At 70.1% G+C, this 55,859-nt stretch carries 51 protein-coding genes (2 of these 51 cut by a window edge); 27 read left to right on the top strand and 24 right to left on the bottom strand.

All coding sequences use genetic code 11. The features are described 5' to 3' along the window. Both ACWCXB_RS03190 and ACWCXB_RS03185 read left to right on the top strand, forming a co-directional pair. On the top strand, window positions 1–895 hold the 3' portion of the coding sequence (locus ACWCXB_RS03190; RefSeq protein ID WP_450718428.1) for an acyl-CoA dehydrogenase family protein. Its footprint begins 311 nt before the window's first position; only the last 895 of its 1,206 coding nucleotides appear in the window; its start codon lies off the left edge, out of view; it ends in the stop codon at window positions 893–895. Continuing rightward, window positions 895–1,371, top strand: coding sequence for a nitroreductase family deazaflavin-dependent oxidoreductase (locus ACWCXB_RS03185; protein WP_450718426.1), 477 nt, complete (start codon window positions 895–897; stop codon window positions 1,369–1,371). The genes ACWCXB_RS03190 and ACWCXB_RS03185 overlap by 1 nt, the downstream gene beginning before the upstream one ends. A 161-nt stretch (window positions 1,372–1,532) precedes the next feature. On the opposite strand, the gene ACWCXB_RS03180 is transcribed toward ACWCXB_RS03185, so the two are convergent. Then, window positions 1,533–2,180: a TetR family transcriptional regulator gene (locus ACWCXB_RS03180; RefSeq protein ID WP_351226939.1), complete on the bottom strand. Its 648-nt coding sequence runs from the start codon at window positions 2,178–2,180 to the stop codon at window positions 1,533–1,535. Between the two features lie 251 nt (window positions 2,181–2,431). On the opposite strand from ACWCXB_RS03180, the gene ACWCXB_RS03175 reads away from it, so the two are divergent. Both ACWCXB_RS03175 and ACWCXB_RS03170 read left to right on the top strand, forming a co-directional pair. After that, window positions 2,432–3,214, top strand: a complete 783-nt coding sequence (locus ACWCXB_RS03175; protein WP_450718424.1) for a VOC family protein — start codon at window positions 2,432–2,434, stop codon at window positions 3,212–3,214. A 132-nt stretch (window positions 3,215–3,346) separates the two neighbouring features. Next, window positions 3,347–5,812 carry an outer membrane protein assembly factor BamB family protein gene (locus ACWCXB_RS03170; protein ID WP_450718422.1) on the top strand — a complete coding sequence of 822 codons (2,466 nt, stop codon included), beginning with the start codon at window positions 3,347–3,349 and terminating at the stop codon, window positions 5,810–5,812. An 81-nt stretch (window positions 5,813–5,893) separates the two neighbouring features. Here ACWCXB_RS03170 and ACWCXB_RS03165 read toward each other — a convergent pair whose 3' ends face one another. Then, entirely contained in the window at window positions 5,894–6,640 is a 747-nt protein-coding gene (locus tag ACWCXB_RS03165; RefSeq protein ID WP_450718420.1) for a hypothetical protein, read from the bottom strand. 160 nt (window positions 6,641–6,800) lie between these two features. Between ACWCXB_RS03165 and ACWCXB_RS03160 the strand changes: the two genes are divergently transcribed. The 4 genes from ACWCXB_RS03160 (at window position 6,801) to ACWCXB_RS03145 (ending at window position 10,562) form a co-directional block, all read left to right on the top strand. Further along, entirely contained in the window at window positions 6,801–7,367 is a 567-nt protein-coding gene (locus ACWCXB_RS03160) for a hypothetical protein (RefSeq protein WP_450718418.1), read from the top strand. A 952-nt stretch (window positions 7,368–8,319) separates the two neighbouring features. After that, entirely contained in the window at window positions 8,320–8,502 is a 183-nt protein-coding gene (locus ACWCXB_RS03155) for a hypothetical protein (RefSeq protein WP_450718416.1), read from the top strand. After that, window positions 8,499–10,151, top strand: coding sequence for a sodium/solute symporter (locus ACWCXB_RS03150; protein WP_450718414.1), 1,653 nt, complete (start codon window positions 8,499–8,501; stop codon window positions 10,149–10,151). Before ACWCXB_RS03155 ends, ACWCXB_RS03150 begins: the two co-directional genes overlap by 4 nt. A 114-nt stretch (window positions 10,152–10,265) precedes the next feature. Further along, a complete protein-coding gene (locus ACWCXB_RS03145) occupies window positions 10,266–10,562 on the top strand; it encodes a hypothetical protein (protein ID WP_450718412.1) in 297 nt (98 codons plus the stop codon). Window positions 10,563–10,621: 59 nt separating this feature from the next. Here ACWCXB_RS03145 and ACWCXB_RS03140 read toward each other — a convergent pair whose 3' ends face one another. From ACWCXB_RS03140 to ACWCXB_RS03130, 3 genes are read right to left on the bottom strand one after another with little or no spacing between them, the layout of a single operon-like run. Next, complete coding sequence (locus tag ACWCXB_RS03140) at window positions 10,622–11,398, bottom strand: enoyl-CoA hydratase/isomerase family protein (protein WP_450718410.1); 777 nt, start codon at window positions 11,396–11,398, stop codon at window positions 10,622–10,624. Continuing rightward, the gene (locus ACWCXB_RS03135; protein ID WP_450718408.1) at window positions 11,395–11,844 is read right to left on the bottom strand and encodes a Zn-ribbon domain-containing OB-fold protein; all 450 of its coding nucleotides are present in this window, start codon (window positions 11,842–11,844) and stop codon (window positions 11,395–11,397) included. The genes ACWCXB_RS03140 and ACWCXB_RS03135 overlap by 4 nt, the downstream gene beginning before the upstream one ends. A 22-nt stretch (window positions 11,845–11,866) precedes the next feature. Continuing rightward, window positions 11,867–13,024, bottom strand: coding sequence for a lipid-transfer protein (locus tag ACWCXB_RS03130; protein ID WP_450718406.1), 1,158 nt, complete (start codon window positions 13,022–13,024; stop codon window positions 11,867–11,869). A gap of 68 nt (window positions 13,025–13,092) precedes the next feature. On the opposite strand from ACWCXB_RS03130, the gene ACWCXB_RS03125 reads away from it, so the two are divergent. The 4 genes from ACWCXB_RS03125 (at window position 13,093) to ACWCXB_RS03110 (ending at window position 16,983) form a co-directional block, all read left to right on the top strand. Continuing rightward, complete coding sequence (locus ACWCXB_RS03125) at window positions 13,093–14,652, top strand: FadD3 family acyl-CoA ligase (RefSeq protein WP_450718404.1); 1,560 nt, start codon at window positions 13,093–13,095, stop codon at window positions 14,650–14,652. Between the two features lie 61 nt (window positions 14,653–14,713). Then, the gene (locus ACWCXB_RS03120) at window positions 14,714–15,007 is read left to right on the top strand and encodes a hypothetical protein (protein WP_450718402.1); all 294 of its coding nucleotides are present in this window, start codon (window positions 14,714–14,716) and stop codon (window positions 15,005–15,007) included. Beyond that, entirely contained in the window at window positions 15,007–15,402 is a 396-nt protein-coding gene (locus ACWCXB_RS03115; RefSeq protein ID WP_450718400.1) for a type II toxin-antitoxin system VapC family toxin, read from the top strand. The genes ACWCXB_RS03120 and ACWCXB_RS03115 overlap by 1 nt, the downstream gene beginning before the upstream one ends. 354 nt (window positions 15,403–15,756) lie before the next feature. After that, window positions 15,757–16,983, top strand: coding sequence for a hypothetical protein (locus ACWCXB_RS03110; protein ID WP_450718398.1), 1,227 nt, complete (start codon window positions 15,757–15,759; stop codon window positions 16,981–16,983). Between the two features lie 125 nt (window positions 16,984–17,108). On the opposite strand, the gene ACWCXB_RS03105 is transcribed toward ACWCXB_RS03110, so the two are convergent. Next, entirely contained in the window at window positions 17,109–17,336 is a 228-nt protein-coding gene (locus ACWCXB_RS03105) for a hypothetical protein (RefSeq protein ID WP_450718396.1), read from the bottom strand. 211 nt (window positions 17,337–17,547) lie between these two features. After that, entirely contained in the window at window positions 17,548–20,508 is a 2,961-nt protein-coding gene (locus tag ACWCXB_RS03100; RefSeq protein WP_450718394.1) for an AfsR/SARP family transcriptional regulator, read from the bottom strand. Between the two features lie 157 nt (window positions 20,509–20,665). On the opposite strand from ACWCXB_RS03100, the gene ACWCXB_RS03095 reads away from it, so the two are divergent. Both ACWCXB_RS03095 and ACWCXB_RS03090 read left to right on the top strand, forming a co-directional pair. After that, window positions 20,666–21,886 carry an amidohydrolase family protein gene (locus ACWCXB_RS03095; protein ID WP_450718392.1) on the top strand — a complete coding sequence of 407 codons (1,221 nt, stop codon included), beginning with the start codon at window positions 20,666–20,668 and terminating at the stop codon, window positions 21,884–21,886. A 177-nt stretch (window positions 21,887–22,063) separates the two neighbouring features. Continuing rightward, window positions 22,064–22,477 (top strand): PaaI family thioesterase, encoded by a 414-nt coding sequence (locus tag ACWCXB_RS03090; RefSeq protein ID WP_450718390.1) that lies wholly within the window; start codon window positions 22,064–22,066, stop codon window positions 22,475–22,477. A gap of 56 nt (window positions 22,478–22,533) precedes the next feature. On the opposite strand, the gene ACWCXB_RS03085 is transcribed toward ACWCXB_RS03090, so the two are convergent. Then, complete coding sequence (locus ACWCXB_RS03085) at window positions 22,534–23,739, bottom strand: cytochrome P450 (RefSeq protein WP_450718388.1); 1,206 nt, start codon at window positions 23,737–23,739, stop codon at window positions 22,534–22,536. Window positions 23,740–24,116: 377 nt separating this feature from the next. On the opposite strand from ACWCXB_RS03085, the gene ACWCXB_RS03080 reads away from it, so the two are divergent. Beyond that, the gene (locus tag ACWCXB_RS03080) at window positions 24,117–24,392 is read left to right on the top strand and encodes a hypothetical protein (RefSeq protein ID WP_450718386.1); all 276 of its coding nucleotides are present in this window, start codon (window positions 24,117–24,119) and stop codon (window positions 24,390–24,392) included. A gap of 76 nt (window positions 24,393–24,468) precedes the next feature. On the opposite strand, the gene ACWCXB_RS03075 is transcribed toward ACWCXB_RS03080, so the two are convergent. Continuing rightward, window positions 24,469–25,572, bottom strand: a complete 1,104-nt coding sequence (locus ACWCXB_RS03075) for a trypsin-like serine peptidase (protein WP_450718384.1) — start codon at window positions 25,570–25,572, stop codon at window positions 24,469–24,471. Window positions 25,573–25,961: 389 nt separating this feature from the next. Here ACWCXB_RS03075 and ACWCXB_RS03070 point away from each other — a divergent pair, with 389 nt between their 5' ends. From ACWCXB_RS03070 to ACWCXB_RS03045, 6 genes are all read left to right on the top strand, one after another. Continuing rightward, window positions 25,962–26,882, top strand: coding sequence for an LLM class F420-dependent oxidoreductase (locus ACWCXB_RS03070; protein ID WP_450718382.1), 921 nt, complete (start codon window positions 25,962–25,964; stop codon window positions 26,880–26,882). Window positions 26,883–26,892: 10 nt separating this feature from the next. Continuing rightward, the gene (locus ACWCXB_RS03065; protein WP_450718380.1) at window positions 26,893–27,645 is read left to right on the top strand and encodes an SDR family NAD(P)-dependent oxidoreductase; all 753 of its coding nucleotides are present in this window, start codon (window positions 26,893–26,895) and stop codon (window positions 27,643–27,645) included. Between the two features lie 111 nt (window positions 27,646–27,756). Beyond that, entirely contained in the window at window positions 27,757–28,875 is a 1,119-nt protein-coding gene (locus tag ACWCXB_RS03060; RefSeq protein ID WP_450718378.1) for an LLM class flavin-dependent oxidoreductase, read from the top strand. 686 nt (window positions 28,876–29,561) lie between these two features. Then, window positions 29,562–31,301 carry an N-acyl-D-amino-acid deacylase family protein gene (locus tag ACWCXB_RS03055; RefSeq protein ID WP_450718376.1) on the top strand — a complete coding sequence of 580 codons (1,740 nt, stop codon included), beginning with the start codon at window positions 29,562–29,564 and terminating at the stop codon, window positions 31,299–31,301. Further along, window positions 31,298–32,785, top strand: coding sequence for an aldehyde dehydrogenase family protein (locus tag ACWCXB_RS03050; protein WP_450718374.1), 1,488 nt, complete (start codon window positions 31,298–31,300; stop codon window positions 32,783–32,785). The genes ACWCXB_RS03055 and ACWCXB_RS03050 overlap by 4 nt, the downstream gene beginning before the upstream one ends. 280 nt (window positions 32,786–33,065) lie before the next feature. After that, on the top strand, window positions 33,066–34,625 hold the full coding sequence (locus tag ACWCXB_RS03045; protein ID WP_450718372.1) for an APC family permease: 1,560 nt from the start codon (window positions 33,066–33,068) through the stop codon (window positions 34,623–34,625). A 185-nt stretch (window positions 34,626–34,810) separates the two neighbouring features. Here ACWCXB_RS03045 and ACWCXB_RS03040 read toward each other — a convergent pair whose 3' ends face one another. Next, window positions 34,811–36,145, bottom strand: coding sequence for a hypothetical protein (locus ACWCXB_RS03040; RefSeq protein WP_450718370.1), 1,335 nt, complete (start codon window positions 36,143–36,145; stop codon window positions 34,811–34,813). A gap of 65 nt (window positions 36,146–36,210) precedes the next feature. Further along, on the bottom strand, window positions 36,211–37,158 hold the full coding sequence (locus ACWCXB_RS03035) for an NADP-dependent oxidoreductase (protein ID WP_450718368.1): 948 nt from the start codon (window positions 37,156–37,158) through the stop codon (window positions 36,211–36,213). Window positions 37,159–37,252: 94 nt separating this feature from the next. Here ACWCXB_RS03035 and ACWCXB_RS03030 point away from each other — a divergent pair, with 94 nt between their 5' ends. Beyond that, window positions 37,253–38,320 (top strand): GlxA family transcriptional regulator, encoded by a 1,068-nt coding sequence (locus ACWCXB_RS03030; RefSeq protein WP_450718366.1) that lies wholly within the window; start codon window positions 37,253–37,255, stop codon window positions 38,318–38,320. A 7-nt stretch (window positions 38,321–38,327) separates the two neighbouring features. Here the strand turns inward: ACWCXB_RS03030 and ACWCXB_RS03025 are convergent, their stop codons facing one another. Continuing rightward, window positions 38,328–39,305: an SAM-dependent methyltransferase gene (locus ACWCXB_RS03025; protein WP_450718364.1), complete on the bottom strand. Its 978-nt coding sequence runs from the start codon at window positions 39,303–39,305 to the stop codon at window positions 38,328–38,330. Window positions 39,306–39,452: 147 nt separating this feature from the next. Continuing rightward, entirely contained in the window at window positions 39,453–40,973 is a 1,521-nt protein-coding gene (locus ACWCXB_RS03020; protein WP_450718362.1) for a CehA/McbA family metallohydrolase, read from the bottom strand. A 204-nt stretch (window positions 40,974–41,177) separates the two neighbouring features. Here ACWCXB_RS03020 and ACWCXB_RS03015 point away from each other — a divergent pair, with 204 nt between their 5' ends. Then, a complete protein-coding gene (locus tag ACWCXB_RS03015; protein WP_450718360.1) occupies window positions 41,178–42,008 on the top strand; it encodes an LLM class F420-dependent oxidoreductase in 831 nt (276 codons plus the stop codon). Window positions 42,009–42,021: 13 nt separating this feature from the next. On the opposite strand, the gene ACWCXB_RS03010 is transcribed toward ACWCXB_RS03015, so the two are convergent. The 5 genes from ACWCXB_RS03010 to ACWCXB_RS02990 form a co-directional block, all read right to left on the bottom strand. Beyond that, on the bottom strand, window positions 42,022–42,615 hold the full coding sequence (locus ACWCXB_RS03010) for a Uma2 family endonuclease (protein WP_450718358.1): 594 nt from the start codon (window positions 42,613–42,615) through the stop codon (window positions 42,022–42,024). 86 nt (window positions 42,616–42,701) lie between these two features. Then, window positions 42,702–43,535 (bottom strand): helix-turn-helix domain-containing protein, encoded by an 834-nt coding sequence (locus ACWCXB_RS03005; RefSeq protein ID WP_450718356.1) that lies wholly within the window; start codon window positions 43,533–43,535, stop codon window positions 42,702–42,704. Between the two features lie 229 nt (window positions 43,536–43,764). Further along, window positions 43,765–44,061 carry a hypothetical protein gene (locus tag ACWCXB_RS03000; protein WP_450718354.1) on the bottom strand — a complete coding sequence of 99 codons (297 nt, stop codon included), beginning with the start codon at window positions 44,059–44,061 and terminating at the stop codon, window positions 43,765–43,767. Window positions 44,062–44,341: 280 nt separating this feature from the next. Then, window positions 44,342–44,599 carry a DUF397 domain-containing protein gene (locus ACWCXB_RS02995; protein ID WP_450718352.1) on the bottom strand — a complete coding sequence of 86 codons (258 nt, stop codon included), beginning with the start codon at window positions 44,597–44,599 and terminating at the stop codon, window positions 44,342–44,344. After that, complete coding sequence (locus tag ACWCXB_RS02990) at window positions 44,596–45,462, bottom strand: helix-turn-helix domain-containing protein (protein WP_450718350.1); 867 nt, start codon at window positions 45,460–45,462, stop codon at window positions 44,596–44,598. The genes ACWCXB_RS02995 and ACWCXB_RS02990 overlap by 4 nt, the downstream gene beginning before the upstream one ends. A 135-nt stretch (window positions 45,463–45,597) precedes the next feature. Here ACWCXB_RS02990 and ACWCXB_RS02985 point away from each other — a divergent pair, with 135 nt between their 5' ends. The 3 genes from ACWCXB_RS02985 to ACWCXB_RS02975 all read left to right on the top strand — a co-directional run bounded on the left by ACWCXB_RS02985 (window position 45,598) and on the right by ACWCXB_RS02975 (window position 47,751). Continuing rightward, window positions 45,598–46,041, top strand: coding sequence for an ATP-binding protein (locus tag ACWCXB_RS02985; protein WP_450718348.1), 444 nt, complete (start codon window positions 45,598–45,600; stop codon window positions 46,039–46,041). A gap of 805 nt (window positions 46,042–46,846) precedes the next feature. Further along, window positions 46,847–47,401 carry a prevent-host-death family protein gene (locus ACWCXB_RS02980; RefSeq protein ID WP_450718346.1) on the top strand — a complete coding sequence of 185 codons (555 nt, stop codon included), beginning with the start codon at window positions 46,847–46,849 and terminating at the stop codon, window positions 47,399–47,401. Next, a complete protein-coding gene (locus ACWCXB_RS02975) occupies window positions 47,398–47,751 on the top strand; it encodes a hypothetical protein (RefSeq protein ID WP_450718344.1) in 354 nt (117 codons plus the stop codon). The genes ACWCXB_RS02980 and ACWCXB_RS02975 overlap by 4 nt, the downstream gene beginning before the upstream one ends. 484 nt (window positions 47,752–48,235) lie before the next feature. Here the strand turns inward: ACWCXB_RS02975 and ACWCXB_RS02970 are convergent, their stop codons facing one another. From ACWCXB_RS02970 to ACWCXB_RS02945, 6 genes are all read right to left on the bottom strand, one after another. After that, the gene (locus tag ACWCXB_RS02970) at window positions 48,236–48,718 is read right to left on the bottom strand and encodes a hypothetical protein (RefSeq protein WP_450718342.1); all 483 of its coding nucleotides are present in this window, start codon (window positions 48,716–48,718) and stop codon (window positions 48,236–48,238) included. Next, entirely contained in the window at window positions 48,715–48,960 is a 246-nt protein-coding gene (locus tag ACWCXB_RS02965) for a hypothetical protein (RefSeq protein ID WP_450718340.1), read from the bottom strand. Before ACWCXB_RS02965 ends, ACWCXB_RS02970 begins: the two co-directional genes overlap by 4 nt. 75 nt (window positions 48,961–49,035) lie before the next feature. Further along, window positions 49,036–49,461 carry a hypothetical protein gene (locus ACWCXB_RS02960; RefSeq protein ID WP_450718338.1) on the bottom strand — a complete coding sequence of 142 codons (426 nt, stop codon included), beginning with the start codon at window positions 49,459–49,461 and terminating at the stop codon, window positions 49,036–49,038. A gap of 5 nt (window positions 49,462–49,466) precedes the next feature. Next, window positions 49,467–54,164, bottom strand: coding sequence for a putative T7SS-secreted protein (locus ACWCXB_RS02955; protein WP_450718336.1), 4,698 nt, complete (start codon window positions 54,162–54,164; stop codon window positions 49,467–49,469). Beyond that, window positions 54,164–54,760 (bottom strand): hypothetical protein, encoded by a 597-nt coding sequence (locus ACWCXB_RS02950; RefSeq protein WP_450718334.1) that lies wholly within the window; start codon window positions 54,758–54,760, stop codon window positions 54,164–54,166. The genes ACWCXB_RS02955 and ACWCXB_RS02950 overlap by 1 nt, the downstream gene beginning before the upstream one ends. Further along, window positions 54,757–55,161 carry an SseB family protein gene (locus ACWCXB_RS02945; RefSeq protein ID WP_450718332.1) on the bottom strand — a complete coding sequence of 135 codons (405 nt, stop codon included), beginning with the start codon at window positions 55,159–55,161 and terminating at the stop codon, window positions 54,757–54,759. Before ACWCXB_RS02945 ends, ACWCXB_RS02950 begins: the two co-directional genes overlap by 4 nt. Window positions 55,162–55,500: 339 nt before the next feature. Here ACWCXB_RS02945 and ACWCXB_RS02940 point away from each other — a divergent pair, with 339 nt between their 5' ends. Then, window positions 55,501–55,859 carry the 5' end (the start) of a bifunctional FO biosynthesis protein CofGH gene (locus ACWCXB_RS02940; protein ID WP_450718330.1) on the top strand. The gene runs 2,221 nt beyond the window's last position, so 359 of the gene's 2,580 nt are visible here — the first part of the coding sequence; it begins with the start codon at window positions 55,501–55,503; its stop codon lies beyond the right edge, outside the window.

Genomic DNA, 55,859 nt, shown 5'->3' with positions numbered 1-55,859 from the left:
GCAGCGCGCCGCCCTGCTGCCACGCATCGCCGACGGATCGCTCACCGCCGCCCTCGCCGTACCCGGCGGAAACCTCGCCACGGCGCTCGGGCTCACCGGGGACAACGCGGACGGGACCTGGGCGGGAGGCGGCCGGGCCGGCGGCGTACAGGCGAGGCCCGCGCTCGGGGGCGGCGGCTGGCTGCTGTACGGAGAGGCCGAGCAGGTCCTGGACGGCCACAGCGCCGGGCTGCTCCTCGTCGCCGCACACACCGGCGGCTTCGCGCGGGGCCGCACCCTGCTCTTCCTCGTCCGGGCCGCCGATGCGGCGGGCCTGGCCCGCACCCGCTGGACGACCCTCGACACGACCCGGCCCCAGGCCCGCGTCGAACTCCGCGACACACACGCCGACCTGCTGGGCGACGACGCGGACGCGGACGTGCCTGCCGCACTCGCCGCCGCAGGCCGGACCGCCGCCGCGCTGCTCGCGGCCGAGGCCGTCGGCGCGGCCGCGTCCGCCCTCGACCGCACCGTCGGGCACGTGAAGGGGCGCGAGCAGTTCGGCCGGCCCATCGGCTCGTTCCAGGCGGTCAAGCACCGCCTGGCCGATCTGTACGTACGGGTCCAGGCGGCACGCTCGGCCGCCTACTACGCGGCGTGGGACCCGGACGCGGGCCCCCTGGCCCTCGCCCAGTGCCTCGAAGCGCTCCGGACCGTCACCGGCGAGGCCATCCAGTTGCACGGCGGCATCGGCTTCACGTGGGAGCACGAAGCGCATCTGTACTTCAAGCGGGCGGCCTCCGACGAGCTGCTCTTCGGCCCGGTCCACCGGCTGCGCGCCCGCGCGGCGGAGTCGGCGGGCCTCTTCACGGGCAGCGTCGGGGACCCGCTCACCCCAGAGGCGGTGGCCGTCTGATGCCCCCCGGAGTCCGCCTGGTGCAGAAGGTGTCCTCGAGCCGCGCCTTCGCGAAGATCGCCCCACATTTCATCCCGGCCATGGACCGGGCCTTCCACCGCCTCACCCGAGGAAAGGTCCTGCTCAGCGCCCAGATGCTGCCCGGAGTCGTCCTCACCGCGCGAGGAGCGCGATCGGGGCTGCCACGCCGCACGCCGCTCGCCTGCATGCCGGAGGAGGGAACCGGCACCTGGATACTGATCGGCTCCAACTTCGGGCGCGAGGGCCATCCGGCGTGGACGGCGAACCTCCTCAAGCACTCCGACGCGGAGGTCAGCTGGAAGGGCGAGGACATCCCCGTACACGCGGAACTCCTCACCGGAGCGCAGCGGGAGGAGGCGTGGCGGGCCGTGCTCGCCTTCTGGCCGCCGTACGCGACGTACCAGGCGAGGGTGGAGCGCGAGATCAGACTGTTCCGGCTGACGCGGCGCGGATGAGCTCCGCACCCGGCGGGGCGGAGGCAGGCGTGGCCGGCGCCGTCGGGTGAGCCGGTGCGTCCGTCGTCCTCGAACGCCGGACGGGCTGACGTGTGGCCGGAATGCGGGCGCGCCTGTGTGACAGGACTGGCGTGGGCGCGCCCGTGATCGCGGTCCGGTCGCTACTTCGTGGGCTTCTTGCCCGTGATGCCCAGATGCACCAACAGCGCCAGATTCGGCTTCAGTTCGGCCTGCTTCACACCCCAGGTCTGGAAGCCCTTCTGGTGCGAGGCCACCGCCGCGAGCATCGCGACCAATGAGCCGGCCATCGCCGCCGGGCTCACGTCCTTGTCGACCTTGCCCTTGGACTGGAGCTCCTTCACCGACTCCGTGAGGGAGTTGGTGACCGAGTTCAGGATCTTCATACGGATCTTGTAGAACCGTTTGTCCCCCTCGGCCGCGCCGAGGTCCACGACGCGCAGGATCGCGTCGTGCTTGCGCCAGAAGTCGAGGAAGCCCTCGACGAGCTCCTCGGCGGTCTGCCAGCCGGCCTTGCCGACCCAGGAGCGGCCGGACACCAGGGCGGTCAACCCGGCGCCCTCGTTGGCCATTTCCTCGGCGATCTCGAGGACCGCGCCCTCGACGTCCGGGAAGTACTGGTAGAAGGTCGCGGGTGAGGTACCCGCCTTGCGGGCCACGTCGATGACCTTGACGTCCCGGTACGGCGAGGAGCTGAGCATCTCGCTGAGGCAGTCGAGCAGCTTCTGCCGCGTCGCCTGGCCGCGTCGACCGGCCACACGGCCGTCGACAGTGCGTACTTGTCCTGTCATGCCGTCAGCTTACCGAGGGGTGATCGGCGCGCGATTCGGCCGACTGCAAATGGGGTGCGTCCTTCGTGTGGGCTAATAGTGTTATCAACAGCCTGTGGATAACTTCGGTGGACAACTCAACGATCACCCCCTCCTGCGTGCGGCGCGCCCCGCTCTCCGCTTGACTGTGACTGGCGTCACACTCCGCGTACGGGAGGTACGGAGCGCAGGCAGCGCAGGCAGTGCAAGGCAGCGCAGGAAGGGGTCAGGCCATGGCCGCATTCACGGAGGGCATGCCCTGCTGGGTGGACGCCCAGCTGCCCGATCTCGCAGCGGGCAAGCGCTTCTACGGCGACCTGTTCGGCTGGACGTACGGCCAGGAAGCCAGTGAGCGGTACGGCCACTACACCGAGGCTTTCCTCGACGGAAAGCTCGTCGCCGCCCTCGTGCCCAAACGGGACGGCCGCATGCCCACGACCTGGGGCGTCTACTTCGCCACCGACGACGTCGCCAGGACCGCCGACAGGATCGGAAAGGCCGGCGGCCAGGTGATCACGGCCCCGATGCCGGTGGGCCGCTTCGGCACCATGGCACTGGCCGCGGACCCCGGCGGCGCCGTGTTCGGGCTCTGGCAGAAGGGGGAGCAGGCGGGCTTCGAGGTCCAGGGCAAGCCGGGCTCGTTCTGCTGGACCGAGGTCTACACGAGGGAGAAGGAGGCCGTCGACCGCTTCTACGCCGATGTCTTCGGCTTCCAGGGCACCACGCTGCCCGACGAGAGCGTCGACTATCTGATGTGGTCGCCGGCCGGCACCGAACCGGGTGAGGACACCGCGATCGGCGGCCGCAGCGTGATCACCGACGCGTTCCCGGCCGAGATGCCCGCACACTTCCTCGTCTACTTCTCCGTGGCGGACTGCGACGGGACGGTGGAAACGGTGACCGACCTCGGCGGCCGGGTCACGGCACCGCCCTTCGACATTCCGTACGGACGGATGGCGGTCCTGACGGACAACCAGGGAGCCGCCTTCGCCGTCCTTGCCGAACCGTCGAAATAGTCCTCGCCGAGCCGTCAAAATAACCCGAGACACCCCGGAACGCCCCCGGGTTCGCAACCAGGACCTCCGGCAGGAACAATCAGGGGCGACGGGGCCGTACTACATGGCCCCTACGGGGAGGTGGCAGGCGAAGTGGAGCAGCTGACGCAGCACGACCCGAGGCGGATCGGCCCCTTCGAGGTGCTGGGACGGCTCGGCGCCGGCGGCATGGGGCTGGTCTATCTCGCACGGTCGGCGTCCGGCCGGCGCGTGGCGATCAAGACGGTGCGCACGGAGCTCGCCGAGGACCAGCTGTTCCGCGTCCGCTTCACGCGCGAGGTCGAGGCGGCGCGAGCCGTCTCCGGCTTCTACACCGCGGCCGTCGTGGACGCCGACCCGCGCGCCGCCGTGCCGTGGCTCGCCACCGCGTACGTGCCCGCGCCCTCGCTCGAGGAAATAGTGAACGAGTGCGGGCCGCTCCCGGCCCAGGCGGTGCGCTGGCTCGCCGCCGGAATCGCCGAGGCCCTGCAGTCCATCCATGGCGCCGGGCTCGTCCACCGCGACCTGAAGCCGTCGAACGTCCTCGTCGTCGAGGACGGACCCCGCGTGATCGACTTCGGTATCGCGTCCGGGGTGTCCAACACCCGGCTGACCATGACGAACGTCGCCGTCGGCACCCCCGCCTACATGTCGCCCGAGCAGGCCCGCGACTCGCGCAGCGTGACCGGCGCGAGCGATGTCTTCTCGCTCGGCTCCACCCTCGTCTTCGCGGCGACCGGGCACGCCCCCTTCCACGGTGCCAACCCCGTCGAGACCGTGTTCATGCTGCTGCGCGAAGGCCCCGACCTGGCGGGGCTGCCGGACGAGCTGCGGCCACTCATCGAGTCCTGCATGCAGATGGAGGCCGGGCTGCGGCCCAGCCCCGAGGACCTGCAGGCACAGCTCGCGCCCCACCTCTTCTCGTCCGGCAGCGACGACAGCGGTACGGCGTCGGCGTGGTTGCCCGGCAGGGCCGTGTCGATGATCGAGCAGCGGCGCGGAGGACGGCTGCCGAGCACGGGTGCGGGCGGCGGTGCCGGGGCGGGCGCCGGTGCCGGTGGGCGCCGGCCCGAGACGCCCCCTGCGCCCCCCAGACCGGACCGTGCGCCCGACGCCGTGCCCGATTGGGACGCGGCCTGGCGCGGCGGCAACGACCCCCGCACCGGACAGGCCCGCCCGGACGGCGCCCCCGCCGCCCCGCAGCCCGTACCCGACGGCCCCGTGCGCCTCGCCGGCGCCAAGGTCCCGATCGGCCCGGGTCCACGTGTCGCAGACGCCCGCGGATCCGTCGCCGCCGACGCGGGCCCCGCCACCGGCTGGGTCCGCGCGCCCGGCGGCCACGAGGCGGCCACCAGCGCCCTGCCCGCCCCCACAGCCCCCACCGCCCACGCTGCACCGCCCGTCCCCGCGCCCGCGCCGGGCGCCGACGGCGGCCCGGGGCGCTGGCGGCCCTGGCGGTTCCGGATGTCGAACGACGTCTGGGGCACCCCGGTCGTGGACGGCGATCTGCTCTACGTCACCTCCTTCGAGGTGCACGCCCTGGACGTGGCCAGCGGCCGCCGCCAGTTCAAGACCCGGGACGTGGCCTGGGTGATGGCCGTCACCGGAGGCCGTATCCACGCGTCCGACGGACCCACGCTGTACGCCCTCGACGCCAAGGACGGCAGCGAGCGCTGGCGGCTGGGGACCGACGCCTGGGTCTACTCCCTCCAGGCCGCCCGCGGCACCGTCGTCACCGGCACCCGCGGCGGCGGCGCCCAGGGCTGGGAGGCGTCCAACGGCGAGAAGCTGTGGGAGATCACCGGCGTCCAGACCGACTTCGAGACCCCCGAGGCCGGGCCCGCGCTGTTCGACGACACCGTCTACGTATGGCGCAACGCCCGGCTCCAGGCCCTCGACGCCCGCACCGGCGCGGAACGCTGGTCCTACCCGGTCGGCGACGCCGCCTCCTGCGGCGGCGTACCGGTCCGCGTCAACCAGGCGCCGGACGGGTGTACGTACATCGCGGCCGGCACCCGAGTGCTCTGCGTCGACACCGCCGGCGGCCATGTGCGCTGGCACTTCGAGGCACCCGCGGTCTTCCTCTCGCCGCCGGCGTACGCCCCAGGCCCCGCCGTGACCGGAGGCGGCGTGTATCTCGCCGACTACCTCGGCACCGTGTACGCACTCGACGCCACGACCGGCAAGGACCGCTGGCGCATCGCCACCGAGTCCCGCCAGTCGATCGAGCCGGTCCTCGTCGCCGACGGCAACGTCCATGTCGGCAGCGGCAGCGCGCTGTACACACTGGACGCGGTCACCGGCACGCCCAAGTGGCGGTTCGCGGCCGGGGGAGAGGTCATCGGCACTCCCGTCGTCGCGGACGGCCGGGTCCACTTCGGCTCCGCCGACCATGTGCTCTACACGCTGGACGCGAGCGGGGGACAGCTGCGCTGGAAGCTGGCGACCGGCGGCGAGATCACCGGCTCGCCGGTGGCGCGGAACGGTGTCGTGTACGCCTGCTCCAAGGACCGCTGCGTCTACGCGCTGGACGCGGTCAAGGGCACGGCGACGGGCCGGGGCACACCGGCGCCCCGCTGACGCCGGAGCGGCTCCGCCTTTTCGGGGACATGCGGGCCGGCCGGGCGGTGCCGGGCACGTCCCGGGCCGGGGACGAAGCCCCTACCGCTGCCGTCTGTCGTTGCCGAACGGATCGTTGCCGAACGGATCGTTGCCGAACGGATCGCCGCCATACGGGTCGTCACGGAACGGGTCCTGGGGCGGACCCGCTCCGTACGGGTCCCGGCGCGGGCGGCGCGGTGCCGTGGGGTCCGTCGGGCCGGGCGGGTTCGTCGGCAGCGGTTGTGTGTCCCCGGGCCCCGGCGCCCAGCCGTACGGCTCGTACGGCTCGTACGGCTCCGCGCCGGCAGGCGGATACGGCGCCGTCGGATACGCGGACGTCGGATACGCGGACGGCGGATACGCCGGCTCGGGCTCCTCGGCCGGTTCCAGCCTCGGGGCGCGCCCGCTCATCACCACGGAACCCAGCAGCAGGAGTACACCGCCCCCGAGCGCGTTCGCGACCCCGTCACCGAGGACCGGTCCGTCACCGCCGACCGTCAGACTGCCCGCGGCCTGCCCCTGGCGCACCATCCACAGGATCGTGAAGCCGAGCACGATCAGCCCGGCCAGCGCCACCAGCCACCGCGACCGCAGCATCACCCCCACCAGGGTCACCAGCGCCGCGAACGCGAACGGCAGCAGGATCGACGTCCCCACCGTCGCCTCCGCGTCGGTGATCCCCCGGAACAGGTCGTCGATGCGGTAGTCGCTGCCGTGACGGCCGTCGTACCAGGCACGGAAGGGGCTCAGGACGGCGGCCGTCGCTCCGGCGAGAGCGAGCACCGAGCCGATGACGTTGCGCACCATTCCCGGCCTCCTCTCGCAGCAGACGCTACGCCCGGTGGTCCGGGTGCGCGACCTGCTTGCTCCTGAGCGGTTGCGTCCAGCTGTATGGTGTCGTGCGCCCGTCAAACAGGGTCTGTTTCTCGCCACACTCGCACTTTCAACGGGGGGTTGAATCGTGAAGATGCGCCATGTCCGTGCGATCGCCGTTTTCGGCATCGCCCTGATCGCGCTGACCGGCGCCCGCGGTTCGCGCGGCGGGGGCTGCGACAACAACCACAGCTCCGGTTCCAGCAGCTCCAGCAGCGGAGGCAGCAGCATCGGGGGCAGCCACCACTCCGATGATGACGATGACGACGACCTCGACATCGGCACGAGCGGCGGCGGATCGGTCTCCGGCGGCAGTGACGTCACGGACGCTCCCACGTACAGCGGCCCGACCGGCCCGGTGGACACCGCCCTGGGTGAAGTGGAGATCAACTACTGCTCCATCGACCCCGCAGCGGTCAACGTCAGGGGCCAGCTCATGATCCACAACAGGACCGACGTGGACCAGACCTACGACATCACGGTGCATTTCCAGGGGGACGACCCAAAGGTACCGCTCGTCGCGAAGATCGACGATGTGACGGTCGCGGCGGGCCAGTGGTACGACAGGGAGGCGAGCGCCCCCTACGCCGGCTCCGGCAAGGGCACCGATTCCCGGGACTGCAAGGTCGTCAGCGCGACCCGCACCGCCAAGCTCTCCTAGGGGCCTGCCTTCAGTTGCGATCAACGAGCTTGCAGGAGGCTGCCGATCCAGATGGTCGCTGCGCGGAGATGGAGTCCGGCCAGGTAGCCCTCGGGCGTTTTGCCGTAGCGGGAGGCGGCGATGCCTCGCAGTCCTTCATTCCTGTTGATGGCACGCTCAACCGTGTTGCGGTCGCGGTAGTGGCTGGTAGGGCCTCAGGAACGAAGCAGAGCGCGCACGCCTGATCCATGGGGAGCTGTGGCTCCCCGAATGGCTCCCTGCTGACTCTTGGCCGACACCGCGAAGAACCGTCTGCTCTCCTGGGTAAGGCCTGTTGAGTCATCTCCCGCTCAACAGCGGTGAAGTGGCTGCAGCGGTGACGGAGCGGAGACGCCCAGGGGATGAGCGTTCTCATGCTGGGGACCACAGCTTTGTAAGCCTGATGCCGACCGCGGATACGTCCTCGCTGGTCACCCTGCGTGCGACGGTGCCGAGCCTGCGAGGAAGACCGCGCTGAACGCCTTCGACATCACCTTCGACGGCCGACTCTCAGCAGCACGTCAGTAACCCCAACCGCCCTGGATGCACCGTTCATTTGACAGTCGCCCCTCTAGATACGTGACTGCCAGTTCCGTTATTGTCCCGTCCGCCAGGAGTCGTCAACCCGCCATAGTCGCCCGTCACGCCCGGAGCGGCACTGACCTCTGACCTGAACGGCCGCGCCGCGGCCTTGACCTGCCACCGCTGCGATCCCACCCACTCTGAGGGAGCCCTGGCGCCCCGAAGAGCCGGGCGGCCACTCCTGCCGAGTCACACAAGACACGCCGCCATCAGCCACGCCCGACCCTTCTGGGCCGCCTGACAACTTCCGGAGACCGCCATGGCCTACCCGCACGCCCCGCGCCTTCATCATCGTCCACGGCCTCACCGCCCAGGTGCGTCCTTCGCCCGGGTCAACGGATCGGCCTTCGCCATGCACGTGCTGCTCGCCTGCTCCGCAGCCGAGTTGATGGCCACCCGTGTCTGGGGAGAGACCAGCATCGGCGTGCTGGCCATGCTCTTCCAGGGCTCCCTGCTGGTGTGGACGGCGGCGCGGTACGACCGCCGCGCGGGCGGACGCCCGGCTCCTCAGGAGGACGGGGAGGAGAGCAGATGACTCCGCGGATCCTGCTCGCCGCGTCCGGCGCCCTGGACAGTGACACGCAGGCCTTCGTCCTGGTGGGCTTTCTGACGCTCATCGTCCCCATCCTGTTCATCTGCGTCCTCAGCGCCCCCGAGAGGGACCGGGTCAACGACTTCTACACAGCGGGCCGCAGGCTGAAGCCACTGCGCGGGGCCCTTGTCCTGGCCGGCGTCTACCTGCCCGCGGCCACGGTGCTCGGCACCACGGGAAGTGTCGCGATCTTCGGCTACGACGGTCTGTTCATCGCCCTGTGCACGGTGCTGTCACTCGGCGTGCTCCTCCTGCTGGCGCGCCCCCTGCGTGAGCACGCCGGTTACACCCTGGGCGACACGTTCGCCCTGCGGGCTCCGGGGCCGGGGGCGAGGATCGCGACCGCCCTCGTGACCTTGAGCGCGTGCGTGCCCTGTCTGGTCGTACAGCTTTCCGGCGCCGGCGCGACCACCACGGCACTGCTGGGAATGACCGGGCCCGGCGCCGAGAAGACAGCCATCGTCATGATCGGCGCACTGGTCGTCTGCGCCACGGTGTTCGGCGGCATGCGCGGCACGATCGTCATTCAGGTGATCAAAACGGTGGTGCTGCTCGGCGCGGCCCTGACGGTGGCAGCTGTGCTGCTCCACCGTTTTCACTGGAGCGCAGATGCCCTGATCGACGCCGCCGGACAGGGCAGCGGCCGGCCCGCCGGCTATATGCGTCCCGGCCTCCGCTACGCCGCCAGCACCGCATCCGAGGGCACGCTCGACTTCATCGGCCTGATGATCACCATCGTGCTGGGAGTGGCGTGCCTGCCACACGTGGCCATGCAACTGAGCACCGCACCCGACGCCGCCACCGCGCGCCGCACGGTGCGCCACACCATCACCATCGTCGGCGTTTTCTGCCTCGCCACGGCCCTTATGGGCTTCGCGGCCGCCGCGTTGATCGGCGCACGCACGATCATGGCCGCGGACCCTGGAGGCAACACCGCCCTGCTGCTGCTCACGGGCGAACTGGCGGGCGGTTCGTCCACCCACACGAACGGGGCACTTCTCGTCGTCCTGGTGTCCTGCGCGGTGTTCCTCACCACGCTGGCCGCCGTGGGGAGCATCACCCTGGCCGCTGCAGGGGCGGTCGCCCACGACCTGTACACGAAGGTGCTGCGTCGTGGGCGCACGACGGAGAGTCGGGAGGTGGCCGCCGCCCGCCTGGCGTCCATCGGGGTCGGTGCACTGAGCATCGTGCTGGCGGTCTGGGTCCAGGGCTGGAACGTCCTGTTCCTGACGGTGGTCTCCCTGGCCGTGGCGGCCTCCTGCCTGCTTCCGGCACTGGTGTACTCCCTCTTCTGGAGCGGCTACACCCGAACAGGGCTGCTCTGGACGCTGTACGGAGGCCTGGTCTCCGCCGTCGGACTGCAGATTTCCAGCCCCGTCTTCTCCGGCTCCCCCCTGGCGCTCTTCCCGGACCGGCACCTGGACTGGTTCCCGCTCCAGACGGTCGTCCTCGTATCGATGCCCACCGCCTTCCTGCTCGGCTGGCTGGGCAGCATCGCGGGAAGGCAAGGAAGGAAGGGAGGGCAAGGAGGTCCGGGACAGCCGAGCAGTCGACGGGAGCCTCAGGTCACGGAGCACGACTGGGCCACGTAACGTCACGGCAGCCGGAGCCCGGCGATCCCGCCGCAGAGGCGGAAGCGGCGCCACGGACCTACGGTGGTCGGAGGGACACCGGCAAGCTGAACCGGCGTTCAGGAGGAGGCTGCGATGAAGGAGCATTTCGTCTGGGTGACGACGCGCCGCATCAAGCCGGGCACGTTGGAGGAGTTCGAGCGGGCATGGCGCCCGGACCCGTATCCCGAGGCCCTGCGCCACGCCTACGCCTACTGGTCCGAGGACGGGCAGGAGATCACCGGGGTGTCGTTCTGGGACACCAAGGAAGCGTGTGACGCCTGGCGGACCTCCGAGGCGGAGACCAGGCGGCACGAGGCCATGGCGCCCTACATCCTCGAGGAGCGCGAAGGCTTCTACCGCGGGCGCGAACTCGCCGTCCCCGTGCGGTAGTCCACACATTCGGCAGCCGTCCGCTGCGGTGGTCGCCAGGTCCAGTGCCCTGTGCTGCCCTAACGCACCCGGTACGCGCCTCTGCCCCGCCCGCTCGTGAACAGCTCGGCCTGCCGCTCCGGCGGCAGGTTCCCGAGCGCGATCAGGTGGGGGGCATGTGCGAGGGCCTGCGCCCGCGCCGCCTCCTTCGCCGACCAGACGGCCCGCACCGTTCCCTGCACGGCCTCCGTCGGATACGACGCGATCACCGCCGCGCACCGCAGCGCGGCGGCGACCTCCTCACCGGGTGCCGTCACCTCGCTGACCAGGCCCGTCTCGTACGCCCGCCGGGCCGACACCCGCTCGGCCGTCCCCATCAGCGCCATCCGGGCCACCTCCCCGAACGGCATCCGCATCGCCATGTGGACGGACTCGTACGCGCTGACCATCCCGTATGTCGTATGCGGATCGAAGAACTCCGCATCTTCGGCGGCGACCACGAACTCCGCCTCGCCCAGCAGATAGAACGCCCCGCCGCACGCCAGCCCGCGGACCGCCGCGACGACGGGTTTCCACAGGTCGTTCGCCTTCGGGCCGATGGTGAGCAGCGGATCGTCGATCGAGTACGGGGACGACGGCTGCGGCACTTCGGCGCCGCGGTCGATCCCGGTGCAGAACGCCCGCGTCCCCGCGCCCGTCACCACAGCGGCCCGCACCGTGTCGTCGTACCTGAACCCCCGCCAGATCCGGCCCAGTTCGAGTGCCATCGCCAGATCGATCGCATTGTGCTTGTCGGGCCGGTCGAGCGTGACGACGGCGACCCCGGTGTCCTTGTCCGTCTCCACCCGGATGCTCATGCGCGCTCCAGCAGCCAGCGCGGCACGGCCGTCCCGTCGGCGAGCTCGGTGAACGCCACCTTCACCGCTGCCCCGATCCGCAGCCGTGCCGGATCGACCGAGTTCAGGGGTGCGTCCGGCGTGGCCACCACGTTGCCGACGAGTCTGATGTGCGGCGCATCGGCGAGCTCGACGACGACCGCGTTGTACGGGGCCTGCTCGGCGTACGCGGGCAGGAGCGGTGGATGCGGCAGGACGTACGACCAGATCCGGCCACGCCCGCTCATGCGCCGCCACTCGCTGTCGAACGACTGGCAGCGCGGGCAGCAGGGGCGGGGCGGGAAGCGCAGTTCGCCGCAGGAGGCGCAGGCCTGCACGCGGAGTTCGCCGCGGGCGGCGTGCTCCCAGAAGGGCGCACCGTCATCGTCGATGACGGGCGTCAGATAACCAATGTCGGAATCTGTCATCTGTCAGCTCCTGTCTGTCAGCTCAATTCCGCAGAAGCACCGCTGAAGTCGGGACGCCCTCGCCCGCCGTGACCAGGCACGTCGCCGCGTCCGGCACCTGTGCGGTCGAGCTGCCGCGGAGCTGCTTCACGCCCTCGTTGATGAGGTTGAAGCCGTGCACGTACGCCTCGCTGAGCCCGCCGCCGCCGGTGTTGACGGGCAGCCGCCCGCCGATCTCGAGCGCGCCGCCCTCGGTGAACGCCGCGCCCTCGCCGCGCCCGCAGAAGCCGTACCCCTCCAGGGAGAGCGGGATGAGGGGCGTGAACGCGTCGTAGATCTGGGCGACGTCCACGTCCTGGGGCCCGAAGTCGGCCTGTTTCCACAGCTGGCGGGCGGCGGTCCAGGCGGGGCCGGTGAGCGGGTCGTCGTTCCAGTAGTTGACCATGCCGTGGTGCTGGGCCGGCAGGCCCTGGGCGACCGAGTGCACGTACACCGGTTTCTGCCGGCAGTCGCGGGCCCGCTCGGCGGAGACGAGCACACACGCCAGTGCCCCGTCCGTCTCCAGGCAGTTGTCGAAGAGGCAGAGCGGCTCGCTGATCCAGCGGGCGGTCATGTACATCTCGCGGGTCAGCGGCCGCTCGTACATGATCGCGGCGGGGTTCTGGTTGGCGCGGTTGCGGCAGGCGAGGGCGACGTTGAAGAGGTGGTCGCGGGTGGCGCCGTACTCGTGCATGTAGCGCCGGGCCAGCATGCCGATCTCGTCGGCGGGCCGCAGCAGCCCGAAGGGCCGGGTCCACTGCGCGGGAGTGGGCAGCTGGACCGCCGTGTTCTTCCACGGCCTCGGCCCGGACCCGCGCTTCCGTGACCGCCAGGCGACGCCGACGCTCGCCTGTCCGGTCGCGATGGCGGCGGCGAGGTGCGCGACGGTGGCGCAGGAGCCGCCGCCTCCGTATCCCACCTTGCTGAAGAAGGTGACGTCGCCGGCGCCGATGGTCTTGGCCACCTCGACCTCGTCGGTCTCCTCCATGGTGTACGAGGCGAAGGCGTCGACCTCGGCGGGGGCGATGCCGGCGTCGTCGAGTGCGGCGAGGACGGCCCGGCAGGCCAGGGTCTTCTCGGATTCGGGGAGGTGTTTCGCGAAGCGGGTCTGTCCTATCCCGGCTATCGCTGTTGCGTCCTTGAGGCTCTTGAGGCTCGCCATGCGGGCGAGGGTACAGCTAATCTGACGGACAGTCAGCTACTGCGACTCCGACGGCGGGAGGGTTAGCTATGCGCGGCGACCTGGAGTGGGGCTCCATCCCGAGGCTGGTACGGAGCGCCGCGGAACGGTACGGCGAGCGGGAGGCCGTCGTCGAGGGCCGTACGCGCGTCACGTACGCCGAACTGGGCGAGCGCGTCGAGCGGGCGGCGGCTGCGTGCATCGCGGCGGGCGTGGAGCCGGGCGACCGGGTCGCCGTGTGGGCGCCGAACACGTTGGACTGGATCGTCTCCGCGCTCGGGGCGGTCTCGGCGGGGGCGGTGCTCGTACCGCTCAACACCCGCTTCAAGGGCACGGAGGCGGCGTACGTCCTCGAACGCTCCCGCGCCAAGCTGCTCTTCATCACGGGCACGTTCCTCGGCACGTCGTACGTGGCGTCGCTGCGCCGAGCGGAGGTGGAACTGCCGTACCTGGAACAGGTGGTGGTCCTGGCGGACAGCGCGCCCGAGGACTACCGGACCTGGAAGGACTTCCTGGCGGGCGGCGACGGTGTGCCGGCGTCGGAGGTACGCGCGAGGGCGGACGCGGTCGCCTCCTCGTCCCCCTCGGACATCATCTTCACGTCGGGCACGACGGGCGCGCCCAAGGGTGCGGTGATCACCCATGCGCAGACGCTGCGCTGCTACGGCATCTGGAGCGAGCTGGCGGGCCTGCGCGAGGGCGACCGCTATCTGATCGTGAACCCCTTCTTCCACACCTTCGGCTACAAGGCGGGCATCATCGCGTGCCTGATGCGGGGCGCGACGATGGTCCCGCAGCCCGTCTTCAACGTGGACACGGTCCTGGCGAACATCGCGTCGGAGCGCGTATCCGTCCTGCCGGGCCCGCCGACCCTGCACCAGTCCCTCCTCGACCACCCGGCACGCGACACCCACGACCTGTCGGCGCTCCGGCTGGTCGTCACCGGCGCGGCGGTGGTCCCCCTGCGCCTGGTCGAACGCCTCCGCAACGAGCTTCGCATCGCGACCGTCCTCACGGCGTACGGCCTCTCCGAGGCGTCCGGCATCGTCACGATGTGCCGCCGCGGCGACGCCCCCGAAACCATCGCCGCCACCTCCGGCCGCGCGATCCCCGGCACCGAGGTCCGCGTCCTCTCCTCCGCTCCCGGCGAACCGGGCGAGGTCCTGGTCCGCGGCCACAACGTCATGCGCGGCTACTTCGAGGACGAGGACGGGACGGCCAAGGTCCTGGACGAGGACGGCTGGCTCCACACGGGCGACGTGGGCGTCCTGGACGAGGCGGGCAACCTCCGCATCACCGACCGGATCAAGGACATGTTCATCGTCGGCGGCTTCAACGCGTACCCGGCAGAGATCGAGCAACTCCTGGGTCTCCACCCTGACATCGCGGACGTGGCCGTGATCGGCATCCCTGACGGGCGGCTGGGCGAGGTGGGCAAGGCGTACGCGGTCCGGCGCCCCGGTTCGACGCTGACGGCGGACGACCTGATCGCGTGGTCCCGGCGGGAGATGGCGAACTACAAGGTGCCGAGGTCGGTCGAGTTCGTGGCCGAGCTGCCGCGGAACGCGAGCGGGAAGGTCTTGAAGACGGAGCTCAGGGCCAGGGGGTGACGGCTCCGGTCACCCCTTCGAGCGAGTGCCACGGCCCGGTGCGAGCGGTATGGTCGAAGGTATGGCAACCAAGAAGTACACCGTCACCCTGCCGGAAGAGCTCGCGGAGGAGATCCGCAAGGAAGTCGGTCCGGGTGCCTTCAGTGCGTACGTCACGCATGCCATACAGCGCCAGCGCGAGCAGGACCGGCTCGGTGAGCTGGTCGAGTGGATGCTGGAGGAGGGTGGACCCCTCACTGAGGAGGAACAGGCCGCTGCGGAGGCCGAGCGACGGCAGATGGCGCGAATCTTCGCCGAGCAGGCAGCTGACGACCAGAGTTCCGGGCCTTCGGGTTCCTCCTCGGCAGCTGCCTGATGGACCCCGACTGCTACGTCCTGGACAGTCAGGCTCTGTCGCTCGCGGCTCTTAGGGACCGGACGATGTCGGGCCGCCTCAACGAGGCTCATCGGGCGGGCATCCGTGTCGTGACCAGCTCCATGACCCTCATCGAGGCGTATCACGGTCAGGTGCGGCACGCCGCCTGGCAGTGGGTCCTGTCCCGGATTGTCGTGGAGCCGGTGACGCGTGAGGTTGCCGATGAGGCGATCGTTCTCCTGAAGGAAACCGGCCTGCACGGCCACAAGTACGCCATCGACGCCGCGCTCGCGGTCATCGCCGGGCGTCAGCGCGGCAACACGATGATCCTCACGTCGGACGAAGACGACATGAAGAAGCTCTGCCGGCCGGGCGTCGCGCTCTGGCCCGTGTGAGCGCTGCCTGCGACCAACACCCTGTCGGATGCGAGTCTCGCCCTGGGGCAGGGCAGGGCAGGGCAGGGCAGGGCAGGGCAGGGCAGGTGCCGCGTGCAGTCGATGGCGGTCTGCACGCCGTCACCGGCTCCCTGGAAGGCTGTGCCATCGAGATACAGGACCCCGGCCGCCCTCGCGAGCTCGGCGGCTCGCTCCCGGAGATGGGGCCGCTGGCCGGCAAGGGCGTTGTGGAACGCACGCTCCGCCCGGGCCACGCACTGTGTGCAGCACCGCCCGACCTGTGGCTCTATGAGGGAGGGGCGGTCGTCGAAAATGCCTGGCTTCGGTGCTGCGCCTCCGGCAGGCTCCGCAACGATGAGCGACGAATCAGTGAGTGGCCAGGGGTACGCGTTGGCGGGCTCGCACAAGGGACTGCTGCAACGAGGTCGAGGTCTGGGCGCGCTGCTGGCGCCGGACGATCCGGGAACATCCGCCGAGCAGGTGTACGACGCCGTCCGGCATGACTGGCGGTGGGACTCGGTGGACGACCGCCACCTCTACCTGGCGCGGCTGATCCAGGAGCTGGGACTCCCGCTGGATCCGGTGGTCGCCCTGCTGGCACAGGACGAGAATGACTGCGAGAGAGCCACCCGCATGCTGGAACTGCTGGCCGTGTCTGGTTCGGCCGAGGCCCGCGAAGCCCTGCGGGCCTACATCCGCGAGGGCGAGCACTGGGTGGACGTCCTTGAGTCGGTGGCAGATGTCTGGCCGGTCGAATGGTGGGACGACCTGGCCGACGTCGCACGGGCCCGTCTGGCCGGGGAGGAACCGCTGCTGTGGCGGTCCGACCCCTGGGTGCGCTGGGGGATGGGCCCCGTGCCCGCCGCCCGCGTTCGCCCACCACGGATACACACGATCGACCTGAGTCCGAGCGGCCACCGACTGCTGTCCGTACTGGCCGATGGCGGTGCGGCCGACGGCGCAAAGACCCAGGCCCTGCACACCTTGGCCGGTCGCCCACCGGAGCCGGCCCTGATCTCCTTGGTGCCCGGACTGGGGACGGTGGACGACGAACGGTCCCTGCCCGGGCTCGCGCGTGCGATCGAGCGGCTCGGCGCCCTTGCCGTCCCTGAGGCGCGGGTCTGGGCAGCGGACGAGCGGCCCTGGTTGTCCTGGACCGGCATCCGGGTTCTGGCCGAACACGGCGAAGCCCAGGACCTGCCCGTACTGATGAACGAACTCTCAGCCCACGAGGAGGCACGGCGGTGGTGCGGCCCCGACCGGCTGGCAGCCGGTCTTGCCCGCTTCGGGCCGACGGCCGCGGAGGCAGCTCCGGTACTGCGCCGACTCTGGCTGCGCACCCCGCACTCCTACGAACGGCCGGCATACCTGAAGGCCCTGGCGGCCATCGCCCCGGTCGGACTCGGCCGGGTGTACATCGAGTCGCTCTGGGACTGCGAATCGAACTCCCGGTTGCTGGGCATTGCCTCCGCACCCGACGTGCCACAGGTCCGGCAGCGGCTTGTCCGGCTGCGGGACGACCCGATGGAGGAGCCCGAGGTCAGGGCCGCCGCCAGGGGCCGCCTGGCTATCACCTCATGAGCACAATACTTGGCGAGAACCGCCAACTATTGGGCTCAGTATCCCAATTGACGAGCTTGGACATATCGCGGCCGCGGCGGCTCCCCCTCCGCGCCGCCGCGGCCGCACCCCGTCGGATGTGAGTCCTAGTCCTGGGGCGGAGCAGGGGCGTGGTGGTCGCCCATGGTGGTGATGCCGCCGTCCTTCGGCGGGGCCGGCGCGTGGTGGTCGCCGAGGGTCGTGACGTCACCGTCTGCGGGCGGGACGGGTGCGTGGTGGTCGCCCATGGTGGTGATGCCGACTTCGGCGGGCGGGACGGGTGCGTGGTGGTCGCCCATCGTGGTGATGTCTTCGTTCTTCTTCTCGTCGCTCATCGTCGTCAGCTCCCCTTCGTGCCGGCGATGCGGCATCTGATCGGTAACGCCCGTTCGGCGACTCCCCCGAGGGCCGCCGAACGGGCGTTTTCGGGACGCTCACCTTAGCGATGAGCCCCTGGCGACCCGTCTGCCCCCCGATGCGACGGACCGATACGTAGAGAGTGCCGGGCAGGGATAAACGAATGCTGAACGTCTCACGCGCCAGGGGTCACGCGGCCGCAATCGGCGCCAGTAGACGCCGGACCTCGTCGGCCTCGGCGGCGCCCACCTGCTGGTAGATGGCCAGTGCCTCGCGCCAGCAGGCACGGGCGCGGCCGCCTTGGCGAAGTGCTTCGAGGGCCTTGCCCAGCACGGTGAGGGTGTTGCCCCGCATGCGATCGCCGCCGATGCAGCCGATGGCCAGGGCCTGCTCGGCGTGCTGCGCCGCCTGTGCCGGGCGGTGCGCCCCCAAGTGGGCCTCGGCGATACGGAAGTGTGTGGTGCCTTCCCAGAGGCGCTGACGGTTCTTCTCGAAGATGTGGAGAGCCTCGTCGTACTGCTCCAGCGCCTCGGCCTGACGACGTGCTTGGGTGAGGGCGACCCCAAGGGCATAGCGGGCATTGGCCAGTCGGAGCGTATGCCCGATCTGGTGGTAGATCGCGATGCCCTGTTGCGCGAGTGCGATGCCCTGCTCGGTGCGCCCCAAGGCGACATGAATGCGTGAGAGGTTGCTCAGAGCGCTGGCCTCGCCGGGGAGATTCCCGTCGGCTCGGGAACCCTCCATCGCCCGGCGCAGGAGCTCCTCGGCTTCCTCGTTCCGCCCTTGGACGAGGGCGATGATGCCGCGGTCGTTGTCGGACCAGTAGACGGGTGCGGGATCATCGGCGATCTTCGCGAGCCGTGCCGCCTGCTTGGCCTCCTCGTCCGCGTCCTCGTAACGCCCTGCCACCAGGTGGACGTTGGTCACTGAGGTTCGGGCGCGGCCCTCGGTGCGCGGGTCGCCGGCGGCCCGGGCTGCTTCGAGAGCCGCGAACGCGACCGACTCGTACACCTTCGAGTTGGCGCCGGACTCCGCGAGGTCCTGCGCCGCCCACAGTAGGTCCACGGCGCGCCGGAGCTGCGCCCCTGCCGATGCTTGCCGTGCGCATGCCAGAAGGCAGTTCGCCTCCGCGTAGAGCCAGTCCTGGGCGTCGTTCCGGTCGGCGAACTCAAGTCCCGCATCCCCCGTCGGCTCCAGGTGGTCCACCAGCCTGTCGCCCGGGCGTCCGATGGCGAACACCCTCGCCGCCGTCGCCAGATAGAAGTCCAGCAGCCGCGACAGCGCCGCCTCCCGCTCCTCCGGCGGCTGTTCGTCCCGCTCCGCGCACGCACGCGCGTAGAGGCGTACGAGGTCGTGGTAGCGGTAGCGTCCCGGCGCCGCGGACTCGACCAGCGAGGTGTCGACCAGGGCCTCCAGCAGGTCCTCGGTGTCCTGCGGCGGCAGGTCGAGGACGGCGGCGGCCCCGGCCAGGGAGATGTCCGGGCCGTCGGCGAGGCCGAGGAGGCGGAAGGCGCGGGCCTGGGCGGGCTCCAGCTGGCCGTAGCCCAGCTCGAAGGTGGCCTTGACGGCGAGGTCGCCGGCCTGGAGTTCGTCGAGGCGGCGCCGCTCGTCCGCGAGCTTGGCGGCCAGGACCGAGACCGTCCAGGTGCGGCGGGCGGCCAGCCGGGAGGCGGCGATACGGATGGCGAGTGGCAGGAAGCCGCAGGCGGCGACGACGTCGAGGGCGGCCTTGCGTTCCGCGGAGACCCGCTCGACGCCCACGATCCGGGTGAAGAGCTGGAGGGCTTCCTCGGGGGACATCACGTCCAGGTCCACCAGGTGCGCGCCGGCCAGGTCGACCATGCGTACCCGGCTGGTGATGAGGGCGGCGCAGCCTGCCGTGCCGGGCAGCAGAGGGCGGATCTGGGCCGCGTCGCGTGCGTTGTCCAGGAGGACGAGGATGCGGCGGCCGTCGAGCGTGGAGCGGTACAGCGCCGCCCGCTCGTCGAGGGAGTCGGGGATCGCCGAGTCCGCGGTGCCGAGGGCCCGCAGAAAGGCCCCGAGCACCGTTTCCGGCTCGGCGGCCCGCGCGCCCGCGCCCTGGAGGTCGACGTACAGCTGGCCGTCAGGGAAGTGCGCCCGGGCCTCGTGGGCGACGTGCACGGCGAGCGTCGTCTTGCCGACGCCGCCGATGCCCGCGAGCGCGGAGACGGCCATCACCGAGCCCTCGGCGGTGGCGAGTTGCTCGCTCAGTTCCCGTACGAAGGCGGCGCGCCCGGTGAAGTCGGGGACAGTCGCGGGGAGTTGGGCCGGGCGGGTTATCTGCGGCGCGCTCGGCGTCGGCTCCTCGACCGGACGGGCCAGTTCCGCGTCGGCCTGGAGGATGCGCTGCTGGAGCCGGGACAGCTCGGGGCGCGGGTCGACGCCCAGTTCGTCGGCGAGGAGCCGCCGGGTGTCGGCGTACACCGCGAGCGCCTCGGCCTGCCGTCCGCTGCGGTAGAGCGCGAGCATCAGCAGCTCGCGCAGCCGCTCCCGCAGCGGGTGGGTGGCCGTCAGTGCGGTGAGCTCGGACACGGCCTCCGCGTGGCAGCCGACGTCGAGGTCCATCTCCAGGCGGCTCTCCAGGAGCTGGAGCCGCCACTCCTCCAGCCGGGCCCGCTGCGACTCGGCGTAGGGCCCGGGCACGGAGGCGAGTGCCTCGCCGTCCCACAGCCCCAGTGACTTGTTGATCAGCCCCCGCGCCCGGCAGCGGTCGCCGCCCGCCCGTGCCTTCTCGGCGTCGGCGACGAGCTCCTGTGCGACGTGCAGGTCGAGGGCGTCGGCCGGGGTGCGGATGGCGTAGCCGCCTGACTCGCTGACGAGGGCGCCGGGGCCGAGGGCCTTGCGCAGCCGTGACGCGTACGTCCGTACGGCCGCCAGCGCCTGTGAGGGCGGCTCCTCGCCCCAGATCGCGTCGATCAGCTCGGCGGCGGTGGCGGTGCGTCCCTCGCGCAGCAGCAGAGCGGCCAGCAGCGCCCGCTGCTGCGGTGAGCCGGAGGGCAGGGCCTCGCCGTCGCCCCAGGCGCGCACGGGTCCGAGCACGCTGAAGCGCAGGCCGCCGCCGCCGTGCCGTACCGGAGACCGTTGCTCCGGAACGCGTGTCGGTGCGGAGGGCCCGTTCCCACGGTCCATAGCTTCCCCCTCGCCGGTATCGCCCCGGACAGTCTGCCTTGCGGGGGGCGGGCTCGTCAGCAATGGGTGACTCTCTGCACAGGATCTGCGGGTTCGGTCCGAGATCGGCCCACCCAGGCAGCTGACGGACCGTCAGATCGGCGCTACCGTGGAGCGCATGGAGACCTTCCCGAAGATCATCTCGGTGGACGACCACACGGTGGAGCCGCCCGACGTCTGGCGGGACCGGCTCCCGTCGAAGTACCAGGACAGCGGCCCGCGCATCGTCCGGGCGCCGCTGAAGGAAATGACCTTCCTGGGCGGGAAGTTCGCCCCGGTCATGGGCGCCCCGGGCGACGAGGGGCCGATCGGCGACTGGTGGGTGTACGAGGACCTGCACCGGCCGCTGACCCGCCTCGACACCGCGGTCGGCTACGACAGGGACGAGATCCGGCTCGAGGTCATCACGTACGAGCAGATGCGGCCGGGCTCGTACAGCGTGCCCGACCGGCTCGCCGACATGGACGTCAACCATGTCCAGTCGGCGCTCTGCTTCCCCACCTTCCCGCGCTTCTGCGGGCAGACCTTCACCGAGGCGAAGGACCGCGAGCTCGGGCTGCTCGGGGTCCGGGCGTACAACGACTGGATGGTGGAGGAGTGGTGCGGGCCCGAGGCGCAGGGCCGGCTGATCCCGCTGACACTGATCCCCCTGTGGGACCCGGAGCTCGCCGCCGCGGAGGTACGGCGCAACGCGGCGCGTGGCGTGCGGGCCGTGGCGTTCTCCGAGATACCCCCGCACCTCGGCCTCCCGTCCATCCACACCGACGAGTGGGACCCGTTCCTCGCGGCGTGCGACGAGACCGGCACGGTCGTCGCCATGCACATCGGCTCCTCGTCGAGGATGCCGTCGACCTCGGCGGACGCCCCGCCGGCCGTCGGCTCGACCATCACCTTCGCCAACTGCTGCTTCTCGATGGTCGACTGGCTGATGAGCGGCAAGTTCGAACGCTTCCCGAACCTGAAGATCATGTACGCGGAGGGCCAGATCGGCTGGATCCCGTACATCCTGGAGCGCGCGGACGTGGTGTGGGAGGAGAACCGCGGCTGGGGCGGCGTCGCGGACAAGGTCCTGCGGCCGCCGTCCGAGCTCTTCGCGGAGCACGTGTACGGCTGCTTCTTCGACGACGCCTTCGGGCTGCGGAACCTGGACGCGATCGGCGTCGGGAACGTCCTGTACGAGACCGACTACCCGCACTCCGACTCCACCTGGCCCAAGTCGCGCGAGGTGGGGGAGTCCCAGATGGGGCACCTGGCGCCCGACGTGGTGGAGCGGATCGTGCGCGGCAACGCGATCGAGCTTCTGGGGCTGACGCCCGAGGGGCTCTGGCCGGGGCCCTGACGCGACGGAGCCGCGGCCCCCGGTGAGGCCGCGGCTCCACGAAGCGCGCGGTCGGCAGAGGGGCACGTTCCCGGACCCCCGCCGGGCGGCGCCGCCCCTGAGACACGCCCGGGACAGGCCGCGGCCGTTCCGCGCAGGACGTGGACATCAAGGCGCGGGCGGCCCCACCATCGGCCCATGACGCTCTCGCTCGCTGAAGCCGACAAGATCCTCGCCGACAACTTCGCCCCGTGGGTGCTCGACCTCGGACTGACCGTCGTCGAAACGGGCGGCCTCCACGCCGTCCTGCGCCTGCCCTGGTCGGACCGGCTCGCCCGCGAGGGCGGGGCGCTCTCCGGCCAGGCGCTGATGGCAGCGGCCGACACGGCGACCGTGATCGCCGTCTCCTCGGCCCGCGGTGCCTTCGTCCCGATGACGACGGTCCAGCAGTCGACCACCTTCCAGCGGGCGGTGACCGGCGCGGACGTCCTGATCGACGCCCGCGTCTCCAAACTCGGCAAGCGCATGGCGTTCGCGGACATCACGATGACGGCGGAGGGCGCGACCGAGCCTGCGGCCCGCGCTTCCACGGTGTACGCGCTGCTGGGTTAGAGGCTGTCCGGCGGCACCTGCCGACCGGCTTCGCCGGGCCGTCCACCGCAGCCGGCCTACCAGGCCACGGGCAGCTCGACCGGGAAGCGCCGGATGGTCTCCGTGTCCCAGCGCACCTCCTCCGCCGGCACGGCCAGCCGCAGCCCCGGAAACCGCTCCACCAGCCGCCCGATCGCCACCTCCAGCTCCGCGATCGCCAGCGGCGCGGCGATGCACCGGTGTCCGCCCCAACCGAAGGTCATATGAGGCAGACCCGGCCGGTCCGGGTCGATGGTGTCGGGGTCCGGGAAGCGCTCCGGATCGCGGTTCGCCGTCAGGTAGGACACATGGACGAAGTCGCCCGTCCGGATCCGGACCCCGCCCAGTTCCACATCCTCCAGGGCCACCCGGGGGATGCCGACCCCCTTGCGGAACGGGATGAAGCGGAGCAGCTCGTCCAGGACGGCGGACAGGGTCTCCGGCCGCTTCCTGAGCCGCTCCATCAGCCCGGGGCGGGTCAGGAGCAGGTAGGAGATGTTGCTGATCTGGCAGGTGGCGGTGTCATGGCCGCTGAGCATCAGCGTCAGCGCCATGACCGCCAGTTCCTGGTCGTCGAGCGCGTCCTCGCCGTCCTTGGCCGCGGCCAGCGCGCTGATCAGGTCATCCCCCGGGGCACGCCGCCGCTCGTCGACCAGCCCACCGAAGTACGCCCGCAGCTCCGCCTTGGCCGTTGCCGCGGCCTGCCGGCTGTCCGGGCCGGTGGAGAGCAACTGATGGGCGTACTCCTGCATCCGGGGCCGGTCGGCCCGTGGAATCCCGAGCAGCTCGCAGATGGTGTGCTGGGGCAGCTGGTCCGAGAGGTGGTGCACCAGATCAGCCGGCGGCCCGGCCGCGGCCATCTCGTCGAGCAGCGTGTCCACGAGCCGTACGATCGCCGTCCGCATCGGGTCCACATGGTGCGGGGTGAACGCCTGCGAGGCCAGCCGCCGCAGCCGGCTGCTGCGCGGCGGGTCCATCACATTGATCGACTCCGGGGAAACGATCGGCTCCGGCGTGAGCCGCGGATAGTCACGGCCCATGATCTCCGCCCGGCTGAACCGGTGATCGGTGGTCACCTTCCGAACGCCGTCGAACCCGGTGACCAGCCAGGCATGGGCATCGCCGTACGGCAGCCGGATCCGTGTGATGGTTTCGCGGGCCATCAGTTCCGCGAGCGAGGGATCGAACTCCAGGCCATCGCTGAAGTCGAACGGGCAGGTGGTTACTTCGCCGGTTTCGGGCATCGCTGCTGCTCCAGCTCCAGGAAGACGATCGCTGCTGACGCGCGTAGGAGACGAGCGGGAGACAGCCACCTCGGCATTTCCCGCGTATGCCATATGTGTGCACTGCATCGGTGCCGGACACCTCCGCACGCCCGGATGGCCCCGTCCGAGCGGCCTGCGGATGTCCGGACGGGAGCCGGGGGGACCGCCTGGGCTCCGAATCGAGGGGCAGGCCGGCAGTCACCCGAAAGTGGGGCCCACCCCGGTCCGGTCTCTGAGCGTGTGCATGACACTGATGGAGTCGATAGCGTGAGGTCCGGGAAGATGGTTCCGGTACCCCCGGGGCCCGTCGGCATCCCCTGTTCCGCCGCCCGCACGACAGACAAGGACCCCCTCCCATGCGCATGCGCCGCACCGTGGCCGTCGTGGCGTTCCTCGCCGGTACCGCACTCGCCGGCGGCGGCGCCGTGGCCGTCCAGTACCTCGGGACACCGGACACCGGGGTGACCGTGCGTACCGAGCCGAAGAAGAGCCGCGCCGACTACGTACGCCTGTGGGAGGCCGAACTCGCGAAGTCCGGCCGGACGCTCCCCGCCGATGTGGACCGCATGACGACGCAGGAGATCATGGACGCCTGGACGTCGGAGCGGGCGAAGTACGCCGAGCCGAGCTGATCCGCCGACCCGGCGGGACCACGCATGAGAGGAACGGGGCCCGGAACTGGGGCCCCGTTCCTCTGTGTGACGTGGATCAGGCGGCGTTGGCCGCGTCGATCACGTTCGCGGCCTGCGAATCGTGAATGGACGAGAACTGGTCGTCGGAGATGCGGTTGCCGTCCGCGTCCGCCTCGTGGTGGCTGATGGCACCGACGATCTGCGGGTTGGCCGAGTTCTTGCCGTGGACCATCGGACCGCCGGAGGAACCCTCACCCATGTCGCAGTCCATGGACAGCCGGTCGTCCAGCGGGTTCCACGGCCCGGCGTCCACGGTGTTTCCGTAGCAGAACATCATCCGCTCGCCGGTGAAGTCGGTCCGGTTGTAGCCCTTGCCGGGGTAGCCCGCCGAGTAGATGTCGCTGTAGTCGGTGACGTTCGAGGCGAACAGGTAGCCGAAAGCGCCCACCCTGTCCTGCAGATTGCCGTGCGTCGGGTGCGGGTCCAGCACCAGCGCCGCGTAGTCGGAGCCCTTCAGGTCACCGCTGTCCATCCAGGAGTTCGGCGCGATCTTCGTCTTCACGGCCCATGCCCCGAACGGGCCGTTGCCGTCCCGGTAGCCGGGGATGTACATGAAGTTCTTCATCCACCCCGCGTCGCCCGTCCCGTCGCCCTCGTGGACGCAGTGTCCGGCGGTCCACAGGGTGTTCTTGTTGTTGGCGACGATCGAGGAGGCGCTGCACGTGTGCGGGACGCCCTCGGGGTCGTCGAAGAACAGCCGCCCCACGAGTGCGTACTGCGGCGCGGTGGTGTACGGCACCTCCTGCGCGACGGAGATCTCGTCGGCGGCCGCGGAGCTGGTCGTGAACTGCGTGGCCGTGAGGGACGGCAGCACCGCGTCCGCCGACCGCGGCCCCGCCTGCGCCGGTATGCCGCTGCCGACGGGAGAGCGTTCCGCACCCTGAGAGCGCTCCGCCCCCTGCGAGTGCTTCGGCAGCGAGAGGTCGTTGCGGAGCGCCTGGCGCATCCGCTCCGGCGTCCAGTGGTCCCGCATCTCCTTGGTGGTGGTGGATTCGGCGGCTACCGAGACGCCGGACTCCGTGCCCAGGACGGGGCGGGAGTCGGCGTGTGCCGTGGATGGGCTGAGAGTGAGAGCGACGGCAGCTGCCGTGAGGGACACGGCAAGGAGTCGGTGACGCAACGGACTTCCTCCGAAAGAAATGTAGTTGATCTTGGAAGCGTCGCAGACAACCACAGATGATCAAGCAAATGCAACTGCGAAAAGAAATGCGGAAAAAGCGGAACTCCTTTGAATCTCCCTGCCGTGAATACTTCGTGATGATGAATTGGTTCTTCGGTGATTGTTCCGGCCGTTCCGGCTGTTCCGATCGGTGGTCCACTGCGCCCCATTCCGGCGAATTGCGGCTCGGGGTGCGATTGGGTGGAGTGAGGGGGTGAGTCACTCGTGGACGGCACTCCGGACCGGCCCTGGAGAGCCGGACACCCGCACACCCCTTGTCTGATGGAGCGTCAGCCAAGACCATGGGGATCCATCGAATATGACGGATCGTCAGATCAAAGGGGTCGATCATGGTGGTCTACGGGATGCAGCTCCCGGTCCAGTCGCAGAGCACCATCTACGCCGAGCCCTGGGAGGCCACCGCGGGCCCCGGCGATCTCGCCGAGATCGCCCGCACCGCCGACCGCGCCGGCTTCGACTACCTCGCGAGCTGCGACCACGTCGCGATCCCGCGTCGGCTCGCCGGCGCGATGTCGACCGTCTGGTACGACCCCGTCGCCATGCTCTCCTTCCTCGCCGCGATCACCGAACGCGTACGGCTCCTCAGCCATGTCGCCGTCGTCGGACTGCGCCACCCCCTCCTCACCGCCAAGCAGTACGCGACCCTCGACCACCTCTCCGCCGGCCGTCTGATCCTCGGCGTCGGCGCCGGTCACGTACGGGAGGAGTTCGAGGCGCTGGGCGTGGACTTCGAGCGCCGCGGGCCCGTGCTCGACGAGACGATCGACGCGCTCAGGGCCGCGCTCGGGCCGGAGGAGTTCCCGCGCTTCGAGGGGGAGCGGTTCGCCTTCGAGGGGCTCGGGCAGAAGCCCCGGCCCGCCCAGGCCCGCGTACCCATCTGGGTCGGCGGCTCCTCGCCCGCCGCCGTACGCCGGGCCGCGCTCAGGGGCGACGGCTGGCTGCCGCAGGGCGACCCGCGCGACCGGCTCCCGGCGCAGATCGCGAAGTTCAGGGCGCTGCGCGAGGAGGCGGGGGTCACCGGCCCCGTCGCGATCGGCGCGATCACCGAACCGCTGTACGTCGGCGACGCCACCTGGGACGTCGGCCGCCGCACCCTCTCCGGCAAGGCCGACGCGCTCGCCGAGTCGCTGCGCGCGTACGGCGCGATGGGCGTGGACCAGATCCAGGTGCGGTTCCGCAGCCGGAGCCGCAGTGAACTGACCGACCAGATGGCGGCCTTCGCCGCCGACGTCGCACCACACCTGAACTGAGGAGAGTGGCATGGGGAAGCTGGACGGACGGGTCGTCCTCATCACGGGCGCCGCGCGCGGTCAGGGCGAGCAGGAGGCCCGCCTCTTCGCCGCGGAAGGGGCGAAGGTCGTCCTCGCGGACGTCCTCGACGACCAGGGCGAGGCGGTGGCCAAGGAGATCGGCGGGCACTACGTGCATCTCGACGTGAGCCAGGAGGCCGGGTGGGCCGCCGCCGTCTCCGCCGCCAAGGACGCCTTCGGCCGCATCGACGGCCTGGTCAACAACGCCGGGATCCTGGCCTTCAACGAGCTGGTGAGCACCCCGCTCGAGGAATTCCAGCAGATCATCCAGGTCAACCAGATCGGCGCCTTCCTGGGCATCAAGACCGTCGCGCCCGAGATCGAGGCCGCGGGCGGCGGCACGATCGTCAATACGGCCTCGTACACGGCGCTCACCGGTATGTCCTACGTCGGCGCCTACGCGGCGACCAAGCACGCCATCCTCGGCCTGACCCGGGTGGCCGCGATGGAGCTGGCGGCGAAGAGGATCCGGGTCAACGCCGTCTGCCCGGGTGCCGTCGACACCCCGATGAGCAATCCGGGCGGCGCGGACCCGGAGGCGCTGGACGAGCTGTACCGCAAGCTCGTGCCGCTGGGGCGGGTCGGGCAGCCGGAGGAGGTGGCGCGGCTGGCGCTGTTCCTGTCCAGCGACGACTCCTCGTACATCACGGGCCAGCCGTTCGTCATCGACGGAGGCTGGCTGGCGGGGGTCAGCGTTCTCTGACGATGTACCTGACGCATCGTCAGGTATTGACGCCTCGGACGCGCGGTGGAACAGTCGGTGCATTCAGATCTGACGGTACGTCAGAAACGTAGGGACGGTGGTGGGACCCCCATGGAATTCGGGCTCTTTGTGCAGGGTTACGTCGGCAAGCGCGCCGAGACCGACCCCCTCGCCGAACACAAGGCACTGATGGAGGAGACCGAGTACGTCATCCAGGCCGACAAGTCCGGCTTCAAGTACGCCTGGGCGTCCGAGCACCACTTCCTGGACGAGTACTCGCACCTCTCGGCGAACGACGTCTTCCTCGGCTACCTCGCCCACGCGACCGAGCGCATCCACCTGGGCTCGGGCATCTTCAACCCGCTCGCCCAGGTCAACCACCCGGTGAAGGTCGCCGAGAAGGTCGCCATGCTCGACCACCTGAGCGAAGGGCGTCATGAGTTCGGCTCGGGGCGCGGCGCCGGCTCGCACGAGATCCTGGGGTTCATTCCGGGCGTCACCGACATGAACTACACCAAGAAGATCTGGGAAGAGACCATCGCCGAGTTCCCGAAGATGTGGCTCCAGGAGGAGTACGTCGGGTTCCAGGGCAAGCACTGGTCGCTGCCGCCGCGCAAGATCCTGCCCAAGCCGTACGGCAAGTCGCACCCGGCGATGTGGTACGCGGCCGGCTCCCCGCCCTCGTACGCGATGGCCGCGAAGAAGGGGCTCGGGGTGCTGGGCTTCAGCGTCCAGAAGGTCTCCGACATGGAGTGGGTGCTGGAGCAGTACAAGACGGCGATCGTCGACGCCGAGCCGATCGGCGACTACGTCAACGACAACGTGATGGTGACGACGACGGCGATCTGCGCGCCGACGCACGAGGAGGCCGTACGGATCGCGGTCGGCGGCGGGCTGCACTACCTGCCGTCCCTCGTCTTCCGCTACCACGACACCTTCCCGCGGCCCGAGGGCTTCCCCGTGTGGCCCGAGACGCTGCCCGAGTACAACGAGGAGATCATCGAACTCCTCATCGCCGAGGAGCTGTTGATCTGCGGCGACCCGGACGAGGTGCTCGCGCAGTGCAAGCGGTGGGAGCAGGCGGGGGCGGACCAGCTGTCGTTCGGGCTGCCGATCGGGATCTCGAAGGAGGACACGCTGCAGACGATCAGGCTGGTCGGGGAGCAGGTGATCCCGAAGATCGACACGGATCCGGTCCACCGCACCACCCGCTTCCGCGAGTCCGCTTGACGGTGGGCTCCGCCCGCCCGTCGGCCCCGGTGGGGCTCCGCCCCAGGCCCCCGCTGCGCCCTGCGGGCGGCTGCCCGGGGCCGGGCCCGGCCGTGGCGCCGCCTGCGGCGGGCTTCGTTCCCGCCCCGCCCCTTCCCGAACCGGGGCTCCGTCCCGGACCCCGTTCCGGGGGCTCCGCCCCGGGCTCTCCCCTGCGCTCTGCGGGCGTGGGGGGCGGCGGGGCTCCCTTGAAGCCCGTCCGGCGCTCGAGGACGGACATGCAGGCCGCCCGGACGGTATCGGGCACGCCCCGGGGGCCTGGGGGCTTGCCACCGGTTCGGGAAGGGGCGGGGTGGGCTGTATCGATGTGCGGCTCCGCCGCGTGGCCCCGCGCAGCGGCATCCGGCCACGGACCGGCACCCGGCCGATGACCGGGCATCCGGCCACGGACCGGCACCCGGCCGATGACCGGGCATCCGGCCACGGACCGGCACCCGGCCGATGACCGGGCACCCCCCAACGGACCGGCACCGGGCCACGGACCGACCCTCCCCTCCCACCCCCCACAGACCGCGGGCGGCGTCTTCCCGGATCGCCACCCGCGTCCGGCCCGGTCGGAGGGCCCCGCGGCTGCGGCCGGCCGCGGGGGCCTCCGGCCGGGGCACCGATACCGGGGCACCGATCAGTGACGAAAGGGACGCCAACCCATGCTGGACCACCTGATCAAGGGCGCCACCGTCGTGGACGGCACCGGCGCCCCCGCCTACACCGCGGACGTCGGCATCCGCGACGGCCGCATCGCCGTCATCGCCGAGCCCGGCACCGTCACCGAAGAGACCCGCACCAGCGAGGACGCGGCCGGGCTCGTCCTCACCCCCGGCTTCGTCGACCCGCACACGCACTACGATGCCCAGCTCTTCTGGGACCCGTACGCCACGCCCTCCATGAACCACGGCGTGACCACCGTCGCGGGCGGCAACTGCGGCTTCACGCTCGCCCCGCTCAACCCCGACCGCCCCGAGGACGCCGACTACACGCGCCGCATGATGTCCAAGGTCGAGGGCATGTCCCTGGTCGCGCTCGAAGAGGGCGCCCCTTGGAACTGGCACACCTTCGGCGAGTACCTGGACGCCCTCGACGGCCGCATCGCCGTCAACGCGGGCTTCATGGTGGGCCATTGCGCCCTGCGCCGACACGTCATGGGCCCGGACGCGGTCGGCGGGCAGCCCACACTCGAGCAGCTCGACGCCATGCTGCGGCTCTTCCACGACGCGATGGACGCGGGCGCCTGGGGCCTGTCCACCACCCAGTCGTCCACCCACTCGGACGGCGACGGGCAGCCCGTCGCCTCCCGTCACGCGAAGCCTGCGGAGCTCCTCGCGCTCTCCCGCGCCGTCGCCGAGCACGAGGGCACCCAGCTGGAGGCGATCGTCGCGGGCTGCCTCGACCAGTTCGCGGACGACGAGATCGACCTCTTCGTCGAGATGAGCGCCGCCGCGGGCCGCCCGCTCAACTGGAACGTTCTGACCGTCGACGCCGCCGTACCCGAGCGCGTACCGCGCCAGCTGGTCCCGAGCGAGCGCGCCCGCAAGGCCGGCGGCCGGATCGTCGCCCTCACCATGCCGATCCTCACCCCCATGAACATGTCGCTCGGCACCTTCTGCGCGCTCAACCTCATCCCGGGGTGGGGGGAGATCCTGGGCCTGCCCGTCCCGGAGCGGATCGCGAAGCTCCGCGACCCGGACGTCCGCGCCGGGATGCTGCGCCGCGCCGACTCCAAGGAGGCCGGCGTCTTCCGGCGCCTGGCCGACTTCGGCCGGTACGTCATCGGCGACACCTACAGCGCGGAGAACGAGGGCCTGAGCGGCCGGGTCGTGAACGACATCGCGGCCGAGCGCGGCCAGGACCCCTTCCAGTGCCTCGTCGAGATCTGCGCCAACGACGACCTGCGTACGGTCCTGTGGCCGATGCCCACCGACAACGACCCCGCGAGCTGGGCCCTGCGCGCCGAGACGTGGCAGCACGAGGACGTCATGCTCGGCGGCTCCGACGCGGGCGCGCATCTGGACCGGATGTGCGGGGCGCCGTACACCACACGCTTCATCGGCGACTGTCTGCGCGGGCGGAAGCTCGCCTCGCTGGAGGAGGCGGTGAAGATGCTCACCGACGACCCGGCGCAGCTCTTCGGCCTGCGCGAGCGCGGCCGGATCGTCGAGGGCTTCCACGCCGACCTGGTCCTCTTCGACCCGGAGCGGATCGACGCGGGCCCTGCGTCCCTCGTCCACGACCTGCCGGGGGACAGCCCGCGGCTCGACTCCCGGGCGGTCGGGATCGTGTCCGTACGCGTCAACGGCGTCGAGACCGTCCGCGACGACGAGGTCACGGGCGCGATACCGGGCAAGGTGCTGCGGTCGGGCCGCGACACCAGGACGGTGAGCACCCGGTGAGCGCCGCCAGTACATCCGGCGCACCCGGCGCACCCCAGCGGCTGTTCATCGGCGGCGAGTGGACCGAGCCCGACCGCGGGCACTACGAGGTGATCGACCCGGCGACCGAGCAGGTCGTCGGCCTCGCGCCCGAGGCGAGCCGCGACCAGGTCTACGAGGCCGCGGCAGCCGCCCGGGAGGCCTTCGAGTCCTGGTCCCGCACGGCCCCGGAGGAGCGTGCGGCGGTCCTGGACCGGGCCGCGGAGGTGATCCAGCGCGAGTTCGACGCGTACGCGGAGCTCGCCCGCGCCGAGACCGGAGCGACGACGGGCACGGCCCGCGGCATGCAGGTCGCGGTGGGGGTGTCCCGCTTCCGCCGGTATGCGAAGGGTGCGCTGGAGCCCGTCGAACAGGGACTGCCCCCGCAGATCAACGAGGCGGGCCCGATGGGGAAGGCCGGGATCTTCGGCGCGCTCGCCGCCCGCCGCCCGGTCGGCGTGGTCACCTGCATCACCTCGTACAACAACCCGTGGGCGAATCCGGCCGGCAAGGTCGCCCCCGCCCTCGCCATGGGCAACGCGGTCGTCGTGAAGCCCGCCCCGCAGGACCCGCTGTCCGTGTACCGGATGGCGGAGGCGCTCGCGGAGGCGGGCGCGCCGCCGGGGGTCGTCAATGTGGTGAGCGGCTCCCGTACCGAGGTGGGGGAGGCGGCCGTCGACTCCCCGGACGTCGACATGGTCAGCTTCACCGGCTCCACGGCCGTCGGGCAGCGGATCGGCGAGGTGTGCGGCCGCGCGATGAAGCGGCAGCTGATGGAGCTGGGCGGCAAGGGCGCGGCGCTCGTCTTCGACGACGCCGACCTCGACTCGGCGGTCATGGGCATCGGTACGACGTTCGCCTTCTACAGCGGCCAGATCTGCACCGCCCCCACGCGTGTCCTCGCCCAGCGGGGCGTCTACGACCGGCTGATCGAGAAGCTCACCGGCTACCTCGCCTTCATGAAGGTCGGCGACCCGGCGGCGCAGGGCACGGTCGTCGGCCCGGTGATCTCCGCGGCCCACCGCGACCGGATCGAGTCGTACGTCGAGCTGGGCAGGAAGGAAGGCGCCCGGCTGGTCGCCGGCGGGGAGCGCCCCGATTTCGCGCGCGGTTTCTACGTGGCCCCGACGCTCTTCGCGGACTGCAGCAACGAAATGCGGATCGTACGGGAGGAGATCTTCGGCCCGGTCGTGGTCGTCGTCCCCTTCGACGACGACGAGGAGGGCATCGCGCTCGCCAACGACAGCGACTACGGACTGATCGACTACGTCTGGTCGGGGGACGCGGCCCGGGCCTTCCGGGTGGCGCGGCGGCTGCGGGCGGGCGGGGTCGGGGTGAACACGATCGGCCGCAACATGGAAGCCCCGTTCGGGGGGTTCAAGAAGAGCGGGGTCGGCCGGGACGTGGGCTCGTACGCCCTGCACGCGTACAGCGAGCTGCAGGCGATCGTGTGGCCCGGCGGCTGAGCGTCCGAGCCGCTCGCCGGCCCGCCCGCCGAGCCCTCGCCGAGCCGCTCGAAGACTGAGACATGAACCTCACGGGAAAATTTCGAAAGGGGCGAAACGGACGCTGCTGCGGTTTTCGCAATCCGGAACCCTTGGGTTCATGCCTGCGAAAGCTCCAGGCGATGACCTCGTTGGCCTTTCAATGGTCGATCGATTCGCGGTCAATGCGCCAGCATCCAAGGCCGAGCAAGCGGAGTTTGATCTTCCGGATACGGGAACCGCAGCATTTAACGTCCTGCTCATGACTCAGCTGGAGACGCGACCCCAGGTCGGAGACACGGTACGGCGACGCCCTGAAGGGGGCGTCCGCACCAAGGGACTCGGCGGCAATTCCGTCGGCCTCCTGGGCAGTGCCGTCATCGGTATCTCGACGGTCGCTCCCGTGTACTGCCTGACTTCCACGCTCGGCTCGACCGCCGGAGAGGTCGGGCTGCAGATGCCCGCCGTCTTCCTGGCCGGCTTCCTGCCGATGCTTCTCGTCGCCTTCGCCTACCGCGAGCTCAACAAGGTGATGCCGGACTGCGGCACCTCCTTCACCTGGACGGTGAAGGCCTTCGGCCCCCGCGTGGGCTGGATGTGCGGCTGGGGCCTGGTGATCGCGACGATCATCGTGCTCTCCAACCTCGCGGGCGTCGCGACCTCCTACTTCTGGCTGCTGGCCGGTGAGTTGTCGGGCAGCGAGTCGATCGCCGCCCTGGACGGCAACAAGGCCGTCCACATCGTCACCTGCCTCGCCCTGATCGCCATCGCCACCGCGATCAGCTACCGGGGGATGACCGCCACGAAGGGTGTGCAGTACGCCCTCGTCGGCCTCCAGCTCGTCGTCCTCGCCGTCTTCGTCGTCATGGCCCTCCAGAAGGCCGGCAGCGGAGCCTTCGACACCGGCGTCGACTTCTCCTGGTCCTGGATGAACCCGTTCGCGGTCCAGTCCTTCGCGGCCTTCACCGCCGGTCTGTCCCTCTCGATCTTCATGTATTGGGGCTGGGACGCGTGTCTGTCCACCAATGAGGAGACCACCGGCTCCACCAAGACGCCCGGCCGCGCCGCGCTCGTCGCCATGGTCGTCCTCGTCGGCTCGTACCTCGCCACCGGTATCGCCGCGCAGATGGCCGTGGGCTCGGGCGACAAGGGCCTCGGCCTCGCCAACCCGGACACCTCCGACAACGTCTTCGCCGCCCTCGCCGGCCCCGTCATGGGCCCGGTCCTCGGCATCGCGCTCTTCGTCGCCGTCCTCGCATCGGCCGCGGCCAGCCTCCAGACGACGTTCATCCCGGTCGCCCGCACGGTGCTCGCGATGTCCGCGTACGAGGCCCTCCCTGCGTCCTTCGCGAGGGTCCACCCCCGCTACAAGGTCCCCGGCAGGGCCACGATCGTCGCGGGCGTCGCCACCGGCGCGTTCTACACGGTGATGACCCTGGTCAGCGAGCACGTCCTGGTCGACACGATCTACGCACTCGGCCTCATGATCTGCTTCTACTACGCGCTCACCGCCTTCGCCTGCGCCTGGTACTTCCGGCAGGAGCTCTTCCGCTCCGCCCGTGACTTCGCCTTCAAGGGCCTCTTCCCGGTCCTCGGCGGCATCCTGCTCACGGCGGTCTTCGGCAAGACCCTCTACGACATGTGGGACCCGGCCTACGGCTCCGGCTCCGCGGTCTTCGGCGTCGGCTCCGTCTTCGTCATCGGCGTCGGCCTGCTGCTCCTGGGCGGCGTGATCATGGTGATCATGCAGCGCCGCAGCCCGGCGTTCTTCCACGGCGAGGTGCTGACGAAGGAGACCCCGTCGCTGGTCGTCGCCGACTGACCCCCGGCCCGTCCTTCTCCGGCTGAACGTCCGGGCCCGGCCTCCTTCCTCGGGGGCCGGGCCCGGACCTTTCCGGACGTCACCGGGATTCAGCGGTAACGGACAGGCCGGTTGGTGTCGAACGACCACTGCCCTGCGGGGACGGTGTCGCCGAAGGAGCAGGGGAACCGGCGGACTGCCACCGGTCAGTCCACCGATGATGCGTCCTCCAGGATGCGGCGGCGCGCGCGTACGGCCGCGGCCAGGAGGAGTTCGTCCGTGGTCATCTCCGCGTCCCGGGAGGGCTCGTTGACGGGAATCCGCTTGCGACGGTCGATGAGGCGCTCCAGATCCGGTACGGCGGGCAGGGCATGGCGGCCCAGCTTCGCGAGGCTCTCCATGAAGGCCTCGCCGTGGGCCTGGTTGTCCAGCTGCCGCACCAGCAGGCCCAGCAGCCGGGGAAGCGAGGACGCTCCCGCGTGCCGGAACCACAAAGGCGCACACGACGCCTGCATCGCATTGGGCCAGGAGAAGGTGAGGTTGTACAACTGAGCGGCCTGGCGGAACGTCAGGGGGCCCGCGTCCAGCAGCGGGCCGAAGATCTCGGGTGCTCTGCTCAGGCGGGCGATGCCGATGGGCCGGGTGGCGAGGTGCTCGGCGGCAGCGCGACTGTCGTGGATCCGGGAGGTGCCGCGAGTCCACGGGCGGCGCTTCGGGGGCGGGGTGGCCTCTGTCCCGGCGAGCAGGGCCGCGTGCTCACGTACCGCCGCCTCCGAGATCAACGCGGTGCGTACCGCGTCGTCCCCGCCGGGCAGGGCGATGTGCGGAACGAGATGCGGCAGCAGCTCGACGGGCGCGGCACGCCAGTCCTGGCAGGCCCGCCGCGCCAGTTGGACGCCGGCCTGCCGGAGGACGATCGGCCGGCCCTTGCCGAGAAGATGCCGGGCCAGCGCGTACGTCTGCGCCTCGCGGTCGAGCCGGTACAGCGCGCCCGCCCAGCGCTCACCGATCCACGGTACGTACGGGGCGGCCTCCTCGGCATCGGCCAGCAGCGCCGCGTCGAGCGCCGGCCACTGCGCAGACCGCGCATCCCCCAGCAACGAGAGGTGGGCCAGGAAGCGGACCGCGGCAAGGGAGTCGTCGCGCAGCTGCTCGGTGGCCTCGGGGAGCACCCTGTCGGCGAGAGCGGTCCGCACCACCGGGTCCGTCAGCTCCCGCAGCGCAACGAGCGCGAGATCGGCCCGCCCCGACCGTACGAGCACATCGGCGGCCCGCCGCCGCACTCCCTCGTCCTCGTCCGCCAGCCGGGCGTGCGCCGCCTGTGCCGCCGCCTCCCAGGCATCAGCTCCATGTACGAGGCTGCGCAGCAGCTCGAGTGCCTCACGGCGTACGGACGCCGGTTCCGCGCCGGTGAGCTGGAGCAGCCGACGCGCGACGGGCCCGGCGCGGTCCTCACGCACCGCCTCGAACACGGCTGTACGGGACGGGTGGCCGCCTGTCGACGTCGTGCCGTCGGCGACCGCCTCGTCCAGCCACTTCATCGGACGGGGCGGTGGCCGCCCTTCCGCGCGAAAACGTTCGTCATGCGCACGATCATGTCACGCGCCTACTCGACCCGGAGGACGATCTTGCCCTGCGTACGGCCCTGCTCGCCGTACGCGTGCGCCTTCGCCGCCTCCTCCAGCGGCAGGACGGTGTCGACGCGGGCCCGGAGCTGCCCCTCCTCGACGAGGCGGACGATCGCCTGCAGGCCGGCGCGGTCCGGCTCGACGAGGGTCCACCCGGTGTGCACACCGAGCGCCTCCGCCCGGTCCGCGGGCGGCAGATCGTCCGGCGACGTCAGCGTGACCAGGTGGCCGCCGCGCCGCAGGACCTCCAGGGAGCGTGCTCCGTAGTCCCCGCCGATGGTGTCGAGGACGATGTCCACGTCCCGTACCTGCTCGGTGAAGTCGGCCGCCCGGTAGTCGATCAGCTCGTCCACGCCGAGCTCCTTCAGGAAGGCGTGCTTCCCCGCGCTCGCCGTCCCGATGACGTACGCCCCGTGCGCCTTGGCGATCTGGACGGCCAGATGTCCCACGCCACCGGCCGCGGCGTGGACCAGCACGCGCTGCCCGGCGCGCAGCCCCGCCGTCTCGACCAGGGACTGCCAGGCGGTGAGCGCGGCCAGGGGCAGCGCGGCGGCCTGCACATGGTCGATGCCGGCCGGCTTGCGGACGAACTGCCGGGCGGGGGCGGTCACGTACTCGGCGTACGCACCCGCCTGGTGCGGGAAGCGAGGCATGCCGAACACCTCGTCGCCGGGCCGGTACAGCGTCACCCCGGGGCCGACCGCCTCGACGACGCCGGACACGTCCCAGCCCAGGACCGGGGTGTCGCCCCACGTGATGAGGGCACCGGTGGCGCGGGTCTTCCAGTCGACGGGGTTGACGCCCGCGGCGTGCACCCGGACCTGGATCTCGTTCAGGCCCGGCTCGGGGCGGTCGATCTCGACGGGGACCAGGACGTCGGGGGAGCCCCACTCGCGGGGGCTGACGGCGCGCATCGTGTTGCTCATTGATCATGTCCTCTCTGGTGAGCAGCCACCAGAGTGCGCCGGAACGGACGATCGCAGTGCTGGCAGTTTGGCCATGATGTGACAGGATTTGGCCATGGCTACTTCCTTCGTGTCGCCGGCGGCCGCGCCGGCGAAGGCGCCGGCACCCGCCCCGGCGCCCGCGCCGGAGGGCGCCGCCGCGCCCGCCGTGCACCGCGTGGCGGTCCTCGCGCTCGACGGTGTGCCCCCGTTCGAGCTGGGCATCCCGTCCCGGGTCTTCGGGAGTGCCTTCGACGACGAGGGGCGGCCGCTCTACGAGGTCGTCGTCTGCACGATCGACGGGCAGCCGGTGGACAGCGACGCCGGGTTCGGCGTAGCCGTCTCCCACGGACCGGAGGCGCTCGAAACGGCGGACACGGTGATCATCGCGCCGTCGTACGCCCTCGACCACCTCGCCAAGGGCGGGCCGCTCCCGGCCCCCCTGGCAGCCGCGCTCGACCGCATCCGCCCCGGCACCCGCAAGGTCTCCATCTGCACGGGCTCCTACGTCCTCGCCGCCGCGGGACTGCTCGACGGGCGGCCCGCGACGACCCACTGGCAGATGGCCCAGGAGTTCCAGCGCGCGTTCCCCCGGATCAAGGTCGACGAGGACGTGCTCTTCGTGGACGACGGTGACGTGCTGACCTCGGCGGGCATCGCCGCGGGCGTCGACCTGTGCCTGCATCTCGTACGCCGCGACCACGGCGCGGCGGTGGCCAACCAGGTCGCCCGGCGCTGCGTCGTACCGCCGTGGCGGGACGGCGGCCAGGCCCAGTTCATCGAACGGCCCGTTCCGGAGCCGACCGCCGCGACGACGGCCGGCACGCGCGCATGGGCACTGGAACGTCTCCAGGAGCCGCTGACCCTCGGCGAGCTGGCCGACCACGCCCGGATGAGCCTGCGCACGTTCACCCGCCGCTTCCGTGACGAGGTCGGCATGACGCCCGGTCGCTGGCTCACGGCCCAGCGCCTCGAACTCGCCCGCCAGCTGCTGGAGTCCAGCGACCTGTCCATCGACCTGGTCGCCCACCGGGCCGGATTCGGCACCGCCAACTCCCTGCGGCAGCACATGCGCACCCTGCTGGGCACGTCACCGGCCGCCTACCGGCGCACGTTCAACGGCCGGGAAGGGGCACGTCCGTGACCAGCGGTCACACCCTTTCGAGGACCATACGGAGAACGGTGTAGCGCCGCTCGCGCAGGAACTTGAGCGCCGTGCGTTCCTCTCGGATGACGTCGGACACCGCGCGTTCACCGATGAGTTCGGCACCGCGCTGCCGGTTGGCCTCCGCCCGCTCCAGCCAGGTCTGTACGGTCCGCACGCCGTCCTCCGGGTCGCTGCGCACGTCCACGAGCTTGTACAGCCCGAGGCTGGCGTCGACGAGCTCGGAGAGGGTCGGCAGAAAGCACTCCGGGAACACCTTGCGCGATGCGTGGAAGCCCTCGCGGATGTTCTGGACCCCGTCGTAGACGTCCTTGAGCGCGAGGTGCCCGTCGGCGTCGCCCGGCGCCCCGCCCTGCGGGGCCAGTTGCCGCGCCGGCAGTACCAGGGACGGGAGCCAGCCGCGGGTGTTCCAGGCGTTGGCCTGCAGGGAGAGCCGCCCGCCCGGCCGCAGCCAGGAGTGGGCGCTCCGGAAGAACTCGCGGTAACGGGCGACGCGCTTGGCCCGCCAGATGTTGTTGCCCGCGAAGTGCTCGATCGCCTCGATGGCGATGATGGCGTCGTAGGGCGCTTCGGGCTCGTGGTCGAACCAGTTCTCGACCCGCACCTCGCAGCGGGGCCAGTTCCGGTCGCGGATCCAGGCGGCCTGGCCCGGACTCATGGTGATCCCCACGACGTGCCCTACGCCGTGCGTCTCCACCAGCCGCTGCATGAGGCTGCCCCAACCGCAACCGACGTCGAGCACGCGCGCGGCACCCACGGCCTTCGCCGCTTCGGCGTGGTAGTCGAGCTTGCGCAGCTGGGCCGATTCGAGGGTGTCGCTCTCCTCCCACATCGCGTAGGAGTAGGTGAGTTCGCGGCCCAGGGTCAGCCGGTAGAACTCGCCCAGGAAGTCGTACTCATGGCGGATCGACTTGGGTGATGTGCCCTTGTAGGCGTGGGGTTTCCTCGACCCGAGCAACACCATCACTCACCTGCCGTCATGGAGATCCGAAAAAGCGGACAGACTATGACAATGCCCTCAGCTTAATCCGTGAGGTGCTGTCCAGCGATTCCGTGGCCCCGAGCAGGCCGCTCGGCCCGGACCGACGGCCCGGGCCGAGCGGCCTTCGGGTCAGGAGGCTCCCAGGAAAACGGGGTTCGTGAACGCGGCCAGCGGCCCCGGCAAGCCCGGCACGGGTACGACCGGCGCGTGCCGCACCTCGGCCCGTACGTACGCCGCGTACGCCGCCGTCGTACGCCACTCCACGGTGCCCGTGCCCGTGCCGTCCGTCGGGAGGGTCGCCGTGAGCAGCACGCCCTGGTCGGTGACGATGCGGGCCGTGCGGCCGGGCGCGCCGGTCACCTCCAGGCGTACGGTCACCGGGTCGTCGGCGTCCACCCGCAGCCGTTCGCCGATGCCCGCATGCTGACCGCGGGGGCCGGACGCGGAGAAGGACAGCGACACGGCCGCCGACTCGGCAACATAGCTGCGCCCCGCGCGGATGCCGTCGAGGATGGCCTCACGGGTGAGATCGTCGGCGAGCACGACGGTCTGCGGAGTGCCGACGGGGTCCGGGTGGCGATGGGCGTCGCTGCTGCCCATCGCCGGGGTCCACCGCTTCCCCGAACGTACGGACGCGACCAGCGTGTTGTCCCAGGACGCCAGGGACACCTCGTCGTCCGGCGTGTACGGACCGTTCCACACCTCCACCGCGTCCGCCTCGCCGAAGCCGAACTTCCAGTTGCAGCCGATGCAGGTGGCGTGCGGGTGCGCCGGGACGACCAGGCCGCCCGCGCGGCGGATCTCGCGCGCGTAGTGGCCGAAGCGGTTGTCGCGGGCGCGATAGCGCCAGTCGACGAACGTGCCCGGGTCGGTGCCGAGGGCGACGACGTGACCGTTGCGCGTGGTGACCTCCTCGCCGAGGAGGACCAGCAGGTCGTCGCCCGCCGCCTCCGCCCAGTGGGCGTGCGCAGCATGCGTGTTGTGCTCGCTGCTGTTGATGAAGTCGAGCCCGGCGGCGCGGGCGAGCGCGGCGATCTCGGCGGGCGTGCGCCTGCCGTCCGAGTACCAGGAGTGCAGATGGCAGTCGCCCCGGTACCAGGCCCGGCCACGCCCCTTGGCCCGCTCGGGCGGGTAGACGGGGCTGGGGGTTTCCGTGGACGTCCCGAACGTGAGCGTGATCGTGATCGTGTACGGCAGGCCCTGCGGCGCGACCGTGTACGGCCCGAGCGCGATGTGCCAGGTGCCCGCGCGGATCGGCCCCGGGACGTACCCGGGCGTCGCGTCGTCGCCCCGGATGAAGAACTCGCCGCGCGCCCCGCCCGACCAGCCCCGGAAGCCCTTCCCGCCGAGGTCCGTGCCGCGCTCGTCGAAGATGCCGATGTCGAGGGCGTTGCCCTGGGTGCCGGCGGGGACGGCCGGCTTCTCGTACGTGTACGAGACCCGGATCTCCGAGACGCCGCGAGGGACCTCGACGGGGAGGTACACGAAGTCGGGGGAGCCGGGCGGGAGGGTGCCGCGCACGACCTTGGTGGTGGTCGTCGTGCCCGCGTCGGCTGCTTCGGCGAAGCTCACACTGCTCAACGTAAGCGCCGCGGCGGCTCCCGTCACGAACAGTCCGCGTCTGCTGATGGTTGCGTCGTCATTGCACATGCCGTCGGCTCCCGGGGGTGTGAGAGGGACAAGAGTGGCGTGGGACCAACCTCGTACTCGGCCATGAACCCCAGGGCAAGGGAAGGGGATTGGCGGGTTGCACGGTCGTGGCGCGGACGGGGCGTCGACGGGCCTCTCGGAATCTCGCGTCGTACCGCGTAGCTTGGGCCCGCCATCACAGTCGACGAAGGCGGAGCGTGCGGTATGCGGATCTCGACCACGATCTTCCTGACGGACGAGACGATCACGCCCGTGCGGCTGGCGCGCGAGCTCGAGCAGCGCGGCTTCGCCGGGCTGTACCTGCCCGAACACACCCACATCCCGGTCGAGCGGACCACCCCCTACCCCGCGGGCGGCGACCTCCCGCCCGAGTACGGCCGCACGCTCGACCCCTTCGTCGCCCTCGGCCAGGCCGCGGCGGTGACCGACCGCCTCCTGCTGGGCACCGGCGTCACCCTCGTCGCCCAGCACGACCCGATCGTCCTCGCCAAGCAGATCGCGACCCTGGACTTCGTGAGCGGCGGCCGCTTCACCCTCGGCGTCGGCTTCGGCTGGAACAAGGAGGAGGCGGCGGACCACGGCGTCGAATGGTCCACGCGCCGCGAACTCGGCCGCGACCGAATGCTGCTGATGCGCGCGCTCTGGTCGCCCGAACCCGTGGCCTACAAGGGCGACTTCGCCTCGGTGCGCGCGTCCTACGCCTACCCGAAGCCGGTCGCCGGGGGTGCCCCGCGCACCCTGGTCGGCGGCGCGGCCGGCCCGAAGCTCTTCTCCCACATCGCGGAGTACGCGGACGGCTGGATGCCGATCGGAGGCCGCGGCCTGACGGAGTCCGTGCCGGTGCTGCGGGAGGTCTGGGAAAAGGCGGGCCGCGACCCGGGCGCGCTGCAGATCGTCCCGTACGCCGTCCTGCCCTCGGCGGGCAAGCTCGCGCACTACGCGGAGCTGGGGGTGGAGGAGGTGGTGCTGCAACTGCCGCCGGCGGGGGAGGGGGAGGTACTGAGGGTGCTGGACGAGTACGGGCAATACATCTGAGACGTCAGCGGGGTCACCGGTAGCGGACGAGTCCGGAGGTGTCGAAGGTCCAGGGACCGACCGGGACGATGTCGCCGAACGCGTAGGGGATGGAGGAGCGGTACTTGTGCCCGTCAGGCCCCTCCTTCGGCTCGGAGTGGACGGAGATGGTGCCGTTGCGGGGATCCACCACGACGTAGCAGGGAATGCCCATCCTCGGGTAGTCGTCCAGCTTCGTGACGAGGTCGTTCTTGGGATTGCTCTTGGAAACGATCTCAACGACGAGGGGCACTGCTCGGGGGTCGACGGATTCGGCTTGCGGGTCGACATCCTCTGTGGGGAATGCCATCAGGTCAGGGACCTTCTCAAGGCCGGTGACAGGGTCGGTCATGTCCGTGTCGTTGACCGCCGAGATGCCCAGTGTCTGTTCCCTGATCTGGTTGCGGAAGACATCGACGTTGGTGGTGTGGGGGAGGTTCAGGCTCATCATCACGAGCTTCACCTCCCCATCTGTGGTCTCCACCTTCCACCCCTTCTCGAGGTGCTCGGCGTACTCGGAAAGGTGCGCGACCACCTCGCGCATACGGTGGATCTGCTCGGGGGGCATGCTGCTCACGGTGTCCTCCACGGGGTGCCACGGCCAGCCTAGCGTCGGCCTCGCGGGCTTTCGCCGGTTTGCCGTCGGGGCCGTATCAGCCTGATTGCGCCACAGGCTCACGCGGCGAGGGCCGATGCGGCCGCCGACGTGTCGCAGTCGCGGCAGTAGCCCGGCTCCGGCGCGCGGAAGGCGCGGTCGCAGCGGTCGCAGTTCTGGAGCGGGTCGGGGCGCGGCGGCGGTGCCGGGGTGGCGGGAAGCGGCGGGGGTAGGAGCGCGGTGAGGCGGTGGGCGAGGAAAGCCGCCGGGTGGTGGATCCGCCCGCCAGGGAGATCGGCGATGAGGGTGCGGCGTACGGCGTCGGGGGCGATGCCGCGCTCCAGCCAGGCGTCGACGGCAGGGGCGAGGCGGCGCACGTCCCGTTCGGCGAGGATCAGGCGTGCGTCGTCGCGCCGCAGCCCGGCGAGGAGCGAGGCGGCGGCTGGGGATGTGGGGTGGGCAGGCTCGGACCCCGAATCCGGCTCGGGTGGAGGCGGCTGCTCCGGCTCCGGTTCGGGCACCGGGGTCCGGTCAGCGTCGGGCGCGGCGTCGGCCCGCTGGTCGGCCGGGTTGTTGTACGAGAGCGTCAGCGTGATCACCATCCCCGACGGAAGCCGCACTTGGACGCGCGCGAGGTAGCCGTGCTCCTCCAGCTCCCGCAGGGCGGCGGCGATCCTGATCTCCCCCTCGGGGAAGCGCTCGGCAAGGCGCTTGATGGAGATCCTCGCGCCGGCGGGAAGCGACTGGATGTGGACCGCCAGCCCGATCGCGGTGAGGGAGAGCTCGGTGTGCTGGGCGAGGTGGTTTCCGACCACGACGAAGCGTTCCGTGTGCCGGATGTTGATGTGCTGGATGCCGGGCCTGAGAACGGGCGGCGGCGCGCACGGGGGCGCGTTAAGCTGCGGGTCAGTCATCGGGAAGGTGCTTGCTTCCTCGGTGGTCAGGCCCTCGATCGGGATGCCAGTCCCGGCCGGGGGCCGTTGCATGTGTGCGGTTGTCGAGGCCGAGCCTGCACCGCGAAGTGGCATATGCGCCAGCCCGGTTGGATCAGATCACCCGTGTGAGTGAGCGTGACCGCGAGGGGGTTGGGGGAGGGTTGGGGAGGTTCTTTCCCCGGGTTCTTTGATCTTTTGGCGTCGCGGGTCACCGGGTTCTGGTCCATCGGGTCGTGGAGAAGTCGATGGGGTCAGAACCGGACAGATTGGGTGAACGGGCGTTCCACTCCCGCGGCAGGTCGGCGTCGCAGAAGACGCACACGAAATCCTCGTCCCGCACGATGTTCAGCTGCTCGCATCCCGCACAGCGCCGGAAGACGACTTCGTGCGTGAACGCCTCGGGCCGCGCCAGTCCGGCCCGGTCCAGGGCGTTGGCGACCGCGCCCAGGAATCGGGGTCCGGACAGTATCCGGTCGACTGATTGCTGACCGCGGTGACCGCCCACCCGTCGCCGCAGCGCGTGAAGGTGATCTCCCCGGCTCCCTGGACCCATCCGCGGCCCGCACACGCGACGTGCTCGCTGCGCCGTGGCGCCAGCCTCAGTGGCCATTCTCGTCGATGACGTACGTGAACGGCTCCGCCAACTCGTCGGATGACTGCTCGCGGACCCAGTCGCCGAAGTCGTCGACCGACCGGATGATCCGCCCCTCGCTTCCCGGGCGTACGGCGGCGCGATGTCAGGGTCACCCACGTACCCGTACCGGCGGGGCATGATCCAGTGCCAGCTAGGCGCCGACGCGGGTGGACTGTGCGTACGTGACGAACGCGGACCAGCGGTCGGGGGCGAAGGCGAGCTGGGGGCCGGTGGGGTTCTTGGAGTCGCGGATGTGGATGGTGGTGGGGCAGTTGGCGACTTCGAGGCACTCGCCGCCTTCGCCGCTGCTGTAGCTGGACTTGCGCCAGTCATAGGCGACTTCGATGCAGGCGCCGCCTTCGGCGTCGCTGTAGCTGCTCTTGAACCAGTCGAGTTCCGCGGTGTTCATCGCTCTCCCAGCAACTTCTCGATCAAGGCCAGCGACTCCCGTGGCGTGAGAGCCTGCGCCCGCATGCTCCCATAGCGTTCGCCGAAGACGCGGACCTCCTCAGTATCGATGACCAGCCTGGGGTGGCCGTAGCTCTCGGTGTACGCCACCTGTGACCGCCCCTTGGGCGTCAGCAGGATGAACGAGCCGCCCATGCAGGGATGTTCCTCGCGGTCAGTAGGCATTACCTGTAGCTCTACTGTCCGCAGACGCCCTACCCGCAGCAGTCGCCGCAACTGACCCTCGTGGACGGTTCGACCGCCGATCGGCCGTTGCAGTACGACCTCCTCCAACACGTAGCTGAAGGTCGGGGCAGGCCAGCGCTCGAAGAGCTGCTGGCGGGCCAACCGGTCGGACACCCGCTTCCCGATGGTCTCCTCGTCGAGCAGAGGCTGCCGCTGGGAGAACAGCGCCCGCGCGTACTCCCCGGTCTGGAGCAGACCGGGCACTGTCTGATTGCTGTACTCGTGCAGCGCAGTAGCCTCTGCCTCCGCGCGCGCGAAGTCCCGGAACCAGTCCGGATGCCGTACGCGCGCCTTCGCCAATGCTCTCTCCACATCCGGGATCGCCGCCCTCAGCACGCCCCCGGCTCCCAACACCTCGTCCACCAGCCGCAGAAACGCCGGCTGAGGCGTCCGTACGCCCCGCTCCATGGAGGAGATCAGCGCCTCCCCGCAGTGCGCCGCCGCGCCCAGCTCCTTCTGGCTCATCCCGGCACGCTCGCGCAGCACCTTGATCTGCTTGCCCAGGGAGCTGAAGAGCAGCGCGGTCCCGTCCACCTCGACGGGCCGCTCCGGCCGCTCCTCGCGTTCCGCGTTCGCCATGCCTCGTACCGCCCTCACCCGCCGCAGTGGTCACGGTCGACGACCCGTACAGCGATCAGACCGTACTCGTACGGCTACGCTCCGTCGCGTCGTAACTCCTGGTCAGGGTACTCGCGACCGGCCACGCTCAGTGACATGAAAGCCGAAACCGCCACCCCCACGGCCGAGTTCACCCAGCGCTTCAGCGCCACCCGCCGCGGCGCCCGCCTCGCCCGACACCTGGCCGTGCACCGGCTCGACGCGTGGGGCATCCCGTACGGCAGCGAGCTCTCTGACACCGCCGGGCTGATCGTGGCCGAGCTCGCGGCCAACGCAGTCACGCACGGCCGCGTCCCGGGCCGCGACTTCGAGGTCCGCCTGCTGCTGGCCGCGACCACTCTCCGTATCGAGGTTTCCGACGCCCGGGGCGAACGCGTACCGACCACCCCCGGGACGCCGCTCGCGCCCGACGCCGAGACGGGCCGTGGCCTCCTCCTCGTGGTCGCGCTCGCCACGGCCTGGGGCACGGCGGACCGCCTCATCGGCAAGACGGTCTGGGCGGAGCTGGGGCTTTCCCTTCAGGCGGAGGACGGCCGATAGACACGTTGAGCGTCGGAACGGGCACTCATTGCAATATTCATTCGGCGCAGGATATTGCGCGTCGAATGAAGAAGTCGCCGTCCCTGCTACCCCTGCTGCGGTCGCAACTCCAAGGCGAGCTCCTGGCGCTCGTCCTTCTCCACCCCGAGCGGGAATTCAGCCTGACCGAGTTGGCCGGCGAACTTGGGGCGTCCCACACCGCTGTGCTGCGGGAGGTTAACCGCCTCATCGAAGCGGGGATCCTCTCGGACCGGCGAGTCGGCCGTACCCGCGTGGTGACCGCCCGCGGGACACCCTGCTGCTTCGGCCGCTGACTGAGCTGATCGCGCGGTCGTTCGGCCCTCTGCCGCTGCTGACGGCGATTCTGCGGCCAGTGACGGGCGTGGAGCGCGCGTACATCTACGGGTCCTGGGCCGCCCGCTACAGCGGCGAGCCGGGGCCGCCACCTGCGGACGTCGATGTTCTCGTGGTCGGTGGACACCGCGCGGTGTACGAGGCGGTCCGAGCTCAGCTCGATCCTCCGCTGGGCTCGGTCCTGCGGCCCTTCAACCGGATGCGGGCCCGCCGCAATGAGGTCGAGTACCGGTCATCCGAGGCCCGGCCGTCACGAGCGAGGAGATCACGGCGGATCTGCCGAAGGTGCAGGCGCTGATCGACCTGGCCGAGAAGGCGATCCCGAACATGCCGCGCTTCTGACGTGCGGTTGCCGCGGAGCATGTGCGGCCAGGGGCGAGCTGGGCGCGGACGCTTGGGGCACGTGCGACGGCCTTGTCGGCAAGGCGGTCTGGGCGGAGCCGGCGCTCCCGTGAACGTTGCCGCATCCCGGTCGCAAGCCGGACGAGCGGCGCTGTGCTCGAAGTCATTGACTTCGGAATACGTTCCGAAGTATCGTGCGATCATGCTTACGCCGACGGTTACCTTCTCCGAGCTCTCCAAGAATTCGAAGCGCGTCGCCGAGAAGCTGGACAAGGCCCATCGTCTGCACATCACTCGCCGGGACGGCGAGGACATGTACCTGACGACCGCTCGTCACGACCGCGAGCGCGAAGAAACCGCTGACATCACGGCCCGGCTCTTCGCCGCGCTCATCGGTTCCGACGGCGGCGCAAGAGCCATACTGCTCGCGCTGCCCTCGGTCTTCCCGTGGGTGCGCCACCTGTCGGCCGACGAGGTGCGACAGTTCGTGCTCGAACTCGTCGATGCGACGCAGGACGCCGTTCATCTCGACGTCCACGCCAATCTCCATCGCGTCATCGTCGAATGGCGCGCGACGGCGCGGATTCTGGCCGATCCCGAGCTCACCGCCCAGCTCACCCGCCGGCTGCCGGACGAGGACCACGGCGAGGTGTTCGCACCGTGACCCCGAAGCGAGGGGACGACGTTGCCCCGCCGCCGGTCGCTGAGGAATGGCGCTTACAGTTCGCGACCAACGCGGCTGCGAAGGGGTGGGGTGAGCTCTGTTCGGAGGCACCTGGCAACACGCGGCGCTGCTTCGAGTCTCTGCGTTCCAACCCTCTGTCGCAGGTCAACCCCGATCGACAACACCGGCTGCGCGGACGCCTGGCGACCGGGAACCTGGGCGGGCGCGAGCTTCCTCAATGGGAGTACGAGGTGACGGCGGGCGGCCGCGTGCGCTACCTGGTGGATGAGCCCCGCCGCACCGTGCATCTGGTCTTTGCGTCGACCCGGCACCCGAAGGACACCGAGTAGAGGCTGCGAGGCCAGCGACGGCGCGCGACCGGGCGCCAGCCCATCCGCAGAGACAAGTCGCTCCTGGAGCAGGAGGAGCGCAACGACGACGCCGAAGCGAGGAAAGAGCTGGGATACCGGCTGGTCCTCGAGCATGACTTGGTATCGCCCGCCAGCTTCGCCGCCCTGCCCCGTCTGGTGAGTCTCGCCTCGAACAGTGCGGGGGCGAGTGGGCCTGCCCCCACTGCGCCGTGATGGTGGCGATCGCCATCGGAGACTACGGGCGCCATTCGGCCATCAGGGACTGGCACTTGGGGGAGGTGGACCGACGCGACCTGCGGCCGACGTCCCCAGTGGTAGATCATGTCGGAAGCTTCTTCTCTGACTCCAGGGGACTCGGACACCAGCCCGCGAACGATCCCGAGAAGTTTCTCGTCGCCTACAGTCATGAGTCCTTCCCGTGTAGTTCGGGGTGAGCATGAGGGTGATCCCTGAGGCCGTCTCGTCAGCCCAGGCTGATGCTCCACACATCGGCGTGGCCCACCCACTCGTCACGATCTTCGTGATCGTCCGACGCGAGTGCAGACACCTTTGTGTCCGGGAAGCGGTATTCGATAAACCCGCCCTGATCCGTTGAGTGGAACGCGGGGAAGTCGGGCATGCGTGAGAGTGCTTCCTGTACTTCATCCCAGGAGACGTATTGCGGAAAAGCAACATGTATGTTCTTGTGCCATCGTTCCGCCAGGGCGTAGTTGCTGGCCAGTTTGTGAAGTTCCAGGGATCCTCCGGTCACTACCCATTCAGTGCCGGGGTTGAAGTAGAATTCCACAAAACCGTAATCTCGACGCAGCGACTGGCCTTCATTGTCGGCCACGTCAATGAAATCACATTGGAACGCCTGATGGACCTCGCTGATGGTGAACCCAATTCCGACTCCGTGCAGTTTTCCTGATGTGATGAATGAGGCGATCAATTGAATTGCGCTCACGGCCCGTTCTCCGCTTGCCGATCCGGTTCCCAGAACGGCGCACCCACGCGGATCCGGATCTGCCGGTCGCGATCGTCCAAGCTTACTACGGTGCCTTCCACCAGTTCACCGATATTCGGGAGTTGCTTGTGCGTGTCTTCTCCTGCTCCGGATGGGTTGTAGGAGGCATTGTCGACGAACCCGTTCACCTCCGGCGCATATTCTAGTTCCAGAAATACACCTAAATCGAATTTCGCCTTCACTGTACCTCGGGCGTGGCGCGAGGCCCACAGACGCAGTAACGACCTGACGATTGCGGCACACCTGAAAAGGTCCGATCAGGCGTCTCGGCGCGGTTCCGCTCCGGCGTCCATGTGGAATCCAAGCGTCTTTCCTGCCGCGATAGATACCTCCATCAACCTTTCGGTGGGCACTGGCGGAACAGTGAATCCGTGCTCAACTGCGAATGACAGAAATTCTCCGGGCAAGTCAACGAGGTACCGTTCCACATACATCGCCAGATCTACCCGCCAGACGTATTTTCCATCCGTTAGGAGGGATGATCCGCCAGGGACTCGGAAGGATCCCTCAATGACATCCACGGTCACTTCCGTAATGTCAAAGACAGGATGCCCGGAGCTCAGGTAGGCCGCTATTTCTGCTTTTGGGTAGGGTGTTCGTGCGGGAATTCTGTCGCGAATAGACTCGCGGAAGAGTGTTGGATTCTCGGGGTTCATCTCACGAAAGAAGCCAATCATCTCCATCTATCTCACCTCAGTATCGGAAGGAAGATTCGCCAGTACCCATCGTTGGCGATCTGGGGAACTTGACCCCGACCAAGCACTGGATTCGTTCCAACCAGGTCTGTTGGCGCCCGAACAGTGGTCCCCAGTTCGTTCGCGATCTGCTGAGCTATTCCTGACGTATCAGAGCCGGAGTGGCACACGAGAAGTCTAAGTGGGCCACCATTGTAGGAGGGATTGTTGGTCACCGCGTCGACTATCTGACCTCCATTGACATTTCCTCCGGGCATTTCCAGAAAGCCGTCTCGACTCCCGTGCGCTACGACGTCGTGCTCTCCAGTGTTCAGTACGTTTTGAAAGTTCCGCAAGCTCGGACCGTCGGAACCGATAAGTGTAGCTGTGGGTCCATGGGTCACCGGTTCACCCGAGGGTATGGCGTTGTCCGCCATATAGTCCATGTTGTTTGGGCAGGGGGAAAGGCCCAAGGGATCCGTCAGGCGGTGCGGATTAGGGACATATGTGGATGGGTTCGGTGCCGGCGAAAGGCCGAGCGGGTCCGGTGTGAGATAGCGCGCCGTCTCGGGATCGTAATGCCGGAAGTAGTTGTAGTGCAGGCCCGTCTCCGGGTCGAAGTACTGGCCCGGGAAACGCAGCGGCGTGTAGGCGGCGCTGGATCTCGCCCATGTCGTCGTGCCCCAGAGTGTGGTTCGGGAGCGCCAGGCCAGGGCGCCGGATTCGTCCACGAGCTCCGTCGGGGTGCCGATCAGGTCGGTGACGATGGCTAAGAAGCGTTCGTCGATGGTCTCCTGCGGGGTGTCCGCGGAGAGGATGCGTTCCGTCTGGGCCAGCGGGTGCAGGCCGTCGTGATCCCAGGTGAGGGTGACCAGGTTGGGCAGGGCGGCGCCCTCGGTGGTCTGTTCGCAGAGTGTTGCGCCGTCCCAGGTGAAGGTCACTTGCTCCAGCACCGTGTGGCCGTCCTCGGCCAGGCGTTGCTTGGCGATGCGGCGGCCGAGGGCGTCGTACTGGTAGCGCCACACCGCACCGTCCGGGGTGGTCACGGAGACCAGCCGGTCCTCGGCGTCCCACTCGTACCGCCAGGTGTCCGGCTTGCGTGACAGGCGGGTCTTCTGGCGCAGAACAATGCGGCCTTGGGCGTCATGCTCGTAGCGGACGTTGCCGGCGCGGGTGATGCGCGTGCCCGTGTACGCACGCGAGCCGGTCGCCTCCTGGCCGGGGTGCGGCGCAGACCATGACGCTTCGGTCTGGTTGCCGGCCTCGTCGTAGGCGTAGCGCTCGGTCCAGTTCGCGGCGTCGACCGCGGTGACGCGGCCCGCCGCGTCGAGGTCGAAGCGGCGCGCACCGGAAAGCTGGTCGTCGATGCCGACGAGGTGGCCGTCCGCGCGATACGTGTAGCCGCGGCGCTGGAGGCTGCGTTCCGCGCCCGCGACGTGCTGGGTGGTGAGGCGGCCCATGGCGTCGAACTCGTGCCTGAGCGTGATTGCCTTGCCGATGCGGCGGCCGAGTTCCCGGCCCGCGGCGTCGTGCTCGAAGGTGAGGGTGCGGCCGGACGTGGTGAGCTCCGCGCGGCGGCCCGCGGCATCGTAGGCCCAGGTGCTGGCGGCGCCGCTCGGGGTCGTCCTGGCGGTGCGACGGCCCAGCAGGTCGTGGTCGAAGGCGAGCGTGCGGCCGTTCATCGTCTCGGACTTGAGGCGTCCGTACCGGTCACGCAGCCGGACCAGCGTGGCCTCCGGGCCGGTGGCTGCGGCCAGCTCGTCGAAGATGTCGTACTCGTAGGTGGTGACCGCGCCCTCGGCGTCCTTGCGGACGACCTGGCCAAGCTCGTTATGTTCGTAACGCACCCTCTGGCCGGGTCCGTTCGTCCGTGAGACCAGTCGGCCCGCGGCGTCGTACGCGTACGTCAACGTCCGGCCGTCGAAGTCGGTCTCGGATACGAGCCGACCCGCCGGATCGTACGCATAGGTCCAGGTCAGGCCCTGGGAGGTGCGCACCTGGGTCAGACGCAGCTCGGTGTCGTGGCGGAACTCGTAGCACACTCCATCCGGCCCGGTCCGCGCCGCCGGCAGGTCGAAGTCCGTGTATTCGTACGTCGAGACGCCGCCCATGGCGTCGGTGTGGCTGACGCAGTTGCCCTCGCCGTCGTACGTCCACGACTGTTCCGTGCCATCCGGCGCGATGCGGCGCGCGAGCTTGCCCTCGACCGTCCACTTCAGACGCGTCACGGCGCCGAGCGGGTCGGTGATCACAATGGCGCGGCCGAAGGCGTCCCGCTCGTACCGGGTCGTTCCGCCCAGAGGATCGGTGATCGCGACGGGGAGGCCCGCCCTGTCGCAGCGCACGGTACTGGTGTGGCCGAGCGCGTCCGTGACGGACACGAGGCGTCCCGCTTCGTCGTACACGAACCGCGTCGTCGCCCCTGAGGAATCCGTCATCGACGTGCGATTGCCGCGTTCGTCGAACGTCTGCCGGAGTGCCGTTCCATCCGGTTGGATCACGCGGATGGGCAGACCGAGATCGTTGTACTCCGTGTGGATCTGCCGCCCGTCAGGACGCACTACCGTGATCAGCCTCCCCGCTTCGTCATAGTCGAAGCGGGTGCTGTGGCCCAGGGGATCGGTCCGGGACAGCAGTCGGTTGTAACGGTCCCACTGGGATCGGGTGACCGAACCGTTGGCGTCGGTTTCGGCCACGACCTGGAAGGACTCGTTGACCGCGTACCTGCGGGCGTGTCCGCTATCGGTGACGGCCGTTGTGGTGCGCAATCCGGTGTCCGGGTCGACGTCGTCGTACGAGAGCCGCAGGCTCATATGGCCGCCGGCGCCACCCTCGGCAATGCAGCGGTCGCGGTCGTCGTAGACGTAGTCATAGCGACTGCCGTTGGTGTCGGTCCACGACGTGATGCGGGCGCGTTCGTCGTAGATGAAGCGCAGGGGCAGGCCGGAGGAGTTGACGACATCCGTCAGGTTTCCGTCGGAGTAGCCGTAGGTGAGGATCCTGCCGCCGCCTTCCAGCGACAGTGAGGTGATGAGGCCCTCGGCCGTTTCGAACTGCAGGTGGTATCCGCCGCTGTGGCGGATGCCGGTCGGGGTCCCTTCTTCGTCGTACTCGAACGTCAGGAAGTTGCCGTTCCTGTCGTCGAGCTGGACGATGCGGCCGTCCTCGTCGAAGTGGCGGGTGCGGCCGCTGTCCGGGGCGGTGACGGTGTAGCCGCCCAGCTCCGTACGGTCGAGTGGCCAGCGCGGGCCCCTGGTGGACATCACCGGGACGCCGGGCGCGGGGTGCGGATAGGGCAGCATGAGACCGTCGTCGGTGACCAGGACAACGCCCTCGGCGTCGATCTCCAGGTGCTGGTCGATCGTGCTGGCCCAGGTAGGGCCGAACCACCGGCCGGCCGCGTATCCCGACTCGGCGCGGCGGGTGAAGGCCAGCGGTAGCGTGCCGGGCAGCACGACGTCTGTCTGCGGCAGGAACATCCGTCCCGTGGCGAGGTCGATCGGGTCGGTGCCGTCGCTCTTCTTCTCGGCGTCGGGCTGGTCGTGCTTGCCGGGACCTCCGTCTGCGCCCTTCTCCGCCGTCCGCGCCGGTCCCGGAGCGATGTCGTCGGCGTGCTTCGCGATCGTCGACACCTTCTTGAGCGCCCCCATGCCCTTGCTGCCGACGAGCTCCGGGATGAGTTTGCCCAGGCCCTCCGCGGGGTCCTTCAAGAACTCGTTGAACATCGTCTTCGCCGAGCCGACGGGGTCGTTCACCGCCGTCACCAGGCCGGCCGCCGTCGAGTTCAGGCTCATGGCGAACTCTGCCGGGTGCGTCATGTTGTACGGGTCCATCGGATTCACCGAGCGGGCGAAGTTCGCCAGGCCCGCCGTACCCTTGATCACCCCGCCGACCACGTGGTTCGCGTCGATGTTCATGGCCACGAAGCCGTCCTCGAGCTGCTCCGTGTACGAGGGTTTCGGCGGGGCCGCATCGCGGGCGGCCCGCACCGCAGAACGGGCCGTCTCCGCAGCCTCGTTGCGCTGGCGGCGGGCCTCGTCAAGCTTGTCCTGCGCAGCCTTCGCGCCGTCCTTGCCCGGGTCGGTGAAGTTGTCGGCCGGGCGGGGCGGAAGCGTGTCCCTCTTCTCCCGCACGGCGTCGCCGTACTCGTCGACGCGCTTGTTGTACGCGGCGCGGGCATCCTCCGAGAGCTTCTTCGCCGCGTTGTACTCGGCGATGGCCTCCTTGGCCTCGTTCTGCGCCCACTCCACGGTCTCCGCGAAGCGGCTCATCGCGCCGGCCGCCTTCTCGAAGGCGTCCGCGGCCTTGAACCACTTCGGCGGCTGCGTCGCCGACGCCTCCCGGAACGCGCTCGCAGCTTCGCCCTTGAAACCGTCCGCGTCCACGCCCTTGAGGCCTTCGCCGACCTTGTCGAACGACGACTGGAGCTTCTCCAGGTGCGTGACCGTCGAGCGGAGCTTGCTCACACTGCCGTAGACCAGCTTCTTCGGGTCGTCGGTCTGGCCCAGCTCGAGCTCGGAGACGTCGGCGCCCAGAGAGTTCGCGGCCGAGCGGCTCTTGTCGCGGATCCAGTCCGCGCCGTCGTCCCAGCCGGCTTTGTCGGCCAGGTCCGCGGTCTTGTCGCCGAGCCATTCGACGCTGTCGCCGATGTCCTCGACGACGTCTTCCCCCGCGTCCTCGATGCTGTCCGGTACGAAGTCCCGCCAGCCCATCAGTCATCGCCCCCGTCGACGAGGTCGTTCAGCGAGTTGATCGTTTGCCTGTTCGCGGTACCGATTGCTCCGTCGTTCAGGAAGCCGACCGCTCCCTCGTTCTTGAGCTTGTCGCCCGTGTCCTGCCAGGTCTGGTCGATCTGCTGGTTCGCCTTGAGGGCCGACTCCATGCTGTAGTCCGGCTTGTAGACGTCCGCCGAGAAGATGTCGCCCCACGCCTTCTTCTCGATGTCGTCCTCGTTCGCGTGCGGATTGCCGTACAGCGAGTTCGCGCCGACCTTCAGCGCCCCCTGGAGGTACTGGTCCTCCTCCCACAGCGCGCCCGCCGCGATGCCCGTCTGAGCCGCCAGGTCGCTGGCGTCCTGGATCAGGGCCCGCACCCCCCACTCCCAGCGTTCGCAGAAGTCCTCGAAATCGCCCGCGAGCCCGGCGTGGCCCGACTCCATACCGGTCAGCGACAGTTCAGCGAAGCCGGCGCCCATCGACGCACCACCCGCCGTGCCGATCTCGCGCAGCTCCGCGACCGCGCCCCGCAGCCCCTCGGTGATCTTCTTGATGGCTGCCGGATCTACCTCGAGGTCCTTGTTCCCGCTCACCGCGCACCCTCGACACGGTCAGCGCCGAGGTCCACGGCCACCGCGTCCGGCACGATGCCGGACACCGGCGGGAACATCATCGAAGCGTCCTCGTCCGCGACATCGACGGCCACACCCGTCGGTCCGTTCAAGGAAGGGATCACCGCGTCGAGCAGACGTGCGCCGAGAATCGACAGGTAGTCGTGCTCCGCGTCACCCGCGCCGCCCCGTGCGAGGACGAACCGCGCCAGTGCGGCCTCGTCCGTGAACGCGTAGATCCAGCGGATGCCTCCGCTCTCCCCGGACATCAGCCCGCCGTCCACCACCGGCACCAGCACAGCCGTACGCCGGAACTCACCCAGCAGCCGCCCCGGATCGCCACGCCCCTCGCGCACAGCTGCGATCTCCACGCCCAAGTCCATGCCGACGGCCCCCCGTTCGCCACACGTCCACACCTCGGCGCCCTACCGTACGACAATTCGCACTGCCGTTTGCACTGGGATATACCGTGATCCGAAATACAGGCGGTCCAGAGGTCCTGCCTCACACGTAGGGCATGAACGTCCGCCTCCGCGGGACTCGCTCGACGTCGTCGCTGGAGCAACGACAGCCCTCGGTACAGCGCCCTGCCGCACGGACGACCCGGTCACCATGGGTGCCCTGCGTGCTGTCATGGTCAGATTCCGCCTGGCAACCGAGATGGCCGCTTTATGGTCGCTTGTGGACGCTCCACTGTCCTCCCGCGCTCGTATGCTCGCTGCATGACGGATCACCAGCCCGGACACCCCACCGCCAACGCCATGCGCCGCGCCCTCAAGCGAGCCCGGGACGGCGTCGCGCTCGATGTCGCCGAGGCCGCCGTGCTGCTGCAGGCTCGTGGCGCGGATCTGGACGACCTGTGCGCGTCCGCGGCGCGCGTGCGGGACGCCGGGCTGGAGGCGGCGGGCCGGCCCGGGGTCATCACGTACTCGAAGAGCGTGTTCATCCCGCTCACCCGGCTGTGCCGCGACAAGTGTCACTACTGCACCTTCGCCACCGTGCCCGGCAAGCTGCGCCGCGCCGGGCACGGGATGTTCATGTCGCCGGACGAGGTGCTGGACATCGCCCGCCGGGGCGCCGA

The organism is Streptomyces sp. NPDC001514 (assembly GCF_053597075.1).
Note: the sequence above shows the minus strand (reverse complement) of the source record. Positions and strands in the feature narration are given on the sequence as shown.

Bases quoted from the DNA above. Each gene is read 5' to 3' on its own strand.
- ACWCXB_RS03185 (WP_450718426.1), top strand. From the start codon at position 895: ATGCCCCCCGGAGTCCGCCTGGTGCAGAAGGTGTCCTCGAGCCGCGCC.
- ACWCXB_RS03180 (WP_351226939.1), bottom strand. From the start codon at position 2,180: ATGACAGGACAAGTACGCACTGTCGACGGCCGTGTGGCCGGTCGACGC.
- ACWCXB_RS03175 (WP_450718424.1), top strand. From the start codon at position 2,432: ATGGCCGCATTCACGGAGGGCATGCCCTGCTGGGTGGACGCCCAGCTG.
- ACWCXB_RS03165 (WP_450718420.1), bottom strand. From the start codon at position 6,640: ATGGTGCGCAACGTCATCGGCTCGGTGCTCGCTCTCGCCGGAGCGACG.
- ACWCXB_RS03160 (WP_450718418.1), top strand. From the start codon at position 6,801: ATGCGCCATGTCCGTGCGATCGCCGTTTTCGGCATCGCCCTGATCGCG.
- ACWCXB_RS03155 (WP_450718416.1), top strand. From the start codon at position 8,320: ATGCACGTGCTGCTCGCCTGCTCCGCAGCCGAGTTGATGGCCACCCGT.
- ACWCXB_RS03150 (WP_450718414.1), top strand. From the start codon at position 8,499: ATGACTCCGCGGATCCTGCTCGCCGCGTCCGGCGCCCTGGACAGTGAC.
- ACWCXB_RS03145 (WP_450718412.1), top strand. From the start codon at position 10,266: ATGAAGGAGCATTTCGTCTGGGTGACGACGCGCCGCATCAAGCCGGGC.
- ACWCXB_RS03140 (WP_450718410.1), bottom strand. From the start codon at position 11,398: ATGAGCATCCGGGTGGAGACGGACAAGGACACCGGGGTCGCCGTCGTC.
- ACWCXB_RS03135 (WP_450718408.1), bottom strand. From the start codon at position 11,844: ATGACAGATTCCGACATTGGTTATCTGACGCCCGTCATCGACGATGAC.
- ACWCXB_RS03130 (WP_450718406.1), bottom strand. From the start codon at position 13,024: ATGGCGAGCCTCAAGAGCCTCAAGGACGCAACAGCGATAGCCGGGATA.
- ACWCXB_RS03125 (WP_450718404.1), top strand. From the start codon at position 13,093: ATGCGCGGCGACCTGGAGTGGGGCTCCATCCCGAGGCTGGTACGGAGC.
- ACWCXB_RS03120 (WP_450718402.1), top strand. From the start codon at position 14,714: ATGGCAACCAAGAAGTACACCGTCACCCTGCCGGAAGAGCTCGCGGAG.
- ACWCXB_RS03115 (WP_450718400.1), top strand. From the start codon at position 15,007: ATGGACCCCGACTGCTACGTCCTGGACAGTCAGGCTCTGTCGCTCGCG.
- ACWCXB_RS03110 (WP_450718398.1), top strand. From the start codon at position 15,757: ATGAGCGACGAATCAGTGAGTGGCCAGGGGTACGCGTTGGCGGGCTCG.
- ACWCXB_RS03105 (WP_450718396.1), bottom strand. From the start codon at position 17,336: ATGAGCGACGAGAAGAAGAACGAAGACATCACCACGATGGGCGACCAC.
- ACWCXB_RS03100 (WP_450718394.1), bottom strand. From the start codon at position 20,508: ATGGACCGTGGGAACGGGCCCTCCGCACCGACACGCGTTCCGGAGCAA.
- ACWCXB_RS03095 (WP_450718392.1), top strand. From the start codon at position 20,666: ATGGAGACCTTCCCGAAGATCATCTCGGTGGACGACCACACGGTGGAG.
- ACWCXB_RS03090 (WP_450718390.1), top strand. From the start codon at position 22,064: ATGACGCTCTCGCTCGCTGAAGCCGACAAGATCCTCGCCGACAACTTC.
- ACWCXB_RS03085 (WP_450718388.1), bottom strand. From the start codon at position 23,739: ATGCCCGAAACCGGCGAAGTAACCACCTGCCCGTTCGACTTCAGCGAT.
- ACWCXB_RS03080 (WP_450718386.1), top strand. From the start codon at position 24,117: ATGCGCATGCGCCGCACCGTGGCCGTCGTGGCGTTCCTCGCCGGTACC.
- ACWCXB_RS03070 (WP_450718382.1), top strand. From the start codon at position 25,962: ATGGTGGTCTACGGGATGCAGCTCCCGGTCCAGTCGCAGAGCACCATC.
- ACWCXB_RS03065 (WP_450718380.1), top strand. From the start codon at position 26,893: ATGGGGAAGCTGGACGGACGGGTCGTCCTCATCACGGGCGCCGCGCGC.
- ACWCXB_RS03060 (WP_450718378.1), top strand. From the start codon at position 27,757: ATGGAATTCGGGCTCTTTGTGCAGGGTTACGTCGGCAAGCGCGCCGAG.
- ACWCXB_RS03055 (WP_450718376.1), top strand. From the start codon at position 29,562: ATGCTGGACCACCTGATCAAGGGCGCCACCGTCGTGGACGGCACCGGC.
- ACWCXB_RS03045 (WP_450718372.1), top strand. From the start codon at position 33,066: ATGACTCAGCTGGAGACGCGACCCCAGGTCGGAGACACGGTACGGCGA.
- ACWCXB_RS03040 (WP_450718370.1), bottom strand. From the start codon at position 36,145: ATGAAGTGGCTGGACGAGGCGGTCGCCGACGGCACGACGTCGACAGGC.
- ACWCXB_RS03035 (WP_450718368.1), bottom strand. From the start codon at position 37,158: ATGAGCAACACGATGCGCGCCGTCAGCCCCCGCGAGTGGGGCTCCCCC.
- ACWCXB_RS03030 (WP_450718366.1), top strand. From the start codon at position 37,253: ATGGCTACTTCCTTCGTGTCGCCGGCGGCCGCGCCGGCGAAGGCGCCG.
- ACWCXB_RS03025 (WP_450718364.1), bottom strand. From the start codon at position 39,305: ATGGTGTTGCTCGGGTCGAGGAAACCCCACGCCTACAAGGGCACATCA.
- ACWCXB_RS03020 (WP_450718362.1), bottom strand. From the start codon at position 40,973: ATGTGCAATGACGACGCAACCATCAGCAGACGCGGACTGTTCGTGACG.
- ACWCXB_RS03015 (WP_450718360.1), top strand. From the start codon at position 41,178: ATGCGGATCTCGACCACGATCTTCCTGACGGACGAGACGATCACGCCC.
- ACWCXB_RS03005 (WP_450718356.1), bottom strand. From the start codon at position 43,535: ATGACTGACCCGCAGCTTAACGCGCCCCCGTGCGCGCCGCCGCCCGTT.
- ACWCXB_RS02995 (WP_450718352.1), bottom strand. From the start codon at position 44,599: ATGAACACCGCGGAACTCGACTGGTTCAAGAGCAGCTACAGCGACGCC.
- ACWCXB_RS02990 (WP_450718350.1), bottom strand. From the start codon at position 45,462: ATGGCGAACGCGGAACGCGAGGAGCGGCCGGAGCGGCCCGTCGAGGTG.
- ACWCXB_RS02985 (WP_450718348.1), top strand. From the start codon at position 45,598: ATGAAAGCCGAAACCGCCACCCCCACGGCCGAGTTCACCCAGCGCTTC.
- ACWCXB_RS02960 (WP_450718338.1), bottom strand. From the start codon at position 49,461: ATGGAGATGATTGGCTTCTTTCGTGAGATGAACCCCGAGAATCCAACA.
- ACWCXB_RS02955 (WP_450718336.1), bottom strand. From the start codon at position 54,164: ATGGGCTGGCGGGACTTCGTACCGGACAGCATCGAGGACGCGGGGGAA.
- ACWCXB_RS02945 (WP_450718332.1), bottom strand. From the start codon at position 55,161: ATGGACTTGGGCGTGGAGATCGCAGCTGTGCGCGAGGGGCGTGGCGAT.